A 57,671-nucleotide genomic window follows, 5' to 3' on the forward strand; every position below is an offset into this window, starting at 1 on the left:
TGTGTATTCATGGCAACAACGGCGCGGATGCGCGTGTGAGCCAGAGTCTTACTGGGCTGAGGGGAGGCGAGGCTTACTCAGCTTCTGTGTGGGTGCAAGTGTCGGAAGGACGCCGGGCCTCGCTTCGGATCGATGGATGTGAGGGCGGTGCGAAGGAGCAGGCAATTGACCGAACCGCCGTCATCAACTGGGACCCGGATTCAGATAAGCGCGGCACCTATTACCAGCGGCTGCAGCTTCGTTTCCAGCTGTCTCCGTATACGGACGCGCTGCCGCCAATGCTCTCGCTTATTGCTGATCAGGGCGATGCGGAGTCATATGTTTATTTTGACGATGTACGGGTTAGTGTTGTAGGTGTGAGCAGTGAGACTTCGGCTGATTACGATGAGGATTTTGAACAAGTGGATGCAGGCTGGGGACCGTTCGTCAGCGCTCAGCCGAGGGTGAACAAGACGCATCTGTCGCAGAAGCATGAAGGTTATACGGAAGATACGATTGAAGGGGGATGGTCGCTGAAGACGCTGGATCAGCTGACTGGGGAGCTGCTGCGTACGTTGCCTTCTACGGTCCGATTGCTGCCGAACAGCATCTATCAGTTGTCGCTTCATTATAAAGCGGAGCTTGAAGGGCAATATTCCATTCTTGTTCGCACAACCGATGGCGGGCTGGAGCAGGACATCACTACTGAGCCTCTGCGCCAAGGGCTTCATGAGTGGCAGGCGGAAGTGAGGACAGGGCCTTATTCGGATTATTACATCGCGATTCTGCGGCATGATAGCAATCCGGGATCTCTCGTAATTGATCAATTCTCGGTGTGCAAGACGGCCGAAATTCAGTAATAATATCCCTATAGATCGTAATTCTGTCACTGCGGATATAAAACTCGTACATGCTATAGTGAATGGATAGATTCTAAATGCTAGGGCACGTAGGCAGAATCCGCAGATTCTAGTTACAACGAGAAAGGAGACTGGCGATGCTGCTCGAAGTTATTGCGCTAACAGGAGAAGACGCCATGACGGCTTCGCGCTTCGGCGCTGACCGGATTGAGCTTGTGTCCGTTATTGAAGAAGGAGGGCTTACCCCCGATGCCGACGTTATCCGCGAGGTAGCAGAGGTATGCACGATTCCGATCCATATTATGATTCGGCCGCACAGCCGGTCATTCCATTATTCGGAACTGGATATAGCGGAGATGATCTGCTCGATAGAGGACATTCGGGCCATGAAGTTGCCGAAGCTCGGCGCATTCGTGCTTGGCGTGTTAACTGACAAGCAGACTGTCGATGAGGAGCAGCTGCAGCGATTGCTTGCTGCTGCAGGGGACGTGCCCGTAACCTTCCATCGCGCGTTCGATGAAGTCCGCGACCAGGCGGAAGCGCTTGATACGCTGATGCTCTACCCGCAGGTGCGCACGGTGCTCACTTCCGGCGGCGTGCCGAATGTGCTGCATGCGAGCGAACGAATCGCGGAGCTGGTCCAGCAAGCGCAAGCGAAAGGCTCAGCGCTTGAGATCTTGGCAGGCAGCGGTCTGACCGTAGACGCAGTGGCGGGCTTCGTGGAAGCGACACAGGTACGCGCGGTGCATTTTGGCTCGGGCGTTCGCAAGAACGGTTCCTCCACGGCTCCAATTGATCCGGAGCGGCTCGCGGACCTGCGTGCCAAGCTGAATCAGCGATAATGAACAAGGAGGCAGCTTAAGATGAAAATCGGACTAAGTACGTACAGTCTGCTCCCGGCGCTCAAGTCCGGAGAGATGACTGTGCTTGATGTTATTCAGTGGATCGCCGACAACGGCGGGGAACATATGGAGATGGTGCCTTACGGCTACACGCTCGTTGATAACTTGGAGCTTGCAGATGCGGTAAGGGAGAAAGCGAAAGAGGTCGGCATTGCATTATCCAACTATTCGATGCCAGCGAACTTCGTGCAACCGACGGAAGAGGAATTCGAAGTGGAGATGGAGCGGGTGAAGTCGCATGTCGACCTCCTTCACCGGATGGGCGTGAAGCATATGCGCCATGACGTGACGGCATTCACGATCCAGAAGGAACAGATGACGATCGCCTGGTTCGAGGAAAGCTTGCCGCTCATCGTGCGTGGAAGCCGGATTATCGCTGATTATGCCGCGCAGTTCGGCATTACGACGACGATTGAGAACCATGGCTTCAGCGTTCAGGCGAGCGACCGGGTGCAGCGCGTGCTGCAAGCGGTTGACCGTCCGAATTTCAAGACGACGCTCGATGTCGGCAACTTCATGTGCGTGGACGAGAATCCGGTCATCGGCGTCATGAAGAACCTGCCTTATGCATCGCTCGTACATTTCAAGGACTTCTACTTCCGTCCGTACGATGCTCCGCCAGGGGGCGGCGATTGGTTCCGCACCTCTCATGGCAATTACCTGCGCGGCGCAATTGTCGGACACGGCGAGATCGAGATCCGCAAAATCGTCAAGCTGATCAGGGATTCCGGCTATGACGGCTATGTTACGGTGGAGTTCGAAGGCATGGAAGAGTGCAAATCCGCTTCCAAGATTGCGATGGACAATCTGCGGACATTGTGGCAGGAAGCATAATCAACCGATTTCAAGGAGGCGTTTACGAAGCGATGCAAACGGAGCAGCTTATCATTCCTAGCGCGAAGCAACTGGCATACCAAGAGTTAGAGTTCGGACTCTTTATTCATTTTGGATTGCGTACGTTCTATGAAGGCTACGCCGACTTCGACGAGCGGCCGATGACGCCTGCCGCCTTCAATCCGGTGGGACTGGACTGCGAGCAGTGGATCCGCACGGCCAAGGAAGCGGGCATGGAATACGCGGTGCTAACGGCGAAGCACCATGACGGGTTCTCGAACTGGCCTTCGAAGTACAGCAGCTTCACAGTCGAAGCATCCCCATGGCGTGATGGACAAGGCGACGTCGTTCGCGAGTTCGTGAATGCTTGCCGGAAGTACGACGTGAAGCCAGGGCTTTACTATTCGCCGTACGATGGTTCTGCGGATTTCTATACGCAGGATGCCAAGGCGTACGATGATTACTTCGTCAATCAGATCACCGAGCTGCTGAGCGGCTACGGCGATATTGATATTCTATGGTTTGACGGCTGCGGCTCGGAGGACCATACGTATGATTGGCCGCGCATTATCGGCGAGATTCGCCGCATGCAGCCGAACATTCTGATCTTCAACATGGGCGATCCGGACTTCCGCTGGATCGGCAATGAAGACGGCATTGCGCCGACTCCTTGCTGGAATGTGGTAGATTCGACGGACTTCTCGATCTATACGGATAAGCTGGATGATCTTGGCGAGCAAATGTGGCTGCCGGCGGAATGCGACGTGCAAATGCGCGCGAACGGTTCCACTTGGTTCTACAGCGACGCCGACGAGCATATGGTGAAATCCGTCGATGAGCTGATGGGGCTCTACTATCTCTCCGTCGGCAGAGGCACGAACCTGTTGCTGAACATCGGACCGAACCGCGACGGCTTGCTGCCTGCCAAGGACGCGGACCATCTGACAAGGTTCGGCGAAGAGATTCGCAGACGCTTCGGCAATCCGATTTCGGCAAATGCAGCCTGGGTGCAAGAAGGTCGCACATGGCAGTACAAGGCAGAAGCATCGCACCTCATCGACCACATTATTATTGAAGAAGATCTCACCGCTGGGGAACGGGTGCGCCGTTTCACAGTGTCGATCATCTCGGCCAAATCACATCGTCCGGTCACGATGTACGAAGGCAGCAATATTGGTCACAAAGCCATTATCCGCATTCCTACTGTTAAAGCAGCCGGAGTTATCTTTGAAGTAACGGAGTGCGACGACGAGCCAATCCTTCGCTCCCTCTCGGTGCACTATGCGGGCGGCGACGTGTAATATGTACAACCCGAGCCTGGCAGATTTCGTCTGCCGGGCTTTATTTTTTTGCTGCATCGGCTAACGGACTGAGGGCACGCTATTGCCGTGATTTTGACACCAAAATGGTTCAAATGCGAAGGATAACGTCGCCTGAGTTCGTTAGAATATCAAATCGAGGGGGAGCAGGAGGAGCAGGGGACTGGGTCGACCTGCTATTTATCCGGTCAATGGAACAGGTGAGTGTGGTAAACTTATCCTAAATCTGTGATAGAAAGCGGTGGATATGAGGATGGCGATTCACATTGCTTTGCTGCGCGGCATTAATGTCGGTGGGAAGAACAAGATCAAGATGGCGGAGCTGCGCGAGGCGCTGGAAGCAAGCGGATTCGCGCGGGTGCAGACGTATATTCAGAGCGGAAACATTCTATTCGAGTCGGAGAAAGAGGAACCGGAGCTGAGCCGTCAGATTGAGCAGGTGATCGAGAGTTCGTTCGGTTTGTCCATTCGAGTCATTATTCGCTCTGCGGCGGAGCTTGAGCATATCGCGGCGAATTGTCCGTTCACGGAAGCGCAGATTGCACAGGCGGAAGCTTCCTGCGAAGGGGAGTGCCTCTATGTGTCGATGATGCTGGAGGCTCCGAAGCCGGAGAAGCTCAGCAAGCTGGAAGCATTCGATGCTGGTGCCGACTTGTGGGCACTTGCTGGCCGTGATCTATATCTGCTGTTTGCGGAGAGTGTCCGGGGTTCCAAGCTCGCCGTGCAGGCGGACAAGCTGAGTCTGCCGACGACGGTGCGCAACTGGAACACCGTGAACAAGCTGGTCTCCTTGGCGCGTGAAATGGAGGGGCAAGCCGTATGAATATGGACAAGGACGAGAACGCGAACTATGACTTGACGCATTATCCGTATGCGTCGAGAAGGACAGCGACCGTTGCGCGCAATGGAATGGTCGCGACTTCGCAGCCGCTTGCTTCGCAGGCAGGGCTTCGCGTATTGCAGCAGGGTGGCAACGCCATCGATGCTGCAATCGCAGCTGCGGCATGCCTCACCGTTGTCGAGCCGACCTCGAACGGCATCGGCGGCGATGCGTTCGCCATCCTCTGGTATAAAGGCCAAATGTATGGCCTTAACGCAAGCGGCGGCGCGCCGCAATTGCTGACGCTGGACGCCGTAAGGCAGCGCGGCTTCGCGGGCGAGATGCCGGCAAGCGGATGGCTGCCGGTCACCGTCCCCGGCGCGCCGGGAGCTTGGGCAAGCTTGTCCGAGCGATTCGGCAAGCTGCCCTTCGCGCAGCTGATGGAGCCTGCCATCGAGTACGCCGATGGCGGCTATCCGGTTAGCCCGGAGCTGAGCGTCAAGTGGGCCCGGGCTTATCAGGTTTGGAAGTCGCGGCGCGACAGCGGTGGGGCTGGGGCGAGTGGAGTCTACGACGAGTGGTTCCGCGTCTTCGCGCCGGAAGGCTTGGCGCCGAGGCCGGGAGAGATGTGGCGCTCGGAAGGTCATGCGCTAGCGCTGCGCGAGATTGCCGCGACGAAGGGCGAGTCGTTCTACCGCGGCGAGCTGGCGGAGCGAATCGACCGCTATGCGCGGGAGAGTGGCGGATTGCTGCGTAAGGAAGATCTAGCCGCATTCCGGCCGGAATGGGTGCAGCCGCTGTCGGTCAACTACCGCGGCTACGATGTGTGGGAGCTGCCGCCGAACGGGCAAGGGCTCGTCGCGTTAATGGCGCTTAATGCGCTGAACGGCATCCCGCTTGGCGACAAAGACAGCGTGGAGACATACCACGCCCAGATCGAATCGCTCAAGCTGGCTTTCGTGGACGGCAAGCACTGCATTACCGATCCGGCGCGGATGAGCGTCAGCGCGGAAGAGCTGCTGTCGCAGGAGTATGCCGCGCTGCGAAGAAGCATGATCGGTGAGGAAGCGCTTATGCCTGAGCCAGGCGAGCTGCCTAAGGGCGGCACGGTCTACTTGGCTGCCGCCGACGGGGAAGGCAATATGATCTCTTTCATTCAGAGCAACTATAACGGCTTCGGCTCTGGCGTCGTTGTGCCGGGAACAGGCATCAGCCTGCAGAATCGAGGGCATTCGTTCTCGCTTGATCCTGCCCACGCCAACGTATTAGAGCCTGGCAAAAGGCCTTATCATACGATTATTCCAGGCTTCCTCACGAAGGACGGCGAGCCGATCGGTCCGTTCGGCGTCATGGGCGCGTTCATGCAGCCGCAGGGTCACTTGCAGGTGATCTCGAATATGATCGACTACAAGCTGAACCCGCAAGCAGCTCTCGATGCGCCGAGATGGCAATGGACTGAAGGCAAGCATGTGCTAGTGGAATCGGAAGTCCCATCCGAGATTGCTGCGGGACTTCAGGAACGCGGGCATCACATTCAAGTAATGATAGATCGTAACGCTTTTGGATGCGGGCAAGTAATCTGGCGGGATCCGAGCGGCGTATTGATTGGCGGGACAGAACCAAGAACGGACGGCTGCATAGCTTCATGGTAATTGCAGCGATAGAGAGGGGACATGTAGCCTGATGGTTAAACATACACAGCAACAACAAGTGGCGGAACCGCTCTGGTTCCTTCAAGAAGCGGAGCTCATCGCAGCGAATGAATGGCTGCAGCTTCCGGTGGATGCTCTCAGCGCACTGACAGCAGCAGCAGCTGAGATTCGCGCAGATGAGACGCTGAGTAAGCTCGCGCAGGAAGGGCGTGCGCTGCTGTTTCCCGAAGACGGAGCAGAAGTTAGCGCCTACCGCGCGGAAGTGTCCGAATGGATCAAGCGTACCGGCGATAAAGCCGCGCTGTTCATCCCGCTTGTCCTTATTAGCGGACTGCCGAGAACGATTGAACAGTACGAACAATACGGCATCCCTGCTGAAATACTCGTCCATACACTGAGCGACTTGAAGCTGTGGATGGAGCATTACTATCGCAAACACGGCAGCTGGGGCACCGATATTATGTGGCTCCATCATCATTTGACGTTTCACTTGTTCCGTCTTGGCAGGCTGCAGTTCTGCCGCAGCTGCTTCAATGGTCATATGGCGGTGCTGCGCAATACGACAACAAGTGAAGTAGTCGTTATGGCAGAGGGCGGCATCCGCTTCCGGAGCGATGGTCTCATCGACGGCACAAGCGGGCGGTTCGAGTCGGGCGATAGCACAGGCGCATGGCAATCGGATCTGGTTATCGACGAATCTGCAATCCGCGGTCATCGCATCGACGCGGACGGCCATGCGAGCCGCGAGCAGACAATCCTGGCGCCTCGCGAGGATTGGGAGATTCTCCTTCGAGACGGCGATGCCGTTCTCGATATTCATATCGCGGCTGACGGCAAGCTGGACATTCGCGAATGCGGAGAATCGCTGCGCGACGCAGGTCAGTTCTTTACACGGTACTTCCCGGAAGGCGGCTTCCGCGCATATGTATGCAACTCGTGGCTGCTCGATTCGCAGTTCAGGCAGCTGCTGGCACCAACTCAGAACATCGTTCAGTTCCTGAACGGGTTTAGGCTCTTTCCTTCTGCGAACGACGGAACGGAAGGATTGAAACGAATCTTCGACGGCCAATTGTATGCCGATTGGACGGATGCCCCGCAGGATACGTCGCTTCGCCGCATCGTTCGGCAGCATATGATGGACGGACAGGCACTGCGCGATATGGGCGGAATTATTTTGCTAGATAGCGCGGTGTGGCAGTAACTTTAGGTAGCTGTTCATTTATGTTAAGATAAGTGAATTAGAATCATATGAACATCAAGAGAGGTATCTATTCTACATGCTGCCATTACAACGCAAACAAGCTGTGCTGAACTATCTGGCGCAGCGCGGTGCTGCAACGATGAAGGAATTGAGCGATCATTTCGGCGTGTCGGAGATGACCATCCGCCGAGATCTGACTTTGCTCGAGCAGGAGCTTCGTGTTACACGCTCGCACGGCGGCGTCATCTACAATGATACAGGAGCGGTGGCCGACGAGCCTGATCTCGCAACGAAGCTCGCGAACAACGTGGATGTGAAGGACAAGCTGGCGGCTTATGCGGCTGAGAAGTTTATTCACAGCTCCTCGGTTAATATATTGGAGAACGGTACGACCGTTTCACGTATGGCGGACTATCTGGGCGCCTATGACAACTTGACTTTGCTTACGAACGGGCTCGACACGCTCAGTCGGATTCGTCCGCTCGCGGTGAAGAAGCATACGATAATTAGCTGCGGCGGCATGCTGCGCGAAGTATCGGGCACATTCGTTGGCCCTGTAGCGGAGGAGTTTTTCAGGCGCTACCACGCAGATACATTATTCCTGTCTGCACTCGGCTATTCTCATGAAGAGGGCTTCACGGACCCGAATCTGATGGATACGCAGGTGAAGAAAGCGATGATGCGCTCCGCAGAGAAAGTCATTATTTTGCTCGATTCATCCAAGATTGGCAAGCGGTTCTTCTCCACCGTAGCCCGCCTTGGCGATATTCATGCTTTCGTAACCGATGACCGGATTACGGACGCAGACAGGCAGACGATTGAAGAGGGCGGGGCAGAGCTGCATATCGTTTAATCCCTCACTTTTACAGATGTCCAATCATGTTAATTTGTGTTATATTGTGATAGGAATATGACATGAAGGAGCTGGACTTTACGTGAAGGCAGCCTACAATAAAGCACCATCCATCACGATACGCGGCTATGACCAAGAAGCATGGTCTGGCTATGAAGCGATCGGGCACACCTTATCAGACGCACTCGCACGAGTAGAAAAAGAGAAAACCGTTGTCGTCATCGAATGCTATCCCGGCGTAAGACAACATGAAATTATAGACGGACTGAGCGATGCGCTTCGTCCGTCGCTTGTCGTTCAAGCAGAAGAAGCGGCTCTGAACCCCCGTGATGTCGATGCCAAAGTCGAGCGCTACATGACCGATGATCGTGTGTTCGGCTATATGACGCCGTTCGCCATTCAAGAGTTTTATGATCCAGAGCGAATCGCTGAATTGCAGAAGCAGATCACAGCGGTAGAAAGCGGGGTTATCCTCGTTATCGGCTTCGGCGCTTCGCTTATCACGCAGGGCGATGTGCTCGTCTACGCTGACATGGCGAGATGGGAGATTCAGCAGCGTTACCGCTCGAAGGAGTACGCGAACTGGAGAACAGCCCACAAGGAAGAGGATATTTTGCGGCTTTACAAGCGCGGCTTCTTCTTCGAATGGCGGATGGCAGACCGGTTAAAAAGATCTTTGTTCAACGAGATCAACTTCTACCTGGACACGAATACGCAAGACGAGCCTAAGCTGCTCTCGAAGAGTGCACTGTTTGCTGGGCTTTCGCAGACGGTAAGCCAGCCGTTCCGGCTTGTGCCGTATTTCGATCCCGGTGTATGGGGCGGCACTTGGCTGGAGGCAAACATTGAGCTTCCGAAGAAGCCGCATCCGTATGCATGGGGCTTTGACGGCGTACCGGAGGAGAATAGTCTCTACTTCGACTATGGCACGATTCGAGTTGAGCTGCCTTCCATTAATGTAGTGTTCTTCGAGTCGACCCCGCTGCTTGGGGAGAAAGTGTATTCGCGCTTCGGTGCGGAGTTCCCGATCCGGTTCGACTTCTTAGATACAATCGGCGGGCAAAATCTTAGCCTGCAAGTGCATCCGACGACGGACTATATCAGGGAGCAGTTCGGTATGCCGTATACGCAGGATGAGAGCTACTATATTCTCGAAGCTTCGCCTGGCGCAGAGGTTTACTTGGGGTTGAAGGACAATATTGAGCCTGAGGCGATGCTGGCCGATTTGCACAAAGCACAGGAAGGCGGCTTTACTTTCCCAGCGGAGCAGTATGTCAACGTCTATCCAGCGGCCAAGCATGACCACTTCCTAATTCCAGCAGGCACGGTCCACTGTTCAGGCGCAGGCTGCATGGTGCTGGAGATTAGCGCGACGCCGTATATTTTCACGTTTAAGCTGTGGGATTGGGACCGGCTTGGCCTTGATGGGAAGCCTCGGCCTGTTCATGTGGAGCATGGCTCCAAGGTTATTCAGTGGGATCGGAAGACCGACTGGACGACGAGCAGCTGCGTAAGTGTCGTCGAGACGATTGCGGAGGGAGAAGGCTGGAAGGAAGAGCGTACTGGCCTGCATGAGCTGGAGTTCATCGAGACCAGAAGGCATTGGTTCTCCGTTCCTGTTCTTCATGAAGCGAACGGCAGCGTGCATATGCTGAACCTGATTGAAGGAGAAGAAGCCATTGTGGAAAGTCCTGATGGTGCATTCGAGCCGTTCATTATCCGCTACGCCGAGACGTTCATCGTGCCGGCATCCGTCTCTTCCTATACGATTCGCCCTTACGGTGCTAGCATCGGCCAAACCATCGGTACGATCAAAGCGTACGTGCGAGCATAGGAGGCGGATTTAGCAGATGAGCCGTGACATAATATTGGCTTTCGATGTTGGCGGAACGCAGATTAAAGCCGCAGCGATGCGCGATGGCGAGATCATCGCCTCGACCTTCGGACACTATGATTCTCGCTCGGAGCTTGAGGCAGAAGCGATTATTGCTCATTTTGTCGACATTGTGGTCGATTTGCTGGAGCGCGGCGGGCTATCGGAAGAGTCGATAGCCGGATTCGGGCTCGCCTTCCCAGGACCGTTCGACTATGAGCGAGGCGTGTGCCTCATTCAAGGGCTTAGCAAATTCGAATCGTTGTACGGGCTGAACATCGAGGAGTTGCTGAACGAAGCGATTCGTTCGCATGCGCAGCTGGGCGGACGATTAAGTCCAGAATTCCGTATCGTCTTCGAGAACGACGCGGCGTTGTTCGGACTTGGTGAAGCGAATGGCGGCGGCGAAGCGTTTGGCGTGGAGCGAGCAGTATGTTTGACGATTGGGACAGGGCTTGGCTCCTGCTATCTGGAGCGGGGACAGCTTGTGAAGGATCGCAATGGCGTGCCGGAGAACGGCTGGCTGTATGCGGAGCCTTACGGCAACCGGATCGCGGATGATTGCATCTCGCGAAGAGGCGTATTGCAGTTGGCGCAGGAGATGGGAATCGCGCTTGAAGGCAGAGATGTTCGCGAGCTGGCGGAGGCTGCCGCTTCTGGCGATGCGGCTGCTCTGCAGCTGTTCGATCAGTTCGGCCGGCGGATGGCCGTCATTCTCGGCCCGGCGTTCGGGGCGTACGAGCCGAATCGGATCGTGCTCGGCGGCCAAATCGCGAAGAGCGCGGACTTGTTCGCTCCGGCGTTCAAGGAAGGGCTGCTGGCGCAGGGGATAATCGCGCAGCTGCGGGTAAGCTCGGATACGTTCGCGAGTACGTTCAGAGGCATTTATCATTTGGTTAAATGAAAGTTGTGCCGTGATAGTGTGTAGAGAAACCCACGTTTTTCATCAAAACGGTGGGTTTTTCTTATTGTCAGGAATGCTATCCAGATTTCGGCGGCGTGGCGAGGCTGAGAGTGCAAAAATTGAACTCTCAGCAAGGAAAACGGCTGTTTGGCGCTCTGAGAGTGCAAAAATTGAACTCTCAGACTGGAAAGCAGCCGATATTGGCAGCGTGGCGAAGCTGAGAGTGCAAAAATCGAACTCTCAGCAAGGAAAATGGCTGTTTGCTGCTCTGAGAGTGCAAAAATTGAACTCTCAGATTGAAAAGCAGCCGATATTGGCAACGTGGCGATGCTGAGAGTGCAAAAATCGAACTCTCAGCAAGGAAACCGACTGTTTGCTGCTCTGAGAGTGCAAAAATTGAACTCTCAGACTATCTAGGCTTTCCCGACAGCCTGAAAGTGGAGAAGCAGGAGAGACTGCTTCTCCACTTTTTTGGTTTAAAGAGAGAATATGCGTAATATTGCAGTACTGCGACTCGTCCTCATCATGTAAATTAGAAATAAAAGGGAATGCGAGGAGGCTGTTCAATGAAACTGACCCACAAGCAGAAGCTGTCGATGTTAAACGATGGATATATTCACGTCCCCGGTGTTATCCCGAAGATCATGGTGGATCAAGCGGTCAAGCATATTAACCACGGAGTTGGTGAAGGGATGCCGTCTGAGCGGATGACGAACTTCCGCGCGCAGTCGTATTGTCCTGATCTGCAGGACAAGTCGCCGATTACGGGACTCTATAATGACACGCCTGTGAAGTCGCTCGTTGAGGACTTGCTTGGCGAAGGGAAGAGCTTGCCTGTCGGCGGCGGCCAAATCGCGCTCCGGTTCCCATCGCTGCAAGACCCGCCGGCTGTGGCGCGTCCGCATCTGGACGGGATGTACACGCCGCACAATGGAGTAAAGGAAGGAACGATTGGCAACTTTACGATGCTTGTCGGCGTTCTGCTCAGTCCCGTGCGCGAAGAGTTCGCCGGCAACTTTACGGTATGGCCCGGCACCCATGTATCGTATGAGCAATACTTCCGTGAGCATGGACCGGAAGCACTGTTAAACGGCATGCCGCCGGTTGCGCTGCCAGAGCCTATTCAAACTAAGGGAGAGCCGGGGGATGTCTTCCTCGTGCACTATCAGCTGGCGCATAGTGTAGCGGCGAATGTGTCACCTTGGCCGAGGTACGCGATCTTCTTCCGAGTGAAGCACACCGAGCACGGCATCGACTGGAAGGCGCCGATGACTGATATTTGGCTGCACTGGCCGGGCATTCGCGAGATAACGAGCAGATGAATCTAGCGAACTGAACCTAGCAAGCTGAACAAGCTCCCCTTCATAATTGTATACATATTGTACTCATCTAAAATGTATGCTAGTCTAGCACTATCAAGTTGAATTGTATTCTATTTCTACCCTAACGAACCGGGAGAGTGAGTGCGGAGAATGGAAGCTTTGCAGCGGTTGAAGGTCAGTGAGAATAAACGATTTTTGGTGAATGAGGATGGTACGCCATTCTTTTGGCTGGGAGATACGACATGGGAGCTGTTTCATAAGCTAAGCCGTGAAGAAGCGGTAGAGTATTTGCACAATCGGGCGGAGCTGAAGTTCAATGTCGTTCAAGCCGTCGCGTTATCGGAATTCGAAGGGCTGACGACGGACAATTACTACGGGCGCAGGCCGCTGAAGGTGAACGCGGAAGGCCAGTATGATCCGACGTTACCTGATACCGATGGCGATTACCATTATTGGAATCATGTCGATTATATTGTCGATCGCGCTGCGGAGCTTGGCATCTATATTGCGCTTCTGCCAACTTGGGGTGACAAATATAATTTGGCCTGGGGCAAAGGGCCAGTCGTGTTCGATGGGGACAATGCGCGCGTGTATGGCAAATGGCTTGGGGAGCGTTACAAGGATCGCTCGAATATTATCTGGGTGCTAGGCGGGGATCGCCCTCTGCATACGGGGCTTCATTTTGACGTGAATCGCTCTCTAGCTGCGGGCTTGTCGGAAGGGGATGGCGGCTCGAATCTCATTACGTTCCATCCATGCGGCAACACATCATCGTCTTTCCATCTGCATAATGAGCGCTGGCTGGACTTCAATATGATCCAATCCGGCCACCATGAGCAGATCCGCGTCAATTACAACCACATCAGCGCAGATTACGCGAAGACGCCGGTGAAGCCGACGCTCGACGCCGAGCCTTGCTATGAGGATCACCCGATTAACTTCAAAGAGGCGAACGGTTATTTCGACCAAGCCGATGTTCGGCAGGCTGCCTATTACGCCGTCTTCTCCGGCGCATTCGGGCATACGTACGGACATCACAGCATTTGGTCGATGACGACCGAACAGACGCCGTACTTCATCATGCATTGGCGTGATGCGTTGAATCGTCCGGGAGCTACGCAGATGCAGCATGTACGCGAGCTGATCGAGTCGCATTCGTTCCTCGACCGGGTGCCGGATCAGAGCTTGCTTGCTGCTAATCTGCAAGGCGCCAACTACATGGTTGCGACGCGCGGGGAGCGGTACGGACTTATTTACAGTCCGAACGGATTGGCTTTCACCGCTGTGCTTAGTCGATTGAGCGAAGGTCGCGTTAGCGCTTCCTGGTTCGATCCGCGTACAGGCCAGTATAGCGAAATCGGCGAGTACGAGGGCAGCGACGAGGTAAGGTTCACGCCGCCGACAAGCGGTAGAGGCTGTGATTGGGTGCTGGAATTAGTTATTCAATAAGACATTGGCTGCCGGCTATGCCCGGCGGCCTTTTTGCTTTTATAGAAGATGGATCGTTTGGTTGGGTAACTATAGCCTGTCTTGATTTCCAGTTTCTTACTATGCAATGATTACAGTAGTAGGAGGTGGTGGAACGTGATGAGAATGATATACAGTTTCGCATATGCGCTATTGCTCAGCTTGCTTCTGACTGCATGCCGTGGGGAGCCGGCAGTGAAGGAGACAAGCAGCGAACAACCGCAGCCGCCAGCGATTAAGCTGGAGACAATTGTTCCAGAAGGAACGCTCGACAATCCGATTGGGGCGGTGAGCGAGAATGGGCTAACGAGCAGCTTGAAGGGCCAGTTATTCGTGGTGGAACAGAAAGGGAAGATCGTCATGCTCGATCCGGCGCATCCGGATTCTGAGCCGAAGACGGTGCTGGATATTCGGGACCGGGTCTACTCGGACGGGAATGAGCAGGGGCTTCTGGGGTTAGCTTTTCATCCGAAGAAACCCGGTATCGCTTATGTGAACTATACGACGGAGACGCATTCCGTCATCGCCAGGTACGTGATGAAGGACCCGGAGCATCCGGAGCTTCTCGATCCGAAGAGCGAGGTCATTCTGCTGACTTACAAGCAGCCGTTCGCGAATCATAAGGGCGGACAGCTTGCTTTTGGCCAGGATGGGTATTTGTACATCGGGACAGGCGACGGGGGCAGCGGCGGCGATCCTTACGGCAATGGTCAAAACAAGCAGACGCTGCTCGGCAAAATATTGCGCATTAATGTAGATGTCGGCGGGTACCAAGGCAAAAAATACACCATTCCGGCGGACAATCCGTTCGCGGACGGTAAATCTGGCGCACCGGAGATCTATGCTTATGGACTTCGCAACCCATGGCGTTTCAGCTTCGATCATGTGACGGGGAAGCTATGGGCAGCCGATGTGGGGCAGGACCGTCTGGAGGAGATCGACATCATCGAGAAGGGCGGCAACTACGGCTGGAATGTGATGGAGGGGAACCTCTGTTATAAGCCCAAAGAAGGGTGCGAGCAAACAGGGCTGATCGAGCCGATCTATACCTATGGGCGGAAGCTTGGCGTCTCGATCACAGGCGGCTTTGTCTATCGCGGTTCAGCGATTCCCGCTCTGGATGGCTGGTACATCTACGGCGATTATGCGATGGGCACGATCTGGGCGCTTCGGCAGGAGTCGGATGGACGTGTGCGGAATGTGACGCTGCTGCAGTCGGGAGAGCTGATTACTTCCTTCGGCGTCGACGCAGCGGGCGAGCTGTACGTATGCGCGCAGAAGGGCAGCTTGCTGCGGATTGTTCAAGGGTGAGTATAAATAAAAAAAGTGCCGAGAAAGTTCCCAGCCTGGGGACTTTCTCGGCACTCCGATGCCGTCGAATGTAATCGACGGCTTTTTTATGCTATTCATCGATACCATCTTCGATCTCGATGTGCCTCTTCTTGATGTGCTCGGCAAATAACTCTCCGGAGCGTGCATCAGCGAGTACTGTGGTGAGCCATTGCTTCTCTGTCTCACCGAACAGGATGAAGCCTTGAATCATCAGCTCTGAACCGCGCGGGATGGCGCCTGCCTTCAGCTGAAGGACGGCATTCATCCGGTCGATTCGAGCTTCGCAATCGCCAAGCTGCTTCACGATCAACGCCTCGACCTTGGCAGGGTCGCCATGGCGAATGAAAGGCATCGTGAGGAAGACAGGGTGCTGCGGGAAGGAACTTAGATTAAACTCGGCATGAAGCAAGTCTTGAAAAGACGCTTTGCCTGCTTCGGTTATCCGGTAAATCGTCTTATCCGGCCGATTGTCGCCAGGAACGGAGACGACTTCCGCCGCCTCGATTAATCCATCCTTATGCAGCTGGTCAACAGCGTAATACAGCGACCCGTCGCGAAGCTTGAAGCATTCATTCCAATTGCGGTGTTTGATCGTTTGACGAATATCATAAGGGTGACGCTCGCACTCCATCAATAGCCCCAGGATTAAGAGCCGCATGGACATTGGCTATTAACCTCCGTGGTAAGAAGGTTCAGGCTTGCCTGCCCCTTCGCCTTTCGGTCCCTCAGGACCTGGCTTGCCTTGTGAGCCTTGCGGGCCGCCGGCAGCTTTGCCGATTTCGAGTCTTGCGCGGCCGAGCAGGAGTGCAAATACAATTGCAAGAACCGGCAGGATGACGGACCATTGGAAAATAAAGATGATGGAGTCTGCGAGTTTGCCTAACAATATATTGACGACTTCATTGGAAAGCCCCATTTGCTTTTGAATGACAGGATCCAAGAGCGCCTGGCCGCCTTTAATCTTCTCAGCAACCGCTGGGTCCATATTCGGAATGGCTTTGACATCGGACTGGAATGCCGACTTCTGGAGCGTACCGAATACCGTTACGCCAAGCGCGGAACCAATCGTTCTGAAGAACGTGATCAGCGATGAAGCCGATCCTTTGTACTGCGGCGGTACTGCATTCAGTGTCGAAATGTTCATAAGAGAGAACGATACGCCGATGCCGAGACCGACAATAACCATAAAGCATGTGATGACTAAGCGGCTTGTTTGGTCATCCATTACGAAGCCGAGCAGCGATGTGCCGATAATTAGCGTCAGTGCTGACAGCAGCATAACCTCACGGTATCTGAATTTTGTCGCGATCCGGCCGCCAATCTGGCTGCTCAATACGACCCCAAGCATCATCGGCGTAAGTACGCTGCTTGTTTCCGTAGCCGTCTTATGGAATACCCCTTGGATAAAGATCGGGATGTATGTTGCTGCTGCAATCATTACGCCGCCGTACAGCAAGCTGATTCCCATGCTGCCTGTTACGACATTGTTTTTGAAGAGAGACAGCTGGATAATCGGGTCTTTCGCTTTGCGTTCTACGAAGAGGAACCCGATGAGCAATACAGCGGAAGCGACGAACAGAGAGATTGTTTTTGCCGAATCCCATGGCCAGTTGTCCGAACCGCCAAGCTCAAGACCGAACATGAGGAACAGGATGCCCGCCGTCAGAACGATGGCGCCTGCCCAGTCGATCACTTGCTTGCGTGTATTGCGAGTTTCATGGTAAGCCTGTGTGATGAACAGTACAGCAAGAATGCCAATCGGCACGTTAATGTAGAAAATCCAGCGCCAGCTGAAGCTGTCTGTAATCACGCCGCCCATTACAGGACCAAATACGCTTGAGATGCCGAATACGGCACCGAATAGTCCCATCATTTTGCCGCGTTTCTCAGCAGGGAAGATGTCAAAAATAATCGTGAATACGATCGGCATAATTGCACCGCCGCCGATACCTTGAATCGCGCGGTAGATGATTAGCTGATCCATGTTTGTTGCCGTGCCGCACAGAATCGATCCTAACATGAACAGGATGAGACCGGATAGGTAAAATCTTTTGCGTCCGTACATATCGGACAGCTTGCCGAATATCGGCGTCGATACGACCATGGCGATCATGTAGGCGGAATAAACCCAAATAAATTTATCAAAGCCGCCGATTTTTTTGATGATCGTAGCCATTGCGGTTGATACGATCGTCTGATCGAGCGCCGCCATAAACAGCCCGAGCAGCAAACCGGCAATGACGAGCTTAATGTTACTTCTCTTGGCGTCCACTTTCATTCTCCTCTCGCAGTTGCGTGTAGTGATAATAACTCAAATTTGAATAGCCCTTCACTATTATACTCAAATTTGAGTTTCTCACAAGTGAATTTGAAGTAAATCTGGTTAGAAATTATTTTGCCCGGGTAGAGGGCGGGGAATTCGGGGAGCTGTGTGTGTGAAAAAGGGCGGCGGAAGTTGACTTCGGGCGAAGCGTTTGGAGCAGGCTATTACAGCTGGAGTGGGAGTGAAGAGGTCCAGTAGACCAGCTACATGGGTGGAGAATGGCTCGAAAAGTTGAAGAGGTCCATCAAACCAGCTATATCGGCGGAAAGTAGCTCGAAAACGTCGAAGAGACATTCACGGCAAACCAGCTAAACCGGCAAATGTGTATCCCCCAGTACTACACATTCACGGCAAACCAGCCAAACCGGCAAATGTGTGTCACCCAGTGATACACATTCACAGAAAACCAGCCAAACCGGCAAATGTGTGTCACCCAGTGATACACATTCACAGAAAACCAGCCAAACCAGCAAATGTGTGTCACCCAGTGATACACATTCACAGAAAACCAGCTAAAACGGCAAATGTGTGTCACCCAGTGATACACATTCACCGAAAACCAGCCAAACCGGCAAATGTGTGTCACTCAGTGATACACATTCACGACTAACCGACAAACCAATCAAATGTGTATCCCCCAGAGCCACACATTTTCCCAACGACAACAAAAGAGCCCACGCAGCGCATCAACTGCGCCGAATGGGCTCACTAACTTACTCATTCTCAACTACTCGTGCAACTGGCCCCGAACAGGTGCGGCATTTGCCTCTTAGCAGAAGGCCGTGCTTCTCTTTCTTGATGCTGTAATCGACGATTTCCACAGCTCCGCTGCAGTTGCCGCAAAATACGTTGCGTAGCAGCTTCTCGCGTTGTTGCTCCGGAATGGCTTTCCAAACCTGGAATGCTTGGATGGAGGTGACGTTGTCCTGCTTCGACATTGAATACTCACTCCAATTCGAGTTTATTACGTTCCTCAGACTACTCTTAGAACAACAGTGCAAGCCATTCTTCCCGATCAACGGGGCCAAAATAATCCGTCAAATCCACATCTGCAAGCGCCGCAGCGACATCCGCCGCATTATAGCGCACGCCAGCGAGCCGCGAAGTGACATCGCTCACTTCGCCGGTGCCGAAGAAGTCGCCGAAGACGGATGCTTCGGCAATGACGCCGTCCTTCACATCGAGTCGCACGTCGAAGGTGCCGGCTGCAAGTCGCTTCACTTGGCGCACATTGAACGCCGGGGAACGACCGTAGTTCCAATCCCAGCTGCGGTACCTTTCCTCCGCGAGCTGATCGACTGCCGCAAGATCCGCCTCTGTTAGCGGGTAAGTCGGAATGTCTTTGCCGCCGAAGATGGACTCCAGCAGGAAGGAGCGGAACTGCTCCATCGTCATCGGCTCCTGCAGGAACTCGGCAATATTCGCGACGCGGCTGCGGACGGACTTCGTCGCCTTCGATTCGAACTTGGCCGGGTTCGGCTTCAAGGCCGACACAATCGAGTCGACTTCGGAGTTGAACAGCAGCGTGCCGTGGCTGAACATGCGGCCTTTCGTTGCGAACTGCGCGTTGCCGGAGATTTTGCGCTCGCCGACCTGGAGATCGTTACGGCCTGATAGTTCAGCATTAACGCCAAGTCTGCGCAGCGCCTCCACGACAGGCTCGGTAAACTTGCGGAAGTTATGGAACGACTTGCCGTCATCCTTCGTGATGAAGCTGAAGTTCAAGTTACCCAGATCATGATAGACGGCGCCGCCGCCGGACAGCCTTCGAACGACATGAATGCCGTTCTCCTCCACGTAGGTCGTGTTGACTTCTTCGGCGGTATTCTGGTTCTTGCCGATAATGATGGATGGTTCATTAATGTAGAAGAGCAGGAAATCTTCGTCTCCTGTCAGCTTGCGAAGCGCATACTCCTCAAGCGCAAGGTTCCAGGCGGGATCGTGATTGCCCTTATTATCGATAAATTGCATTGCAGATTCCTCCATTTATTTGACCGTGACCGTTCCCCAAGCGGATTTGCGAATTTCAGTCGGGGTGCTGCCGGTCTGTTCTTTGACAAGCCGAGACAGGTGAAAGGCCGTCTTGAACCCGCAGCGAGCCGCAATCTCGCCAACCGCGAGGCCGGTCTGCGTCAGAAGCTCGGTCGCCTTTAGTACGCGATAGTGCCATAGATAACGAATCGGCGTCATCTGATTGTAGCCGTGAAACAGCCGAACAAGATGTTCCGGCGAGACCCCGGCTGCGGCAGACAGCTCTTGCAAGGACATTTCCTCGGCGTAATGCAGCTGCACATACGCAAGTGCAGCCCGAATGCTCGGATGCAGCTCTTGCAGCTGCTTCGTCTCCGCGATACGCGCGGCGAAAGATTGAAACGCCGCATACCCCAGGCTCACCATTAGCTCACTATGGTTCAATCCATCTTCCTTCATCGACAAAATCATATCTGTAATCGTATTGAGCGCTTCCGGAATCGGCATGCTAAAGGGAAGGCTGTCCAAATAGGCGATCTCGAATTCATTAAGCGCCTCCATGGATAGGGCAATCCAGCGATGCCATGATTCCTGCGTCTTCGCGAATGCAAAGTATTCCTGGTGCTGCGGTTTCAGCAGGACAACTTGTCCGGGCTTTACGTGATAATGAACGCTGTCAATTGTCAAGTCGAGCTCTCCGGTGTGAAGCAGCACAAGCTGTATATCCTGCTGTACGCGTGGACCATGCGTACCGCGGGGCGGATAAACGATGGTGCCCGCGTGAATGGATGTTATTTTGGCATAAGGCAGGTTCATCGTTAGTTCCCAGCTCCTTATCTCCATTATAGCGATATCGCCCTGAAACAGGAACAGCCCGGCGATAGCCGCCAGGCTGCTTATCAGTATATTCAATTAATAAACCCGTTTAGCGCCGGCATAGCGCGGACCCCAATATGTATTGTCGAGCTGCTGGACGTAGACGCCCTTCGAGGATATGGCCGAGATAAACGAGCCATTGCCCATATAGAAGCCGACATGATCGACGGCGCCAGTCGTTCCGATCCGGAAGAAGACTAGATCACCTGGGCGCAGCATGGATCGGCTCACGGTGCTTCCCTGTGTGAACAGATTAGCGGCGGTAGTCCGCGCTTGAGAGACGCCGTATTTATTGAACATGAAGTATACAAAGCCGGAGCAATCAAAGCCGGACGTGCTGCTCCCGCCCCAAGCATATGGAACGCCTATGTAATTCGAAGTATCCTCTATCAGCTTCTGCTTCAAGAGCGCATGATTGATGGCATCTCCAGTGACTGGGCCTGCAAGTCCGTCAGCCGGTAGACCGTAATTGCTTTGGAAGGCAAGAACGGCATCACGCGTAACGGTACCGTAATAGCCGGTTGCTCCATTGTAGTTGAAGTAATTCAAGGCTTTCAGATTATTTTGCAGCGTTGTGACGTTAGCGCCTGTCGTACCAATGCTCATAATAGCGGCGCTTGCGTGTGCTCTGCTAATCAACGGTGAAGCGCTGCTCGCTGCTCCTGTCAGAATGGTGAAGGCGGCCGCGGCTAGCAATAGTTTCTTCCTCATGTAAGTCCTCCATCCAAGATTGGGATAAATGTACCTATTCTTTCTCAGCATCTTGTTCAGCATACCAGCAAACATACGGGAGAGATAAGCTGCGTTTTGCTGGAAACAAGTTCGCCAAACTATACTTTGGAAGATCATGCTCAGCTTCTCGGCTGGGCTTTTTATGCTGGGATGTCTCGTTTCTAAGGTCGAATCATACGGTTTGTAAGGTTGTTGGTTGTGCGGCAAGACAGCATACTTAAGGTGTAGCCAAGAAGGAGGGCATCATGGGAAAAATAATGACCGATTCACCGCCGCCTGCCCTTGAGCGGCCGATCATAGCGAAGCGAAGAACGTTCTGGCGAACGATGTACTTGCAGCGTTACTTGCTCCTGATGACAGTACCCTTCGTCCTATGGGCGCTCGTCTTCTCTTATGGTCCGCTCTGGGGCTGGATCATGGCATTCCAGAAATATAAGCTAGGCCTTGGCATCTGGCACAGTCCCTTCGTCGGTTTCGATAATTTCAAGGAACTGTTCAAGGACGATGACTTCTACCCTGCGCTGCGCAATACGTTGGTTATGGCTGTCATGAATTTGGTGACGGGATTCGTTGGGGCGATTGTACTAGCCCTCATGCTGAATGAAGTGAGGAATAAGCTGTTTAAGCGGACGATTCAAACGATTACCTACATCCCGCATTTCGTCTCCTGGGTCGTTATCGCGAACATCGTCATCACGTTCCTGTCGCCGGACGGGGGCATGATCAACAGCTTTCTAATGAAACTCGGCATCATTCATGAGCCTATATATTTCATGGTAAAGGAAGGATACTTCTGGTATATCCAAACAGCAGCGAATTTATGGAAGGAAATTGGCTGGAGTACGATCATCTACTTGGCGGTGCTCGCAAGCTTGAATCCCGAGCATTACGAGGCAGCAGATATCGACGGTGCAACCCGGTTTCAGAAGATGCGTTACATCTCTCTTCCCGGTATTATGCCGACCGCGTTGCTCCTGCTGATTATGTCGCTTGGCTGGCTCGTGCAGGGGGGCTATGAGTCGCAATATCTGCTTGGCAACGATGTGGTCAGCGGCCATTCTGAAGTCCTTGATCTCTATGCGCTGCGTTATTCGACTGAAATCGGCGATTTCTCCTATGGGGTCGCGATCAGCATTTTCAAATCAGCTGTTTCTATTATTCTTGTCGTCTCCGTTAACTTGCTTGCAAGAAAGACTAGAGCAACGCGGCTATTCTAGATCGAGAGAGTACTTCCGCCCGCAATATGTTTAGGAGGATTCGCCCATGCTTCGGGATCGCTCATTCGGGAATTATGTGTTCACGACTTTTAATGCGCTCGGCCTCGCATTGCTTGGATTTGTCACGCTCTTCCCGTTCATTCACTTGCTTGCCATTTCGCTTAATGAGCCGCTTGATATGATTAAGGGAGGCATTACGTGGTTCCCGCGCAAATGGTCTGGGTTCAATTACGAATATGTCTTCAGCAACAAGAACTTGTTCCAAGCCGCGTTCGTCTCCATAGCGAGGACGGTCGTCGGGACGTTCTTCGGAGTTGTGTGCACAGCGATGATCGCTTATGCGCTGAGCCGAAGAGAGTTTTACTTCCGCAAGCCTTTCAATCTGTACTTCGTGCTGACGTTATATGTCAACGGCGGTCTCATTCCAGGCTACCTGCTCATTAAGAACATCGGCCTTATGAACAGCTTCTGGGTGTATATTTTGCCCATTCTGGTTAGCGCTTACAACGTTATGATTATGCGAAGCTACTTCGAGCAGCTGCCCGAGGGGGTTGTAGAATCAGCCAAAATCGACGGTGCAAACGATCTGCAGACGCTTTTCCGCATCATCGTGCCGATTAGTATGCCTGTTGTGGCGACAGTTACTTTGTTCATCGGTGTACAGCATTGGAATTCCTGGTTCGATAACTATTTATATACCAGTCGGAGCGAAGCGCTCAGCCTGATGCAGTATGAATTAATGAAGGTGCTGTTGCAATCCGTTAATCAATCAGCGGTGACCGCCAGTTCATTGAATGCGAACAACGTTGCCCAGCTGAGCCCGCAGTCCATCCGTGCCGCACTGACGATCGTCGTGACCGTTCCGATTCTGCTCGTTTATCCATTCCTTCAGAAATATTTTGTGAAGGGAATCACGATGTCTGCCATGAAAGAGTAAGAGGCTCATCTCATCGGTATCAACCGCGGGTAACACACCGTGGATATAAATAAATCACACGAAGAATGCGAGGGTGTCACATGAAAGCCAAACAAACCAAACGAAAACTGGCGTTACTTTCACTCACCTGCATCACAGCGCTAGCGTTCACAGCTTGCTCTTCCTCGAACAACAATGGGGGCAATAATACGGCTGAGAACAAAGCGAATCAACCGGCAACCACGAATAACACAAGCGGCAATCAAGCCGCAGCATCAAATAATAGCGGAGATGAAGCGACGACGCCTGACTTGTCGCCGATTACATTCTCCATCAGCACAAGCGACAATAAGCTGAATTGGGATAATCCGGTCAGCCAGAAGCTGACGGAGAAGACAGGAGTAACGCTGAAATACGATCTCATCGTCGGCGATGAGAAGCAGAAGTGGGACATCTGGCTTGCAGGCGGCGATTACCCGGACATCATGCCGCTTGATCCTGAGCACGTCAAGAAGTATAAGGATGCTGGCGCCATCATTCCGCTGAATGACTTGATTGAGAAATATGGCGCCAATATTAAAGAAAAATATGGCGACTTCTACAATCTGCTTAAATCCGACGATGGAAACATTGACTCCATCTCGAGTGTGCTGCTGAACAAAGAAGCTTCACCGGACGCGGTACCGAACTTCGTCGTCCAATACGACGTACTGAAGGAAGCGGGTTACCCGACAATCAAAACGCTGGATCAGCTCTATGACGTCATTGCCGCATATGTGAAGAACCATCCGAAGATTGACGGCAAGGAAACGATCGGTTATACGGCGGCCATGGCGGACTGGATCATGGATGCTGAGTTCAACAACCCGATTACGTTCGCCGCAGGACAGGTCGATCATGGAAACTTCCGTATCGACGCCGACGGCAAGGTAACGTACAATCCGCTGACGGATGACGCGAAGACGTATGATCAATTCTTGAATAAGCTGTACACGAATGGACTGCTGGACAAAGAAACGTTCTCGCTCAACATGGATGGCATGCGTGCCAAAATGGCGCAAGGACGCGTCCTTGCAGCATTTGCTCCCGCTTGGATTATGGGTGATACGGAGAAATCACTTCGTGCAGCCGGCAAGCCGGAACGCGCATACGCTCATATTCCGATTTACTTTGGCGAGAATGTCGTTGACCATAACAATACGATTACTCCAATCGGCACAGGTACGATAAGGGGTTATCTTCATGTAAAGGGGAAAACGAGCTAACGGAGAATATGTAAGGCGAGGGCGTCCTGCCCATCCAACAGCCGGCCAAGGGGTACCGTACGATGAAAATCCGCACCAAGCTGATCTTCGCCAATCTGTTCATCATGCTTCTGCTGCTTAGCTCGTTAACCTATTTCCTTATGCGCAGCAGCGATCTCGTCTACGACAATATGGTCGAGAACGCCGATCTATCGCTGTCCCAGGTTGCGGTCAACTTGGATCATACGCTGAGTGCGTACGAAGAAATCGCGAATACGCTTTATTTAAATTCTGCGCTTCAAGATATGCTGATGACGAACTATCCGGATTTGCGTGATGCGTATAACGATTATTTTGCTAAATTCGAACCTCTCGACTCGGCTATGAAGCTGACGCAGAACGTATCGCATTTGAAAATTTATACGAACAATTCTTCCTTTGTCTTCGCTAACTTCACGCTCATCGACGATGAGGTGCTTCATAGTGACTGGTACCAGAAAGTGATGAGCAATCCGTTCGGCACCTATTGGACAGCATCCTACACCAATGAATTCCCGGAAGAGCAAGTATTCAGCCTGCGCAAACGGCTAAACAAAGACAATCCGCAATCGCCGCTCGTCGTATCGATCGAGGTGAATGTCAGCGTGCTCCGCGATTTGATCAATGAGGAGAGCAAGAGCAAACGGTTTATTTTTACGATGCCGGACGGGGTGACCTTGCTGGATTCATCTTTGAACTCGCCTGCCCTGAAGCTCGATCAATTGCCGTTTCATGATCAAATTATGAAGCATGCCAAGGGCAGCTTTACCTATGAAGAAGGCAAAGCGAAATATCAAGTCCTCTATCAGACGCTAGACTCGCGGAATGTCGTCAAAGGCATGAAGGTCATCACCGTTATTCCGCTCACGGAATTCATGCCGAGGATCAATCAATTGAAATCACTCGCTCTCTTGCTTCTCGGTGCGGCGATGCTGGTCTCGGCCATGCTGATTTTCGGTTTCTCCCTAGGTTTAACACGCCGGTTCAACGAGCTGTCGACCAGGATGAGACGGGTGCATAAGGATAACTTCGAGAGCTTCATCGACGTGAAGGGGAAGGATGAAGTCGCGCAGCTCGGGCAAGTCTTTAATCTTATGGTGAAACGCCTAGGTCAGCTCGTTACGGAGACGTACCAGGCGAAGATTGACCGTCAGGATCAGGAACTGCGGACGAAAGAAGCCGAATTGTACGCGCTGCAAGCACAGATCAAGCCGCATTTTCTGTTTAACATCCTCAATACCATTCGGGGAAAGCTGCTTATTTCCGGCGACCGGGACAATGCCCGTATTATTGGGCTGCTCGCCAAATCGATCCGGGCGATGCTGAAGAACGGTGGACAGCACATCGAACTGACGGAGGAAGTCGAATTCGTTGATCGATACTTGCAGCTTCAATCGTATCGTTACGTCGATAAGTTCGGCTATACGATTGAGATCCCAGAGTCTCTTAGGACGACAGCGATTCCGCGGATGTCGCTGCAGCCGCTCGTCGAGAATGCAATCATCCATGGCGTCGAGCTGAACATGGCTTTCTCGACCATCCGGATTCGCGGCGAGCGCCGTGACGGAGAGATTCGGCTGTCGGTCGAGGATGACGGGCTCGGTATTTCCACTGAGCGGCTGAATGAGATTAGAAGATGGCTGGCAGAAGAGAAGGTGCTGTCGCGCGATTCGCACATCGGACTGCAGAACGTGCATCGCAGATTGAAGGATTTGTACGGCGATGAGTACGGCTTGGTGGTTGAAAGCTCGGAAGGGCAAGGTACGAAGGTGACGATGATCATCCCAAGTGAGCGGGAGACACGAGGTGACGGCGATGTATGACGTATTGATTGTGGAAGACGAACCGATTGCCCGGGAGTCTCTGAAATACCTGATCGATTGGAGGTCACTTGGCTTCGAGATTAGAGGAGAAGCCGAGAACGGCGAACAGGCGCTTGCATTGATGCGCAGTCATTATTATTCGCTCGTACTAACCGATATTCGGATGCCGGTCATGAATGGGCTTGATTTTGTAGCGGAGCTTCGGAAGTTCTCGAACGCGGTGGTCATTATTACGACCGGTTATGACGACTTTGAATATGCCCGTCAAGGATTGAAGCTTGGCGTGCAGGATTACTTGCTGAAGCCGGTAGATGAGGACGACTTGGCAGCCGTAGTAACAAGGATTCGCGAGGAGCTCGATCTTAAGTACCGGCAGCATAAACAGCTGAATCTCGGGGTATCTGCGCTTCGCGATCAATTCTTCAAGAAGTGGGCGCATGGGCAGCTGAAAGCCCGAGATTTCGCGGATCAAGCGAAGCTGCTGGAGCTGTCGATCGGCTGGCGCTCCTTCTGCTGCCTCATGGTGGAAATGGACTTCGTCCACGCTCTCCACGCTTACTGGACGGACCAGGAGATGTCCCTCAAGCGCTTCGCGATACGCAACATTATCGAAGATCTATGCGGGCAACGCGGGTATGTGTTCGAGGAATCGGAAGAGCGGTTCGCCATCATCGTAAATGTTGGCGCATGGGGAGAGCAGCAAGATGAAGGCTGCGGCGAGGTTGCAACAGGCTTGGATTCATTGCTTGCGCTGGCCGAGCAGCTTGCGAAATCGATTGCTATGTTCGCCAAAGAGACAGTAAGCGTCGGCGTAGGTCGAATCGCCTTGGCGAACGAAGAGGTGCCGCTATCGTTCGCGACGGCGGAGAGAGCGCTGGACGGTAAATTCTTGAGCGGGAATAATGCCATTCTGACAGGCATGCAGCGCCAGGGTGCTGGAGGGGAAGATGGTGCCCCGGATACGCAGGGTGTTTCTGAGTGGGAACAATCGGAGTTTCACGCGATGGAAGAGGATGTTATCGAAGCGATGCGGAGCTTCCGGCATGATCAGGTTCGCACTGCTCTCCTACGGCTGAAGGAAGCGTACCGCTCTGGCAGCGTGTCGCCGGGAATCATTAGGCTGCGCGTGCTGGAACAGCTCGCTTCGCTGTATCATCTCGTGAAGGAGGCCGGCGCGAATCAGGGGCTGCTGTTCGATTCGGGCTTCAGCGATTACGATTATGTGATGACGATCCGCACGATCGACGAGCTATACATGTTCCTCGAGAATAAATGCTTGTCCGCCTTTGAGCTGTTGATGCGGATGAAGGAACAGCCGGCAAACAAAGTGTTTGTGACCGTTCAGAAGCTCGTCCAGGAACAGTTTCACACCCCAATCAGCTTGCGAAGCATCGCGCAGCAAGTCTATATGAATCCGCATTATCTTGGCAAGATGTTCAAGTCGAATGCCGGTCAATCGTTCAATGAATATTTGCTTCAGGTCCGCATGGAGAAGGCGAAGGAGCTGCTTCGTTATACAGATAAGAAGGTATACGAAATTGCGCAGGAGGTCGGGTTTGGAGAGCTCGACTGGTTCTATAAACGGTTCAAACTATTCACGGGGCTGAGCGCGGGAGAGTATCGTTCATCGTTTCAGCCACAGTCGAAGGGGTGACGATATGCTGTTTGGCGTCTGCTATTATCCGGAGCATTGGCCGGAGGAGCGATGGGCAACCGATGCCCGGATGATGAAGGAAGCAGGTATGAATATCGTACGGATTGGCGAATTTGCCTGGTCGAAGCTGGAGCGCCGGGAGGGAGAGTTCGACTTCTCGTGGCTTGAGCGGATCATCGACTTGATGTACGCGCACGGCATTCGCGTCATTCTGGGGACGCCGACTGCGACGCCCCCGAAATGGCTGATGGATAAGCATCCCGAAATCTATATGCTAGATAAATTCGGCCACGTCCGCGGGTTCGGCAACCGCAGGCATTATTGCTACAACTGCGCTTCGTACGATCCCTATATCAAGACAATCGTGGAAAAGCTGGCCAGCCATTATGCGAGCCACCCTGGCGTTGCAGCATGGCAAATCGACAACGAATTCGGCTGCAATGAGACGACCCGCTGCTATTGCGACAATTGCAGAACTGCCTTTCAGGGCTGGCTTCAAGCCAAATACGGCGATATCGACGAGCTGAATGCACGCTGGGGAACCGTGTTTTGGAGCCAAATGTATAATGAGTGGCATGAAATCGTCTTGCCAGCGAATACGCCCTTTCCGCTCCATAATCCCGGCCTCGAGCTGGATTACCGGCGGTTCGCGTCGGATTCGGTCATCCGATTTCAGAAGCGGCAGATTGATCTGATCAAGCAGCATGCACCGCATCAGCTCGTGACGCACAACATGATGGGCGCGTTCAACGAAATCGATGATTTCGAGCTGTCCAAGGATCTCGACATTGCCTCTTGGGACAATTATCCGAATCTGATGTTTACGCGGGAGGTCAACCCGGCCATAGCGGCGATGCAGCATGATATGACGCGCGGCTTGAAGGGGCGTAACTTCTGGGTCATGGAGCATCAGAGCGGACAGCCCGGTGGCAACATTATGTTTCCGACGCCGAAGCCAGGGGAGCTTCGCAGGTGGACCTATCAATCCATCGCCCACGGGGCGGACGGCATCCTCTACTTCCGCTGGCGGGGCTGCCTCTTCGGCGCCGAGCAGTTCTGGCATGCGATCCTTCAGCATGACGGCAAGGAGGGGCGCAAGTACAGGGAGACGAAGCAGGTCGGCGAGGAGCTGAAGCGGGTCGAGCACTTACTGGAGGGGTCGACGAACACGCCTCGGGTTGGACTTGTACGCTCCTTCGACAATGAATGGACGTTCGAGATACAGCCGCACATTATGAATTACTCGTACATGAATCATTTTACCGGCTATTATCAATATTTCTATGAACACGGCATTGGCACGGATATCATCTCGGCAAATGACGATTTCTCAAAGTATCGAGTGCTCGTGCTGTCGAATTTCATTATGGCTACGGACGACATGGTTGAACGGCTGTACGCGTTCGTGGAGGCAGGCGGTTCGCTCGTGCTTGATTATCGAGCTGGCGCCAAGGATTGGGACAATCGGATGGAGCCTCTCACGTTGCCCGGGAAATTCGCTGATCTGCTCGGTATCACGGTTGAGGAATACGGGGTGATGTTCGAGGACGACACGCGCCGGATTAAGGTCGAAGGCCATGACGAGGACTATCGAGGCGGGAAGTGGGTCGATGTTATTGTGCCGCGGGGGGCTGAACCGATGGCGGTCTTCGACGAAGACTACTATTCCGGCAGTCCAGCGGTCACGAGGCATGGCTACGGGAAGGGCATGGCATACTATATCGGGACGGAGCTCGATTCTGAACTGCGCGCTCATATCTTTGGTGAAATTTGCAGCAGCAGCGGAGTTGCTCTGCGCGATGGTTCCGGCATTAGCGTACCAGCAGGGGTTGAACTTGCGTCGCGTGTCAAAGACGACATGACGTATTGGTTCATGATTAACCATACGGTGGAATCGGTGGATATCGTACTGGATAGAGCGTACAAGGACTGTCTGACTGATCGAATAATAACTGGCGGGAAAGCGGAATTGGAAGGCAACGGCGTCTGGATGCTGCAAGCGATCCCGGCACGCTCGGAGTCATGAGCAAGACGCTTGAATAAACGATAGGCTACATAATAAAAGACAGCTAGGCATTCCTGAACTGCACCTCAATTGTTAGATACCATCTAGCAATTAGGTGCAGTTCATTTCTGCTTAGCTGTCTTCTTCATGGTTGTTTAGTACAGCGGGAATTTCTTCTGCAAATCCATACGCGGAGTCGTTGCATCTTCGCGAATATAGTGGCAAACGTACGAACGGCGCCAACGATCCGTGCTGCGGTTGCGTCCCGAGGAATGGATGAGCAGCTCATGGAAGAAGAGAATGTCGCCTTTCTCCATGATGACAGGCACCTGCTTCGTCAGGTCGATCCCTTCCGTCTCGTCGGTCCAAGGCTCATGCTCATCGAGGTTCTTCACCGCGCCATGCGGCAGAAGGCCAAGGCGATGCGACTTCGGAATGACCCACAGGCAGCCGTTCTCTTCATCGACATGCTCTTCCATTGCGATCCATGCGGCAATCATCGTCATCGGATCGTTCTTAATATAGTAGAAGTCCTGATGAGCAGCCTGTCCAGGAGCTCCCGGCTCTTTATAGAAGAACATGCTCTGAATGCCAACGGCTTCGCGGCCCATTAGCTGAGCAAGCGTACCGCGAATGATCGAGAGCTTCATCATCTGTGCCGAGAAGCCATCTTGCAGATGCGGATTGAAGAGTCGAACGGAGTACCTCTTGCTAGGCTCGCATTCCGCCCATTCGGGCATGGGATCCATATTCCGAAGATTGAAGATATGTCCGTTATAGGCATCTATCAGATCGGCGGAGCAGCCGTTCTTGATTAGCAGGAAGCCGTCATCCTTGAATTGATCTATTTGCTCTTGCGTAATAGGTGTTGTAAGTTGCGGAATCACTTTGTTCATTGTCGTCATCCCCTCTCCTTGATTAACTTAAGCATACCTTGGGAGAGGAGAGCGAACAATGGCTGACATTATCACAAATATATCTGGAATTGATATTTATGCGATTGGATAGTCAACGACGACAACATTCTCAAGCAGGCCGCCAAGCTGCTGCACGAAAGCTTGATGAACCGGATGAGGACCATATGCGCGAAGCGCTTCCTTGTTCTCGAACGTCACGCGAAGGCCGAGGGTATAGCCGTGGATATTGTCTGTTTCTTCCGTCACATTGATGCCTGCGCTAACATCAACGATGCCAGGAATGGCGCCTTTGAATGCAAGCAGCTGAGCAAGCAGCTCTTGCTCTTTCTCAGGTGTAACGCGGTCGTTGAATTTGAAAATAACGAGATGCTCGAACAAATGGATCTCTCCTTTGATATAGGGAATTTGGGGTAGTTGTTCAATACCGTATTATAGCAAATTCGAGCAGCGGAATGGAGAAACCTGAAATGGTCTGCTGCGAAGCTAAAAACAGCATAAAGACGAATTAAACTGAACTGTTTATATAAATTACATTTACAAAACAGCATAAAACTGAATATAATGGAGATGAAGTATTAATAAAGCTGAATAATCAGGAGGGATGCTGAATGCAAAAGGAAGACGTGGGCATGTTCGCTGAAGAGCGACGGGAGAAAATTTTGGCCTTATTGAATGAGGAGAATCGTGTTTTAGTGAAAGACCTGTCGGAAAAGTTCCAGGTTTCCATTGATTCAATCCGAAGAGATCTCTCCATTATGGAAGATCAAGGCTTGCTTAAGAAAACCCACGGCGGTGCAATTCCATCTCAGAAGGTTCGGCAAGCTCCAGCTTCGCCAGAAATACGATATGGTGAAGGAACTTCGCAAGGGAATGCGATTGCTAAGCTAGCTGTATCTCACATTAGGGAGAACCATACCGTATTTATTGGCAGCGGATCGTTATCCTATGTGCTATTGAAGCATCTGCCTGACCAGATGCCGCTTACTATCGTTACGAACAGCATGCGGGTAGCTGATGTGTTAAGGGAAAGGCCGTGGATTGAAACCTATCTTATTGGCGGCCGGGTAAAGCAGTCAGGCAATATGACGGATGTGCTGGCGACAGAATTTATCCGCATGTTTAAGTTTGATGTCAGCTTCGTCACCGGAGGCGGCATCTCGGAGGAAGGGATTTTTGTAGCCACTCCTGAAGTAGGCGCATTCGGAAGAGCCGTATCTGCTGCCTCCAGACGCAGTATCGGAATAGCTACGCACCATTCCCTTGGAAATAACGGATTTGCGAAAGCCGGCCGAATCGAAGATTTGGATCTATTAATTACGGATGGGGAAGCAGACCCGGAGGCAATCGAGCGAATACAAGCGCTAGGCGTTAAGGTGATCGTTGCTCAGTTAGAGGACTGATAAGTAATTTGATAAGACGGCAGCCGTTCTACAACTGGTTGCCGTTTTTTATTTGGCAAAAGGCATTGACATAGTACGTGGCGCAAACTATATTGTTTGTATCACGTACTACTTGTTGTGGAGGTTAACCAAGTGACCAAAGGAAATGATGCCAATCAGCTCCGGTTTCCTGACGGGAAGACAGTCACTTTATTGGAACAAGGGCGTGACGAGCAGGGGGACTTCTTGCGGATCGAGCATCGCATCCCCCGGCAAGGAGCGATGAATCACCCTCATTGGCATCCGATCATTCAAGAATCCTTCGAGGTGAAGCAAGGCGTAGTGAAGGGGATTGTGGATGGCGTAGTAAAGCTGCTCGGAGCGGGAGAGCGGTTAACCATAAATCCGAAACAGGTGCATCAATTCATTAAAGTTGGCGAAGAGAGAGGCCCTATCATCCTCTATGGCTCGGGATGTTATGGAGGTATGGCGATGGGTATGCGGCAGATGCCCCGGCGATTGTTCAGAAGCTGCTTCTTGGAGGACTCGCTCATCTGGCTAAGGCGCTTGGCTATCGCGTCGATTAAGCAATATCAAATACAAGAAATGAAGGTGTAAGCAATGAATCAGAAGAAGACCGTGCTTCTTGTCATGGGGAGCGTGCGAGCAGGCAGAAATTGTCCGAAAATTACAGCATGGGTCCAGTCGATTGGGCGTGAACATTCAAATTACGAGTATGAGATCATCGATCTGGCGGAATGGCCATTACCGATGGATGATGAAGCGGGCATTCCTGCACTCGACGGCTACAGCCAACCGCACACGCGCGCTTGGAGCGAGAAGATCGAGAGCGCGAGAGGCGTGATCTTCGTCACGCCTCAGTTTAACTGGGGGTATCCGGCGATTCTCAAGAACGCCATTGATCATCTTTACCAGGAGTGGCGGGAGAAACCGGCTATGATCGTTACCTACGGTGGTCATGGCGGTGGCCGGTGTGGCAAACAGCTTAGGAGAGTTGCGGTTCGGCTGAGGATGCGCATCGTGCCGACGTCTCCTGCGCTCCGGTTATCGGATGCGGTTATTCGCGAGGGCGCAGAGTTAGTGCCAGAGCGTGATTTTCGCCATTTCGCACCACAGGTTAAGCGAGCCGTATCAGAGCTGGCAGACCAAATCGAGGGCCGCGAAAGCGCCCTGGCACGGATGCGTCGCAATTGGAAGGTCACGTTAGCTGTCCTTTCTTGATTGATGGGCTTCTCTTCCATTTATTAACATGATAGATTATAGAGACGCCTATGACTACAACCAAACTGAGGTGATTATAATGGACGAGTTGCTATCGCGAATGAAGCACAAGCACGGTCGAATCATTGACGGACGGCAGCATTATTGGGACGTAGAGAAACTGTGGGAGCTATCCAAGAGCTTGCCGGTTCGCCAAATCAAGATCGAATCCATTAAGGAGCTTGATCAGGATTGTTGGTTTAAAGACAGCAGAAGCGCACCTATTCCAACCATTCGCAATGTCATGCTTCACTGTAAGCGGATCATGAACGCAAACATGGAGTACCCCATATTGCTATGTTCAGATGGACAACTCATCGATGGCGGACATCGAATTGCAAAAGCATTAATGGACGAACAAGATGAAATTGATGCGGTCTACATTACACTGCCTCCGGCGGATGTCATTCAATAATCCGGCAGGATTGTCTCTTTTGAATAACAAGATGGAGGTGCGTTGCTATGCTAAACACCCAATTAATTATGATCGAGGGCATTCCGGGTTCGGGGAAATCGACGACAGCACAGCTAATTTCAAATGAGTTACTTCGGATGGGCGTGGAGCATAAGTGGTGGTACGAGGAAGAGAAAGGCCATCCTGTTTACCTATACGAGAATTATAACGAGATGCAGAACATCATTGATGATCTAACTAATGGGAATTACCGGAAGGTTATCGATTCGGCACTCAAGAAATGGCGAGAATTTGCGGACAAGGTACAGTCGTCAGGTGACATTGTTGTTGTAGACAGCTGTCTATTTGGTTATTTGACTTGGACATTATTTCCATTCAATCTGCCACAGCATGAAATTGAGGAGTACGTGAAGGCGGTAGAACAAGTCATTGCGCCTTTGAATCCAGCTATTATTTATTTGTATCAAACCGATATTGGTGCTGCGCTCCAAAGAATCTGTACGCGCCGAGGTGGAGAAACCGAAGACCATTTCGTTCGTGCTGCGACTGAGTCTCTATATGGCAAATCCCGCGGGTTGGACGGTTTCGAGGGGATGGTAGCTTACTGGAGGGAATATCGCGCCTTTACGGATGCAGCTTATGAAAGCTTGGCTCGCAATAAGATTTCCATTGATAACTCTGAGGGAGATTGGCCTCAGTATGCTCGTGGAATCTCGGAATTCTTAGGCTTCAATCATTCAGATAATCTGCCAATGGTAGAACCAGAAGGGAAAGAGAATCAATTCGTTGGCACTTATCGAACCGAGACAGAGGGTATTCCTGATTGTTCGATTCAATTCGAATCAGGCCGATTGATAGCCGACGGGCTGCCTCAAGTATGGACAAGAACAATTTTAATCCCGAGGTCATCCCATGTGTATGATGTGCAATCTTTGCCTTTTCAAGTGAGGTTCATAGAGGACGAAGGTATTCGAATGTGCTTGACTGGTCCTCCGTTATTAGACGGTCCGGTTGATTATAGATTCATTAAGCTCGTCTCGGCTAACGGAACGTAGACACCTTATTGTTCTAGAAATCGAGTTCGAGAAAATCTAACGGAACACAGAAGCGTTATTCACTGCTTTTTCGGCTGGAAAAGGCTGATTTCATCGGAATAGTGTTGCTGTGTTCCGTTACATTTTCAAAGTGAGCCAAATGAGCCTAATAAGACGTCTGGGATCCGTTAGCGCCTTACAAAGGAGGGAGAACGTTGAAAGAACTATACTTAATCAGACATGGCGAAGCCGAGCACTTACTGAGAGGGATGGTTGGCGGCTGGTCGGATACTCCATTAACCGATAAAGGGCGAAATCAAGCCAGATTGACAGGAGAACGGCTGCATTCATTATTGCAAAACAAACCAATCCATTACTATGCCAGCGACCTCTCGAGAGCAAGCGATACAGCGATTATTATCGGCGAGATGATCTCAAGGAGTCCTGTGATCGTCGAAGAACTAAGGGAATTAAGCAATGGACTAGCAGCCAACAAAACAAAAGAAGAAGCCGACCAATTAAAGCTGCCGATCACGGATCCCGTGCTTGATTGGATCCCCTACCCCGAAGCCGAAAGCTGGGCGATGATGCATGACAGGGTAGCTGGATTTATGGAGCGAATGAATAACGATACCTACGAGACAACCGTGATAGTGACTCATTCGAATACGATAAACGCAATCATCCATTGGTGGCTAGGGTTTAATGCAGAGCTAAGATCAAACGTATCGTTCGATATCAACCCATGCAGCATAACATTGCTGAACAGAGTGGATTGGTCTGGGAACAAGAATATATCGAAGTTAAACGATACATGCCATTTGGGAATATAGTTTAAATACGGGAGGCCGACCATGGAAATCCAAATACGTGAAATTGCAGAACATGACTATGCTGAAGTCGTTTTCTTATGGAACGATGTCATTGGTAATCATAAAGTCGATCATGAAAACTATCGCGTTACGATGGAGGCAATGAACCGCGCAGGAAATTACAAAACTTTCGTTGCCGTACTCGATCATGCTGTAGTTGGCTTCGTATCGATCGTTCAGGCGTTAGCCGCAGGATACTCGGCAGGTTATATCCATATCACAGGTCTTGCTGTTAAGAAGGAGTTGCAGCATGGCGGGATCGGAACAAAGCTGCTGAAGTACACGGAGAACTATGCTAGAGACAATGGAGTATCGAGCATTATTCTATGCAGCGGAGTAAAGCGGACCGAGGCTCATGCCTTCTATGAGCATAATGGCTATGATAAAGATTCATATTGCTTTGACAAGGTGATAGACCTTGCATAACCTCCTTTACTCGCCATAGCTAACGAATCGTACTCATCGACCACTAGCTCAGCGAGCAAAACAGAGAGAAACCCGCTTTCATACAGCGGGTTTCTCTTTCATGGTACCAGCCCAATTAGTTCAGCACCGCAGACCAAGCTTTCCTCAACAATTTCACGCCACGCTCCATCTCCGCCTCCTTAATTCCCCCAAATCCCAGATAGATCTTCGGGTTACCACCAGCTAACCGTAATGAATCATCTTGGCTGCCGTAGACAAGAACGCCTTCCTGCTGTGCTAATTCAATTAATTGCTCGGCGCTGGCATCGGTAGTAATAGATAATTCGATGTGCAGGCCCGAGCCGCTGCTATTCACTTCGACCGAGTCCGGCATATGGCTGCGTATGAGTTGAACGAGTGCCTCGTGCTTTAGCCGATATACTTTGCGCATCCGTCTTAGATGACGGTACCAATGACCACGGGAAATGAACAGCTGCATCGCCCATTGATCCATTCTTGAAGGGCACGCGAGGACCCGGTCTATGGATTGAAGTTTCTCTAATAGTTGCAGCGGCAGCACCATATAGTTCATGCGCAGCGAAGGTGTAAATACCTTTGAAAATGTGCCCAGATAGATGACGACCCCGTTTCGGTCCAATCCTTGAAGCGAAGGTACCGGTTTGCCCGACAGTCGAAGCTCCCCATCGTAGTCATCCTCGATAATATAGCCTCCATTCCTATTCGCCCATTGAAGCATCTGTTGTCTAATCACATAGGGCAAAGGCTCGCCTGTTGGACGGTGTGAAGGCGTTACATATAGTAGACGAACCTTACGGTCCGTAAACTCGTGCTCCAGTTCTCCATTACTAAGCATGGAAAAAGGGACAATGTGAAACCTGTTCTGAGTGAAGATCTGTCTGACTTGAGCGATTCCCGGTTTCTCGATGCCGATATGAAGATCCTCTCCCAAGAGTCTGGAGAGTAAATGAATGCTATTGGATATGCCGGTTCCAATTACGATTTGTTCGGGCGTACATACAACTCCCCGTGAGTTTCGAAGATACTGTGCCAAGCTCTCTCGTAATGAAAATTCACCCTGAGGATCGCCGTATTCATGAAGGGACTGGCTATTAAGGGCAAGAGACTCGCCTAATATGGATTTCCATATTCGAAGCGGGAATGAATCTCCATCAATCGTTAGAAGGCTGAAGTCAATGTAATCTTCCTTACTTGATTGTCCCGTTGCCTGAGGCGCAGCTTCCAGCTTCTTATGACGAATAGAATCAATTGGAACGGATGCTCTGACCAAATACGGATTCACGACAAGTAATCCCGCTCTTTCTTTGCTAATCACATATCCTTCTTCCAACAACAAGTGATAGGCCGTTTCTATCGTTGTTTTGCTGATGTTTAGCTGTCGTCCAAGCGAGCGAATGGAGGGTAATTTCGTGCCGTCTACTAAGACGCCCTCCTGAATCAGTGCTCGAATTTGTTTATATAGTTGCCTATACAGCGGTCCGTCTGTATGAAAGGAAAGGTTAAGTTCGATCGTATTCTCCTCCACATCTGACCCTTAAATAATGTCCTAATCTGACCATTTATGAAGGGTCATAACTATTTTAAACTTTGTTATAAGTTTCCATCAAGGCTAACGAGCAATCATGCTAAGGAGAGATATGAAGATGAGAATGGCATTTATATTGTTTGATGATATGACGACGCTGGATTTTGCCGGATTCCATAATGCGGTGACTTGGTTGAAGAAGCGTAATATTCGGGAGGACTTGTCGTGGGATTATTGCTCGAATAAACAAGTGGTTAAGGACGACAGAGGTATGCTGATTCAAGTGGATCGAGTCTTCCCCCATTTATCTGAGTACGACCTCATATTTATCCCCGGTGGTATCGCGACACGGCAATTAATTCACGATTCTAGCTTTATCGATTGGATTCGAACGGCGGCAGAAGTTCAATATAAAGTCTCTGTATGTACAGGGGCGCTCTTCCTCGGAGCTGCTGGCTTCACGAATGATAAGACAATTACCACAAACCCCTTAGCCTTGGATGTATTAGAACCTTATTGCAAGGAAGTCGTCCAAGTTCGGGCCATGCGAGATGGGGATGTGTTTACCGGCGGCGGGATTACAGCATCTGTCGACCTTGGTTTGTTCTTTATAGAGTCCATAACAAGCAAAGAAGTCGTACAAGAAATTCAGAAGCTTATGGATTATCCGTACTATAATCTATGAACTTCCAAGGAGGTACAAAGATGACGGAACAAACGATCGCCGAGAGATTGAGGGTGCTCGGGCTTGTACTGCCGAGCGCGAGTGAACCTGCTGCCAGATATGCGAATTTCGTGTTAGTGAATCAGCTATTGTTTGTTTCAGGCAAGGGACCTGCGGGGAATCCGAGGGGCAAGCTTGGAGAGGATTTTACAACAGAAGAGGGGTATCAGTTCGCTAGACAGGCCGGAATTGAAGTTCTAGCAGTCGTGGAGTCAGCCTTGGGTACTTTGGACAATGTCAAAAGAGTAGTTAAGCTTCAAGGATTCGTGAATGCTTCTCCGAATTACGAGGAGCATCATAAAGTGTTGAACGGTTGCTCTGATCTAATGCTGGAGGTTTTCGGGGAAAAGGGAGTGCATGCGCGTTCGGTGTTTGGCGCTGTTTCGGTAAGAGATAACCTTCCGATCATCATTGACTCTATATTTGAAGTGGAAGAATAATTCGAAAAAGATAATTCGAATCTAGAAACAGCAATAAACCACCTCCATTTCGAGAGGTGGTTTATTATTTATAATTACGACTAGCCCATCATCATTTTGCCGACGGCAGCCTCAGTCTCTTCCTCGAACGCTTTCGCGTCCGCCATCCAAGGCGATACGCCAAGCAGCATTTTGCGCATATTGCTTGTCGCTTCGGATTGGATTCTCTCCGACGGCTCATAGCCAGGCCATGTGCGAAGGGCGGATTGGGCATAGTTGTAGATCAGCGAGCGGCGAGTCACATCGGATAGATTGTTCAGCGCTGAATGGTACGTGTAGCCGTTGAAAATAACAGCCGTACCTTTCTTCACGTTCATCCGCGCATGTCCAGGCAGATCTTCTTGCTTCTCGACCTTCGGCAGGTCAGCATCCTTCATGTTATTGCTTCCAGGCAGGAATGCGAGGCAGCCGCCGTCGTAAGGAACATCGGAGAGGAAGTAGAACACCTTGATCATCCAAGGCACTTGCTTCTCGCCGATAAACATCTTCGTCGAGGTATCGCGGTGCCAGTTCGTGTGCGACACTTTGCCTGGCGGTTTCAGCAGGGCATCGTTGTCGATCATGACGAAGCTGTTGCCGATCAAGTCGCGCATAATGTTCATCATCCGCTTATGCTCCATCAGCTGCAAGAAATCTTCGCCGTATTCGATGATGCCGCAAATTTGCTTCACATGATTCAGTTGGCCCGTTGCCGGGTTCACGCGATTATTCGTTTCGAACTCGACGAATGCCTCGTCGATTCGGTTATTGTATAGGTTTACTTCGTCTTCACTCAGAAAATTGTCCAGGACAAGAAATCCGTCGCGTTCCCACATCAATTGCTGTTCTTCTGTAAGTCCGTGCAAGCTCATTATTACGTCCTCCTCATTAGCAGATCGCTTTATTTACCTTTATTCTAAAGGATACTGAGGCTGTGTAAAATAAAGCAGATTGCCGACTATACACCAAAAATTGCTGTTTTGTGATAGAGGTCAGCCTTACCGCTTATGAGCGTCTTAAATTCCGCCTGAAGTCGCGCGGCGAGTCATGCTCCACCTTGAGAAAAGCGTGCAGAAACGCATTGTAGCTGGCAAAACCACTTTGGATGCTGATCTCATTAATAGAGAGGGAAGTGCTGATCAGGAGCCGCTTCGCGTGATGGACCTTCTTCAGCTGCACGTATTCTTTGGGCGTCACGCCGTATTGCTTCTTGAATTGACGGATAAAATGGTACAAGCTAAGCCCGGCAATGCCCGCCAGATGCGACACATCCTCTACGGTCAAGTAGCTCGCATCAATGAAGGCTTTTGCTCGCTGGAGAGATTCGGGCTCCGTGCCTCCGTAGCCAGAATTAGCTAGTCCGCCGCTAAGGTCACGCCGCCTGATATGGTAGAACTCGAGCAAGAACTGATAGAGCCGCGCAGAGATGGGCAGCTCCTGAGGAGTATCTTCATCCTTCATAAGCGTAATGATCTGTTCGAGCAGCCCGGTCAGCTCGTTGTTCGAAGCAGGCAATGATTGAATCATGGAGTAAGCCCCTTCGCCGAACAGCCTCGGCCAGTAATGCTCCATATCAATGCCGTCGAAGACGAGATAATGCATCTCGAACGGGTTCTTCTCTTCGGTCTTGTACGCGTGCGGTACGCGCATATCATGGATGAGACAATCGCCTTCAACGAGATCAATCCATTGGTTCGCATGCTTGAAGCTGCCTTTGCCTTGGGTAACGATTAAGATTTCATAGGCGGGATAGTAGTCGCGATAATAGGCGAAAGCGCCGTGGGGCGCATCATATCCGCCGATCAGGCAATGGAACAGCTGGCTTCGAGCGAACTCGCTCGGCGTGCCGATATATTGGTATGATGCTAGGGAAGATGTCATACGAGCATCCTTTCGACGTTTCGGGTGGTGCTTTCATTATAGCGTGGATCTGTTGCTCGCGTCAGGCCGACACATGCGGAGATTCAGAAGCTTGTCTGTGATGCTGATGGACAGCCGCTTCACTTGCGCTGGACATACAATCCTCTGAAGCGCGATGGCGGCAACGCCATGCGGAAAGCTTATTTCAAGCAGCAGTGGGGCGAGCTCACAGTGACGATTCCGGTGCTGGGAGCGCTGCGCGAGGAGGAGATCGGGCATTTCCTTAGCGCGATCTTCGATCTGGTAGACCGGCGGCTGCGGGCGGACCGGGCTCCGGAGCTTTTTGACAAAATTGACGAAATGTAGAATTGTGAATGAAATTGCTGTTATGGAATAGGCATTGCAGCCAATAAAATGTATAATACCGATAGGGATTCAAAACTATTAATCAATAAGGAGCATCATGATGTCAAAAACATTGATTTTCGGTCACAAAAACCCGGACACAGACACGATCTGTTCTGCACTTGCTTACGCGGATTTGAAAACAAAGCTTGGTCAAGAGGTTGAAGCAGTTCGTCTTGGCGAAGTGAACGGCGAAACGCAATATGCGCTCGATACGTTCAAAGCAGCAGCGCCTCGTCTCGTTGAGACAGTTGCTAACGAAGCAAGCAATGTTATCTTGGTTGACCACAACGAGCGCCAACAAAGCGCGAGCGACATCGACAAGGTGCGTGTTGTTGAAGTTATCGACCACCACCGTATTGCTAACTTTGAGACAAGCAACCCGCTTTACTACCGCTGCGAGCCAGTGGGCTGTACGGCGACAATTCTTAATAAAATGTACAAAGAGAACGGCATCGCAATCGACAGCAACATCGCTGGTCTGATGCTGTCCGCGATCATCTCCGACTCCTTGCTGTTCAAATCGCCAACTTGCACGCCGGAAGACGTTGCAGCAGCTCTCGAATTGGCAGCGATCGCTGGCGTAGACGCTGACGTTTACGGCCTCGAAATGCTGAAAGCCGGCGCGGACCTGAGCCAGAAGACAGTTGCTCAACTGATCACGATCGACGCGAAAGAATTCACAATGGGCAGCTCCAAAGTGGAAATCGCACAAGTAAACGCAGTTGACGTGAACGACGTTCTGTCCCGTCAAGCTGAAGTTGAAGCGGCGCTGAACCAAATCATCGCGGACAAAGGTCTTGACCTGTTCTTGCTCGTAGTAACGGACATCCTCAACAACGACTCCGTTGCACTCGCTCTCGGCAACAAAGCTTCGGCTGTTGAAGCAGCGTACAACGTGAAGCTTGACGATAACAAAGCGGTTCTGAAGGGCGTTGTTTCCCGCAAATCGCAAATCGTTCCAGTGTTGACTGAAACGCTGAGCAAGTAAGACATTGCATTGCTCCATGCGTTGAATAAGAAAGCCGCATCCCTTGGGGGATGCGGCTTTTTTGTTTGGTTGATATAGCAAAAAATAAGTGGATAATTGCAGTTATTTCGCGAAACGCCTCATCAGTTGATCCACCGCATAGCCAACCCCGTACCAAACGCCACACGCCAATATCACTGTGAGCGTTCTGAAATGATAGTTGACGATGTCGCCGAAGCCGAGCAGCTGCTTAAAGAAGAACTCAACATTGCTGACGAGATTAGCCCTCACTTGATTGTCTCCCTCGCCAAGTCCATGTTGTATGCTTTGGTCCATCCATACAGAAACGGCTGTGAGAAGGAGTTGAATAATCGGCAACGCATATCGCAATTTCATTCTCTTAAGCAGCATAGCTCTCCACCCATCTATTAGGATTTATATCCCATTAGACTGCGCCAGCACTACGAAAGTTGCACAAATAGAATAAGGCTGCCAAGCGGCAGCCTTAAGCGTACAATCTAACAGTTATTTGATAAGTCCAATGCTAACAATCTCAAACTCACCAACAGAGACGGTCGCGGATTCGCGATCACCGCTGCCCAGACGCGCCTCCGAAGCCTCTTCGAGAATGTTGCTCGGATAGAACTCGCGATGCGAAGGGGAGCTTACGGTCAGCTCGGCCGGCTGTCCGGATAAGTTGTACCAGCGCGCGATCCATTCGCCGCGGTCTTCGCCCACTTTGAGGCTGGAGAGCGCGAGTGCGGATGCGCCTGTCGTGCTCCAGCTCAGCAGGCTGTGCTCGGCAGGGAGGCTGCCTTCGTGCTGGCCAGTCTGGCTAATGGTGAGCGGCACCTGGTAGCCGTATGCCTGCTGATAGGCCGCGAAGCGCTCGGTTTCGCCGCCATGCGGAATGATCATCCACTCCGCTTCATTGTCGCCGAGGCACTGCGCATCAGGCGTTGCGAACACGCCCCAGTCGCCAAGCTCGCCAACGGAGCGAAGCATAGTTACCGCAATCGTACCTCTGCCATCACGCAGCACTTCATATTCATTGAGACCTTTGTTCGCGATAGTCAACCCGCGACCTGCTTGATGCACATCGACAAAAGCGCTCTGGTGCTGGCAATTGCTTGGGTTCTGCCACTCGACTTCCGGTGTCGTCTGGCGCTCTGCAACCTCGAAGATCGAGTCTGCGAAGTGGGTGGACGCCGTAACATCAGACGGGAAGAGAACGCGCAAGCGCTGATCCTTCGCCGGATTGCTAATGCGCGCATGTACGCGGACGCCGGATTCGGACCGGTTCAAGCTTACGCGCGTCACAATCGTGATCGGTACAAGCTTGCTCGAACGCTTAGCTTGGCGGTCAAGGAATGGAATCATTGTTGCGATCTCGGCCTGAAGCCGCTCATCGGCACTCTCCGGAATTTCAAACGTATGCGTAATTTCAAACGCGGCGCGATAAGCAGTATCTTCAACCTGAACGATCTTAGCTGGAATTCCTTGCGTCGTAATCGCCTGATCGCCATTAGGCTGTTTGAAAATATACTCGTTGCCGATATCCCCAACGTTCTCGTAGTAGCCAAGGCCAGTGAAGGTTTGACCCGTGCGCTTATCAAGCAGCGTCAGGCTGCCATCCGCCTCGATTGCGACTCGCAGCGAAGCATTCTCCAGCGTGTTCGGCTGCGTGATGAGCGAAGCAGGGGCGTTACCAGCCGAAGCAGCTTCCCCAGAAACCGGCACCCATGCGAAGCTCGAATAGCCCATCGCAGGCAGGTTCGCCGCTTCGAACGTCACTTCAATGACGCGGGCAAAATACGGCTGGCGGAATCTGTCGCTCGGCAAATCATAGTTGAAGCGAACGCCTTTATCGACAACGGTGCAGTCAATTCGTTCGCCTGCATGGTTAACGAGGTAACCGTCCGCTGTCGATTGCTCCGCAACGATTGCTGCAGTCGCGTCCGGTGCTTCTCCTGGCTTGAAGTAGCGGCGATCCAGTTCAAGCTCTGCCGTTACGACGCCTGAAGCGTTATAGCCGCTTGTGCTATAGACAACGAATGGCGCAGCAGCTGCGCTGATTGAAGCGAAGCCCGATGTATTAATCTGCCCGCTGAGATGAGCGGCGCTGTCCGCGATGACCGATGCGGCTACGCCTTTGCTCTTCTCGAAGCGAGTCTTCATCTCGTGGTACACTTCGTCGACGCTGCAGCCGCAGATACTATCATGCGGATGGTTCTGCATAAGCGTTCTCCATGCATAGTTCAACAATCCATGCGGGTACGGACGTCCCGCCGATTGAGCGAATGCCGCGAGTGGCTCAGCGACCTTCTCCAGCATCGTCTGATTCTCTTGATTGAGCTGCTTAATGTATACACGCGCAGAAGCGGTATTCACAAGCGAGAACCAGCCGTCTGTCCGCTGACCGCGCAGCTCGCCGCGAATCGTGCTGAGCGATTCAGGCAGGGAAGCCTGCACAGCCTTCGTATAGTCATCATAATTGGAATGGATGAATTCGTAGTCCGGGTACAGCTCGCGTGCGGTCCGAAGCGCGGCGGATAGATTCGCCTGCGGAGGCTGGTGATCGCAGCCGTTCATGAACAAGAGATGTGGCGTTGATGCGAACTTCGACGCATTGGCAATCGCATTGTCCCAGTAATTGCGCGCCGCTTGCGGCTCCTCTGGAATTTCCATGCCGTTGTGATACCAGTTGGCGAACAGAATGCCGAGCACTCGCGAGCCATCCGGCGACTCCCAGTACATCTCGGAGAATGGCGATTCGAGGTCACCTGCGTCCGCTACGCTGTTATTGAAGCCAGTCGCTCTAACGCCGCGACCGAATACGGCTGTCGTAATGCCAGCCTGTTTACACAGCTGCGCCGCCTGTCCCATATTGCCGAACGAGTCGGGGAAATAGCCAAGCTTCGATACCGGTCCGAATGCCCGAGCATCGCGGTGGCCGATCTGCATATTCCGCACATTCGCTTCGCTGCTAGTCAGGAACTCATCCTGCAGAATGTACCATGGTCCAGCGGATAAACGGCCTTCCTGCACGAGCTGAACGAGCTTTTCCCGCTTCTCGGGGTAGACCTGCAAATAGTCGTCGAGCACGATTGTCTGACCGTCGAGGTAGAAGCTCTTATACTCCGAATCGTTATCCATAATGTCGAGCAGCTGATCCATCGTTTGAATAAGCTTGGCGTGATGCGCCTCGTAAGGCATATACCATTCCCGGTCCCAGTGGGTATGCGAGATGACATGAATGACCGCTTTTGGCGTTGTCATAGTGGGGGAGACCTCCTAAATAGTGAATAAGATATATTTTAATAATAGCGATTTCCGATTTTCTTGTAAATTAAAATATATACAAAAAAACCCGTGACCTGGCGGCTACGGGGGGAGTTGGAGTGCATAAGTTGTTGGTTACGGGATTATCGGCATCGTGTTTAACCGTTAATTAGCGGATGTTCACGGGAGTGAAGACGGTGCGCTAGTCGACTGTCTGGCAATCAGCTTCGTGCTGAGCACGAGCTTGTTGTTACTGCTGTCTTGTCCTCGCTCCGGGGCTAGGACGAGCTTCGCGGCCTCTCGGCCGATGCTGTAGAAGTCCTGCTCGATCGTCGTCAGCGGCACTTCCAGATGCTCGGTGAAGGAGAGATTATCGAAGCCGGTAATGGCCAGCTGTTCCGGTACGGCAATGTCTGCTTGCAGCGCGGCTCGCAGCAGCCTTGTGGCGGTATAGTCGTTCACGACAACGGCAGCCGTCGGCGCCGGGTCAATCGAGAGCAGTCTCGCCAGCATGAAGTCGCCTTCTTGCGCAGGCTCTGCGAGCAGCTCCTTGTATTCGGTAGCGGCGCGAATCTCGTCAATGTTGATAAGCCACTCCGGCAATGGCGGAATGCCAGCTTCGATAAGCGCATTGCAGTAGCCCTTGTACCGGTCGCTGACGGACACGGCTTCCCTCCACGATTGGCAGACGAAAGCGATGCGCGTATGTCCGAGCTTGATCAGATGCGAAGTGAGATTATAACCCGCTTCCACGTTGTTGGAGATGACAAGCGGCGCATCCAGCCCTTCAATATTCCGGTCAATGAGGGCGAACGGGATGCCTTCAATGGTAAGGCTGCTGAACACGTCGATATTCTTGTAGCTGGACACCGGATAGACGATAATGCCGCTCACGCGATCCTTGGTCAGCTTCTGGATAATGCTGCGTTCGACGCTGTCATCGTATTTGGAATTATGGAAGGTGACATAGAGCCCTTGCTTGGCGCATTCCTCTTCCACCCCGCGAAAGATCTCATAGCCTACCGTTTCGCTAAAAGGCATCACGAGTGAGATCACAGGTACAGAGAGGAGAGGGGTGGCATTATGATCTGAAGCGGACGCAGCGCCGGCTTTGGACTCGGCCGCTTGTCCAAGATCCGCCAGATCCGGCCGTTCGGTGACGAACGTGCCCGCTTTCTTAATCCGCTTAATGAGGCCGCTTGCTTCCAGTTGGCGCATCGCATTGGTCACCGTAATGGCGCTGACTCCGAACTGCTCAGCAATCTCCGGTCCGGTCGGCAGCTTATCGCCTGCGTGCAGCTGCCCGGTCCTAATCTGCTCTGTATAGTAATCGATAATGATTTGATAGCGAGGTCTATGTTCGCTCAAGGGTGCTCCTCCAACTTCGTACCGATGCATTAATATATATTTTAATTAGTATAAGGCAAGGTCGGCGATATGTACAATAGCGGGCGAAGCGAGCGGAAAAAGCAAAAACGCAGCAACCTGTCCGGTTATCTGCGTCTCATTCTGCACGTATGATTAATTATTAAGCTTCATCTACAACAATTTTGCCCTTCATATCGCGGTGTCCGGAGCCGCACATCACGGAGCAGTGGAACTCGAAGGTACCCGCGTTCGCTGCATCGAATTCGGCGCTGCCGTTGCCTTTAATGTCTACATTGTAATCGGGAATCGTGAAGCCGTGCCCGCCGTCATCGCTTGCCAGGGTAATCTTCACATGCTCGCCTTTCTTGACGTGAATCTCCGTCTGATCATACTCGAAATCTTTGGCCCCGAGCTTAATCTCGACTGTTTTCCCAGATGACGCGCTGTCTGCTGCTTTATTGTTGGTTGAGTTGTTCGTGGTGGTGGTATTAGATGTTGTATTGCTGCTGCTGCCTGAGTTCGTGTTGTCCGAATTGCTGCTTCCGCAAGCGCTGGCCATGGCTGCTGTAACGATGAGCGCCAAGATCAGCATACCTGTTTTTGCTTTCACGATTATATCACTCCCTCAACGGTTGGCTACATTTTCCATCTTACCAGAGCAACATTAAAATAGTATGAAAGGAACGAAGCTATCTGTGGAGAACTTACTAGAGGAACAAGGGGAGGGAACCCGCGATGCCAATTGGCCGAACGACGAGGTTGCTGATAGACGTAGGCAGAGATAATTCTTTTGCCGGGGATCGCGGGTCCAGACGGATTATGATTAGTATCTATTACCCTTCTGCCAAAGTGGATGCTAAGATACCGCTGCCTGTTTATCCGCAATTGTTCGAGCCGGGCCAAGCGGCTGCGATCGCTTTTTTACGTAGCAATGGCGTAGATCCGGCGTATATCGCTTCCCTGCAAACGGATATTTATAACGATGTTGAATGGGCAAATGCCGATACCTCTGCTCCGCCTTATCCGGTCGTTATTCTATCGCCAGCCTTCGGCATTGAGCGGGATATGTACTCGTTCGCGGTGCGGAAGCTGGTTCGCAGCGGCTTCGTTGTGCTGACCGTCGGCGCCACCTATGATTCGGTGTTTACGGTATTTCCGGACGGCGAGAAGATTGCGCAGCTTCCTTCTTTATCGAATCTCCAAGTGACGGATTGGCAGAGCTGGAACTCGCTGCTGGACGTGCGCGTGCAGGACCTTGCTTTTGTACTGAATCAGCTAGAGGTGATGAACGAGCAGGACGCGCTGCTTCGAGACAGGCTGAATATAGAGCAGGTTGGCGTACTCGGGCATTCACTTGGCGGGGCTGCCGTATATCACGTACTTGGTAGAAGCGCTTCTGTGAAAGCAGGAATTTTGCTCGATCCAAGTCTTCATATGCTCGGATCTGTCCGAAGGCAAGTGAAAACGCCGGTCATGCTTATGCGTCAAAATGCCTCTACCTACGAAATGCTGCTCAGCAGCGGTTGGTCGGAATCGCTTGCTAGCGAGACAATAGCTGGCCAGCGTCAGCTTGCCGATGTGCTTGGGGGCTATCAATGCTTCGTGCGCGTCCATGGCGCGAATCATCTCTCGTTCAGCGACGTGCCTCTGTTTATGTCGGACGCGGGCATCGCCGAGAAGCATGAGCTGATTGGGACGGCAATCGCTGATTTCATGCTGGAGCATGTCTGCGGCGTGGCGGGGCAGCATGCGAATCGGATTCAATCGTATACGGGACTTAGTCTTATTCGTAGTGACGGGCATTCAGCAGGCTAGAAGTGAAGGAGGAGGATTCGCAGATGGAGAGGAAACATACGTTCAATGAAATTGCAGACAACTATGATAAATATCGGCCGGACTACCCGAAGCAGCTGTTCCTCGACATCGCGGAGTATGCGCAGCTGATGGAGGAGCATGAGATTCTGGAGATCGGCTACGGAACGGGCGTAGCGACCAAAGGCTTCATCGAGCTTGGCTATGACCGTCTGACTTCTATCGAGCTCGGGGAGAAATTAGCGCAATTCACTCGCCATAAATTTAGAGACCATCCAAATTATAGCGTTATTAATAGTTCCTTCGAGGAGTGGCAGGGACCTCGCCAGCACTTCGATTTGGCGATTTCGGGGACAGCGTTTCATTTTATCGAACCTCAGGCACTGGGGTACCGCAAAGTCTATGAACAGCTGCGTGAGAACGGGACCGTTGCTTTCTTCTGGACGATCCATGTGCCTTCGCATGATGAGGTGTTCGTTCGGATTCGGGAGTGCTACCAAGCGTATGCACCTTCATTAGTAGATTCGAGTATGCCCTCTGTTGAACAGGTTGTTGAGGAGCGTTCTGCCCTTACGATGAATGGCGGGCTGTTCGAGGATTTGGTCGTGAAGACGTACAGCTGGAGCGAGCCGTGCAGTGGGGAAGATTTCATTGCGCTATTGAATACGAATTCTCGTCATCGGCTGCTCCCGGATGATGACCGGAAGAACCTGTTTGACAGTATAGCTGCCGTTATCGCTTCGCATGGTGGGTCTGTGAATCGACCGCAAGCTGTTGCGCTGTTCCTCGCGAGAAAGAAAGGCTAATATAGTCGGCTGTGCCGAGCTGCTGATCGATATGGATCGGCAGCTCTATTTCGTTGACGTCCTATTCTACAAATACGCTCCTATCCCCTTCCTCTATAAGTGGATGATCATATTCTATAGAGAGGGAGGTGGTCAAGCTGGCTATCCAAATACTGGACATGCGGTTGTCGGTGCACTCGAATATGAGCGGCGGCGATACAGAGCTGACGAATACGCCACTGTTGATCGGCGATGTCGGCTTGCAAACCGCAGGTGTAGCTTCTATTAATGCGAGCGATGTTCGCGTATTGTTGACGGGAACGGTATCCGTTGCCAAGTTCTATGATCCTGATATCATCGAGGTAACAGAAGAGGCTATCCTCGCCTCGTTCATAACGATTACTGTTGAACGGGGCGGTTCGGGGACTGCCGGTTCGGGGACGGTTATTTGGGAAGAGGTTGTGGATGTAAGCTTGCTTCAATTGACGATAGCGCCGCTAAGCATTAACGCCGGGGATTTTCCGCCTGCGGCTGATGTTTTAGCGGGGCAGATACGTTACACGATGTTCATCCGCGTGGATAATCCGTTCTACTCGTATCGGTTCGAGCTGAGCGGTCCTGCTGTATTGAACGGCATTGCTGCTGCGGGAACGACTTAGAATGACGAGATGACTCCTGTATGGACGGGAGTCATCTTTTGTTTCACAAATGTGAGTTAATCCGAGAAAGCGCTGGCATTAAAGCTCTCGGGGCCGATACGCGTGCAGTCTTCGGACGAGAATAAGAAGAGCGAGTAGACAAGCTCATGCGAAGCGGGAAAAGGAACATTATAGTCGGAGGCGGTCAGATGAAGAATCTTCACGCCGGACTCGGCTTGACTGAGCTCGTAGCGGGTATAGCCGATAATCGGGTCAGTTGGCAGTATGCCTCTAATGGCGCCGATGGCAACGACCTTGCCACCGGGCAGCTTCTCGGGAATATCTATGGCGGCTATGCCGGCCAGCTGGACGCGAATAATGCCGGATGCGCCGGTGACGTTAAGACCGACGACGCCGATCATAGTCGGGGTATCGGCAAGCAGCTCAAGGCTGATCGAGTTGCCGTTCGACGCATTTTGCGAGGTGCGGGCATCTAGTAATTTGCTCAGGGGACATCCCTCCTTTTGTGCTAGTGTATGCAGACTTGTCCACATCGCTCACGGCAGCAGCTAGCAATTGTGAGAATTTGGATGCTGATGGAAGTTATGTATCCGATTAACAAAACCTACATACGAGGAAAACATCCTCTTAATAGAAACGGATTAGTATAAACCCGTAACTATTATTAGGAGGTAGAACAATGAAACGGATGGGTAAGGGCATGAAAAGTGCGATTGCTGTAACAGCGGTGGCTGCAGTTGCGATTACGAGCAGCATCACTGCTCAAACATCGACGCAAGCGGATGCGGCATCTTCGAAAACGAAAAACGTGATTCTATTCGTCGGCGATGGAATGGGTAACGCAGCGCGTGATGCCATCCGCCTTGCAACAGTTGGTGAGAAGGGCAATCTGGCTATGGACGCAATGCCTTATGTAGGTTTGATTCATACGAGTTCGACGATTCCGGTTACGGACTCTGCTGCGGCGGCAACGGCTTTTGCAAGCGGCGTGAAGACGTATAACGGTGCAATTGGCTTGGACGCGAACAAGAAGTCTGTGAAGACGATCATGGAATATGCGAAGGATGCAGGCAAATCGACTGGCGTTGTGACGACGAGCCAAGTAACGGACGCGACTGGTGCAGCTTTCGGCGCGCATGTTGAGAACCGTGCATTGCAAAGCGATATCGCGCTGCAATACCTCACGAAGAGCAAGATCGACGTTATCCTCGGCGGCGGCGAAGACTTCTGGTACCCTGCAGGCGTGCCAGGCAAATTCAAGGACGAGCCGGCTGAAGATCCGTCCGAGAAGTCCAAAGGTACGCAAGGCAATCTCGTGAACAAAGCGAAGCAGCTCGGCTACAACTTCGTATCGAGCAAGGCAGATCTGGCAAAAGCAAGAGGCGGCAAGCTGCTCGGCCTGTTCGCCAACGAAGAAATGTTCCAGCAGCGTCCAGAGGGCGAAGGCGACATCTACAATCCGGTCGTATCGCTGCCTGACATGACGAAGAAAGCGCTCGATACGCTTTCGCTCAACAAGAAGGGCTTCTTCCTGATGGTTGAAGAAGAAGGAACAGACGAATTCGCACACAGCAACAATGCGAAGATGACGATCAAAGCCGGCCAGCAGCTGGACAAAGCGGTTCAAGTTGCAAAGGATTACGCGAAGAAAAATCCGGACACGCTCGTGCTTGTGCTTGCTGACCATGAAACTGGCGGCTTCTCCATTGAAGAGGTAAACGCAGATGACGAGAGCGGCGACGACATCTCGAAGGAAGACGGTCCATTCGCAATCGCGAACTCGAAGCAGAACTTCGTTGTGGACTGGACAACATCCGGCCACACAGCAGTAGACGTGCCGGTTACAGCAACAGGCAAGAACGCGGAGCTGTTCTCCGGCGTGTACGAGAACACGGAGATCTTCACGAAGCTGATGCAATCGCTTGGGTTTAGGAAGTAATTAGGTTTGAGCAATGCCCCACCTCTGCCGTAATGGCGAGGGTGGGGCTTTTGTTTGTTGATGGCGGATGGGGTGCGCCTCCGTAAGAAGCGGGAAGAACGCGTGACCCGTGGGGGTACGCGCATTGGTGGAAGGCGGGGCGGAAAGCGAGGCGGAAAGCGGAAGTGTGGTACTGGGTACCACAGAATGGCGGGAAATGAGCCCGAAAGTGGAAAGAGTGAATCGTAGGGATATACATTAGGCGGGAGATGGGTCGGAAAGCCGGAAGAGTGACCCGTGGGGATACACATTGGCGGGAGATGGGTCGAAAAGCCGGAAGAGTGACCCGTGAGGATACACATGAGCGGGAGATGGGTCGAAAAGCCGGAAGAGTGACCCGTGGGGATATACATTGGCGGGAGATGGGTCGAAAAGCCGGAAGAGTGACCCGTGAGGATACACATGAGCGAGGAATTGGCTAGAGAGACGAAAGAGTGACCCGTGGGGATGCACATTAGCGGGAAAATGGCTAGAAAATCGAAAGAGAGTACCGTAAGTAGCTACATTGGTGGAATAGAGTCCGGAAAGCCGAAAGAGAGTACCGTAGGGATCTACATTGGTGGAAATCCAGCCGAAATGGGGAAAGAGAGTACTGTAGGGATCTACATTGGCGGAATCCCAGCGGAAATGGTGAAAGAGAGTACCGTAGGTAGCTACTTTGGCGGTAAACCGACAATGAGAGTGAAAGAAGCTGGTTTAGTGGACTACATTAGTGGAAAACCGACGATGTGAGCGAAAGAAGCTAGTCTGGTGGACTTCATTAGCGGAAATCCACCTGCATCCATCGTATCCCCCAGCCCCGCCGACCCGGAGGTGGCGGGGATTGGGCATAGAAAACAAAAGCGAACCACGGCAACCCGCCATGGTCCGCTTTACACTGTTCGCGCGTTTACTTCGATCGCAGGAACGCATTTAATTGCTTCTGCTTCTCTTTAAGCACTTTATCGAGCCCGTTCGCGATCTCTTTCTTCTGGAAGTCCTTCGCTTTCGACGGGTCGATTGCGCCTGTTTCCAGTCCGGCGATATATTTGCTGCGGACGGTAACGAGAGCGGCCACTTGCGATTTCACCGGCTGAGCGTTGAAGGTAAAGCCAAGCGCTGGCGACAGCTTCGCGCCTTTGTTGAAGGCTTTGAATTGCGCCCATTTGTCCGGAGCTTCCGTATTCCAAACATAGTTCAAGAACTGGTTGCCGAACATCCATGTCGCACCTGGATTGTAATTCGCTGCGGATGGACCCGGCTTAATGATTTCGCCGGATTGTTTCTTGTAATGCGTGCCTTCAATGCCGAAGTTAAGCAGATTGTTTAAGTATTTGTCCGAGTGGAGCAGGTTGATGAACATCATCGCGCGAGCTGGATTTTTGGACGTAGAGGAAATACCGAGCATCGAGCCCGCTGTTTCGCCTGTCGATACGGTGCGGTCCGTCATGTTAATTTGTTTCAGCTTGCCAGCCAAGTTTGCAGCGATTGCGACCTCGGCATCTTTCCCTGGCTTCAGCGAAGCGACGATCATGAATACATTGCCTTTCTTCAAGGCATCTTGGCCGGACAGCTGCGTCGTTGCGGCATCTCTATTGATATATCCTTTCTTGAAGAGGCTGCGGGTTAATGCCAGCTGATCCATATACTGCTTATCATCAAATCTCGTAATGACTTTCGTGCTAGTGCCGTCTTTGCGGATTAGTCCTTCGATCGTCGTATCGCCGAGGTAATCCTGCTGCATGAAATAGTGGGAGTTGAAGTTATCGCCGTCACGCAGGAATAGCGGTGTTATGCTCGGCATTTTCTTCTTGACCGAAGCCAGAATTGGACCGAGATCCTTTACGGATTTGACCCTGTTCAGCTGCGAGGTGAGGCCGAGCCGATCAGCGATATCTTTGCGGTAGATGACGCCGCCTTGGGCAGCTAATTCTTTGTTCGTCGGAACGCCGTAGTTATGGCCATTTACTTTAGAACCTTTCAGGAATGCCGGATCAAGGGTCCGGGTAATGTCTTTGCCATATTGTGCGAGCAAGTTGCCGGATGGTCCTTTGGAATCGTCGAGCGCCAGAAACACTCCTTTAGCGACGTCGTTCGCATGACCGTTCCACTGTGCTGTAAAAATAATATCCATCGGCTCGCGGCTTGCTTTGAGCAAGTTCATTTTGCTGTCCCATTGGCCCCAATCGATTGGGAGCAGGTCGATCGTCGCGTTGATTTTGCTCTTTAAGTACGTGTTCATTCTCGCTTCAATCTTAGCTTCATCCTTCGCCGGAGAGCCAGGATAGTACAAAGTCAGCTTGTATGGCGCAAGTGAACTGCTGGATGCGGCGCTCGCTACCGGTATTACGGATAAAACTAGGCTAGCCCCTACAAGGAGAGAGATGTTTCTTCCCAGCTTTCTTTTTCCTAGGAACATGTGGTAGTGCCTCCCTTATTATTTAAGTGCGATGTATACTCAACCGGATGGAACCGGATCGAGCCGTTCGTTAATACGACTAGTAACCGTCTGCCGCCTACCCTTTAATCGCACCGACAGTCAATCCTTTGATGAAGAATCGTTGGAAGAACGGGTAGGCGAACACGATAGGGCCGATACCGACAACGGCCATCGCCATGGTCACCGTTTCCGTGGGCAGCTGATAGTCCGGATTCTGAGCCAGTATCGCCGAGTAGGCGGTTGAGTTGGCGCTCAGGAATGTGATATCGAGCAGAGCCTGATACATGCGGAATTGGATCGTATAGAGCGTATCTTCATTGATGAACAACAAGCTAAGAAACCAGTCGTTCCAGTAGTTCAGCGTACAGAACAGGCCGACGGTCGCAAGGACGGGAAGCGAGAGCGGCAGAACGATTTGGACGAATATGCGCCATTCGCCGGCGCCGTCGATCTTCGCAGACTCCAGGAGCGCAGATGGCACGGACTGAGTGAAGAAGGTACGAATAAGCAGGACGAAGAACGGCTGAACGAACATCGGAATCATGAGTACCCACAAGTTATCCCGCAGATGCAAGCCTTGTGTATACAGCAGATAGAAAGGAACAAGTCCGCTATTGAACAGAAGCGTGAAGAACATGATGAAAGAGAATGTTTTGCGATGAGGAAAGTCTTGTCTGGATATCGGATACGCATAGAGCGACATCGTAATCAGCGCGATTAGCGTTCCGGCTAGCGTGACGAGGAGGGAAGTGCCATACGATCTGGCGATGCTCGCCCAGTCGCTGAGAAGGAAGTCGTAAGCTGAGATACTGAACTTCTCGGGCCACAGCTTATAGCCGTCGACCAATACGGAGTTCTCGTCTGAGAATGACACCGCGATTACGAGAAGCAGAGGGAGGATGCAAAGAATCGTGTAGAACCAGAAGAACCCGTTGATTAGAAAGTTTGGCAAGCTTGCGATCTCATTAAAGTGCTTTTTCCGCTTTGCCACTGCATCAGCTACCACCTCAGCCATTTACAAGCCCCCCTTAGAACAATGCATCGTCTCTGCTGACCCGACGAATGACCAAATTTGACAGCAGCACCAGCGCGAACCCGACGAGTGCTTGATACAAGCCGGCCGCGGAAGACATGCCGATATCGGCGCTTACGATAAAGCCTTGGTAGACGTAGGTATCAATGACGAGCGTTGTATCGTAGAGGATGCCTGAATTGCGAGTTACCTGGAAGAATAGGCCGAAGTCGGAGTAGAAAATGCGGCCGATCTGAAGCAGGGTCAGAATGATAATGACCGGGCGAATCAACGGGAGCGTAATGCTGCGGATTTGGCGCCATCTGGAAGCGCCGTCTATCGTTGCTGCCTCATAATACTCTTGGTCAATTCCAATAATCGCTGCCAAGAAGATGACCGCGTAATACCCGATCCCTTTCCAAGTATTAATGAGGGGAAGAATGATCGGCCACCACTTCGGCTCCGAGTACCAATCGATCGGTTCAATTCCGAACCATGGAAGCACCATCTTGTTCAGAATACCGATGTCCGGATTTAAGAAAGCGTATACAAGATAGGAGATGACGACCATCGAAAGAAAGTAGGGAAGGAACATAACCGACTGGTGAAACTTCGCCAATCTTCGATTGCGCATGGCATTGAAGAGGAGGGCGAACGTAACGCCAATGACCAGGTTCAAGAAGATGAAGACGGCATTGTAGAGCAGCGTATTGCGGGTAATCGTCCAAGCATCGGTCGTGCTGAACAAGTAGTCGAAGTTGGCAAGGCCGACCCATTTGCTGTCCAGGAAGCTTTGGATGAAGCTGTCGGCCGTATATTCAATTTGCTTAAAGGCGATCAAGGAGCCGATCATGGGAATGTAATTGTTCAGCAGCAGCACAAGCAGAGCCGGAGCCATCATGATATAGAAAGGACCAAATCTCCTCCAATAGCCGATGTTCTGTTTGGTCCGGGATCTCGGCACTAAGGTCTTCTTGGCGGCTTCCGCAGCTTCCGTAGTTGGCGTCACCCCATCACCATCCTTTCTTTCTCTTGTACCTTTATTGTAAAGGAGGGGGAGTATAGGCATCTATCTACTGCGGTGACTGACATAGCACTGTAGTGACATTCGAGGGGAAGTCTAGCATCGTTGTGACTAATGTAGAATTTGATGCATTTTGCGATACTCCTGAGGGGATAAGCCTGTCATCTTCTTAAATAGCTTGGCGAAATAGGAGAAGTGGACATAGCCAACCTCTTCCGCAATGTTGCTTACTTTATCGTTCGTTTCGATTAAATATCGTTTCGCGCGTTCGATGCGGATCTCCGTGATGTAGTCCGATAGGGAAATCCCTGTTTCTTTGCGATATAGACGAGACAAATAAGCCGGGTTGCGGTAGACGGAAGCAGCGATGTCGTCGCGGGTCAGCTCCGTATGCAGATGCTCCTGAATATACGATTGAACCTTCGCGATGACGGCGGAAGCGTCGCGCGGGCGCTCAGCGATGGATTGTCCCATTTTATAGATCATCTTGGCGGCCCACGCCAGCAGCTGAAGCGAATTTCGCGGAACTTGATACTCTTTCAATTCACTGGCTGTGTAAACATCGTAGATGGAGAATCCCTTACGATAAGCGACGCGATACAGCATGCTCAGCATGCCGTATTGGAACAGCTCAAGCGCTTCGCGGTTAGCCTGCTCGCTCTGCCATTGCTTCAACGTATCTTCGAGCAGCATGCCGAGCTGTTCATAACCGCCATTATCGAGCAGCGCTCCCCAATCCGCGAACGAAGGAATTTGAATGCCCGCGCCTGCACCGTTCATTTCATTACCGCGCGAAGCTGCGTCCTGGACGGACTGCGGTGCGGAGACATTGGACCGCTCCAATTGCTGCAGCCGCTCAATCGAGCTGACAAGCCCGCCTAGCCCAGAGTCTTCGCCCACATAACAGGAAACTCTGCAATGGAAATAACT

The 57,671-nt window shown here is 52.0% G+C and carries 56 protein-coding genes (2 of these 56 only partly in view); 36 read left to right on the forward strand and 20 right to left on the reverse strand.

The genetic code is table 11. From position 1 onward, the window contains the following. The 14 genes from AC0YNX_RS25140 to AC0YNX_RS25205 all read left to right on the forward strand — a co-directional run. Positions 1-839: the 3' portion of an endo-alpha-N-acetylgalactosaminidase family protein gene (locus tag AC0YNX_RS25140; RefSeq protein ID WP_475818441.1), read on the forward strand. 2,602 nt of this gene lie to the left of the window's left edge; only the last 839 of its 3,441 coding nucleotides appear in the window; the start codon falls outside the window, past its left edge; its stop codon occupies positions 837-839. 137 nt (positions 840-976) lie between these two features. Continuing rightward, positions 977-1,681, forward strand: a complete 705-nt coding sequence (locus tag AC0YNX_RS25145; RefSeq protein WP_475818442.1) for a copper homeostasis protein CutC — start codon at positions 977-979, stop codon at positions 1,679-1,681. A 21-nt stretch (positions 1,682-1,702) separates the two neighbouring features. Next, positions 1,703-2,575 carry a sugar phosphate isomerase/epimerase family protein gene (locus AC0YNX_RS25150; protein ID WP_475818443.1) on the forward strand — a complete coding sequence of 291 codons (873 nt, stop codon included), beginning with the start codon at positions 1,703-1,705 and terminating at the stop codon, positions 2,573-2,575. Positions 2,576-2,607: 32 nt separating this feature from the next. Then, the gene (locus tag AC0YNX_RS25155; protein WP_475818444.1) at positions 2,608-3,876 is read left to right on the forward strand and encodes an alpha-L-fucosidase; all 1,269 of its coding nucleotides are present in this window, start codon (positions 2,608-2,610) and stop codon (positions 3,874-3,876) included. Between the two features lie 271 nt (positions 3,877-4,147). Beyond that, positions 4,148-4,717: a DUF1697 domain-containing protein gene (locus AC0YNX_RS25160; RefSeq protein ID WP_475818445.1), complete on the forward strand. Its 570-nt coding sequence runs from the start codon at positions 4,148-4,150 to the stop codon at positions 4,715-4,717. Next, entirely contained in the window at positions 4,714-6,366 is a 1,653-nt protein-coding gene (locus AC0YNX_RS25165) for a gamma-glutamyltransferase family protein (protein WP_475818446.1), read from the forward strand. Before AC0YNX_RS25160 ends, AC0YNX_RS25165 begins: the two co-directional genes overlap by 4 nt. 31 nt (positions 6,367-6,397) lie before the next feature. Continuing rightward, positions 6,398-7,567, forward strand: coding sequence for an acyltransferase domain-containing protein (locus AC0YNX_RS25170; RefSeq protein WP_475818447.1), 1,170 nt, complete (start codon positions 6,398-6,400; stop codon positions 7,565-7,567). Between the two features lie 76 nt (positions 7,568-7,643). After that, a complete protein-coding gene (locus AC0YNX_RS25175; RefSeq protein WP_475818448.1) occupies positions 7,644-8,420 on the forward strand; it encodes a DeoR/GlpR family DNA-binding transcription regulator in 777 nt (258 codons plus the stop codon). Positions 8,421-8,502: 82 nt separating this feature from the next. Beyond that, positions 8,503-10,254: a class I mannose-6-phosphate isomerase gene (locus AC0YNX_RS25180; RefSeq protein ID WP_475818449.1), complete on the forward strand. Its 1,752-nt coding sequence runs from the start codon at positions 8,503-8,505 to the stop codon at positions 10,252-10,254. 16 nt (positions 10,255-10,270) lie between these two features. Further along, the gene (locus tag AC0YNX_RS25185; RefSeq protein WP_475818450.1) at positions 10,271-11,197 is read left to right on the forward strand and encodes an ROK family protein; all 927 of its coding nucleotides are present in this window, start codon (positions 10,271-10,273) and stop codon (positions 11,195-11,197) included. 64 nt (positions 11,198-11,261) lie between these two features. Then, positions 11,262-11,531, forward strand: a complete 270-nt coding sequence (locus AC0YNX_RS25190; RefSeq protein WP_475818451.1) for a hypothetical protein — start codon at positions 11,262-11,264, stop codon at positions 11,529-11,531. Between the two features lie 232 nt (positions 11,532-11,763). Continuing rightward, positions 11,764-12,519, forward strand: a complete 756-nt coding sequence (locus AC0YNX_RS25195; RefSeq protein ID WP_475818452.1) for a phytanoyl-CoA dioxygenase family protein — start codon at positions 11,764-11,766, stop codon at positions 12,517-12,519. A 150-nt stretch (positions 12,520-12,669) separates the two neighbouring features. Further along, positions 12,670-13,968 (forward strand): glycoside hydrolase family 140 protein, encoded by a 1,299-nt coding sequence (locus tag AC0YNX_RS25200; RefSeq protein ID WP_475818453.1) that lies wholly within the window; start codon positions 12,670-12,672, stop codon positions 13,966-13,968. Between the two features lie 138 nt (positions 13,969-14,106). Then, a complete protein-coding gene (locus tag AC0YNX_RS25205; RefSeq protein WP_475818532.1) occupies positions 14,107-15,297 on the forward strand; it encodes a PQQ-dependent sugar dehydrogenase in 1,191 nt (396 codons plus the stop codon). A 91-nt stretch (positions 15,298-15,388) separates the two neighbouring features. Here the strand turns inward: AC0YNX_RS25205 and AC0YNX_RS25210 are convergent, their stop codons facing one another. The 6 genes from AC0YNX_RS25210 to AC0YNX_RS25235 form a co-directional block, all read right to left on the reverse strand. Beyond that, positions 15,389-15,982 (reverse strand): PadR family transcriptional regulator, encoded by a 594-nt coding sequence (locus tag AC0YNX_RS25210; protein WP_475818454.1) that lies wholly within the window; start codon positions 15,980-15,982, stop codon positions 15,389-15,391. Between the two features lie 6 nt (positions 15,983-15,988). Next, a complete protein-coding gene (locus AC0YNX_RS25215) occupies positions 15,989-17,596 on the reverse strand; it encodes an MDR family MFS transporter (RefSeq protein ID WP_475818455.1) in 1,608 nt (535 codons plus the stop codon). A gap of 758 nt (positions 17,597-18,354) precedes the next feature. After that, positions 18,355-18,579, reverse strand: a complete 225-nt coding sequence (locus AC0YNX_RS25220) for a hypothetical protein (protein WP_475818456.1) — start codon at positions 18,577-18,579, stop codon at positions 18,355-18,357. 46 nt (positions 18,580-18,625) lie between these two features. Then, entirely contained in the window at positions 18,626-19,612 is a 987-nt protein-coding gene (locus AC0YNX_RS25225) for a lipoate--protein ligase (protein WP_475818457.1), read from the reverse strand. A gap of 15 nt (positions 19,613-19,627) precedes the next feature. Next, positions 19,628-20,428, reverse strand: coding sequence for a helix-turn-helix domain-containing protein (locus AC0YNX_RS25230; RefSeq protein WP_475818458.1), 801 nt, complete (start codon positions 20,426-20,428; stop codon positions 19,628-19,630). 96 nt (positions 20,429-20,524) lie between these two features. Beyond that, positions 20,525-21,199, reverse strand: coding sequence for a C40 family peptidase (locus AC0YNX_RS25235; protein ID WP_475818459.1), 675 nt, complete (start codon positions 21,197-21,199; stop codon positions 20,525-20,527). Between the two features lie 266 nt (positions 21,200-21,465). Here AC0YNX_RS25235 and AC0YNX_RS25240 point away from each other — a divergent pair, with 266 nt between their 5' ends. The 6 genes from AC0YNX_RS25240 to AC0YNX_RS25265 all read left to right on the forward strand — a co-directional run bounded on the left by AC0YNX_RS25240 (position 21,466) and on the right by AC0YNX_RS25265 (position 30,139). Next, a complete protein-coding gene (locus tag AC0YNX_RS25240; protein WP_475818460.1) occupies positions 21,466-22,437 on the forward strand; it encodes an ABC transporter permease in 972 nt (323 codons plus the stop codon). A 46-nt stretch (positions 22,438-22,483) separates the two neighbouring features. Then, positions 22,484-23,374, forward strand: a complete 891-nt coding sequence (locus AC0YNX_RS25245) for a carbohydrate ABC transporter permease (RefSeq protein WP_475818461.1) — start codon at positions 22,484-22,486, stop codon at positions 23,372-23,374. Positions 23,375-23,454: 80 nt separating this feature from the next. After that, positions 23,455-24,618 (forward strand): extracellular solute-binding protein, encoded by a 1,164-nt coding sequence (locus AC0YNX_RS25250; RefSeq protein ID WP_475818462.1) that lies wholly within the window; start codon positions 23,455-23,457, stop codon positions 24,616-24,618. A 62-nt stretch (positions 24,619-24,680) separates the two neighbouring features. Beyond that, positions 24,681-26,459, forward strand: coding sequence for a cache domain-containing sensor histidine kinase (locus AC0YNX_RS25255; RefSeq protein ID WP_475818463.1), 1,779 nt, complete (start codon positions 24,681-24,683; stop codon positions 26,457-26,459). Beyond that, positions 26,452-28,113 (forward strand): response regulator, encoded by a 1,662-nt coding sequence (locus AC0YNX_RS25260; RefSeq protein WP_475818533.1) that lies wholly within the window; start codon positions 26,452-26,454, stop codon positions 28,111-28,113. The genes AC0YNX_RS25255 and AC0YNX_RS25260 overlap by 8 nt, the downstream gene beginning before the upstream one ends. A gap of 4 nt (positions 28,114-28,117) precedes the next feature. Further along, on the forward strand, positions 28,118-30,139 hold the full coding sequence (locus AC0YNX_RS25265; protein WP_475818464.1) for a beta-galactosidase: 2,022 nt from the start codon (positions 28,118-28,120) through the stop codon (positions 30,137-30,139). Between the two features lie 134 nt (positions 30,140-30,273). Here AC0YNX_RS25265 and AC0YNX_RS25270 read toward each other — a convergent pair whose 3' ends face one another. Beyond that, the gene (locus tag AC0YNX_RS25270) at positions 30,274-31,014 is read right to left on the reverse strand and encodes a phytanoyl-CoA dioxygenase family protein (protein ID WP_475818465.1); all 741 of its coding nucleotides are present in this window, start codon (positions 31,012-31,014) and stop codon (positions 30,274-30,276) included. Positions 31,015-31,110: 96 nt separating this feature from the next. After that, positions 31,111-31,413 carry a Dabb family protein gene (locus AC0YNX_RS25275; RefSeq protein WP_475818466.1) on the reverse strand — a complete coding sequence of 101 codons (303 nt, stop codon included), beginning with the start codon at positions 31,411-31,413 and terminating at the stop codon, positions 31,111-31,113. Between the two features lie 251 nt (positions 31,414-31,664). Between AC0YNX_RS25275 and AC0YNX_RS25280 the strand changes: the two genes are divergently transcribed. The 7 genes from AC0YNX_RS25280 to AC0YNX_RS25310 all read left to right on the forward strand — a co-directional run bounded on the left by AC0YNX_RS25280 (position 31,665) and on the right by AC0YNX_RS25310 (position 36,442). Beyond that, positions 31,665-32,435, forward strand: coding sequence for a DeoR/GlpR family DNA-binding transcription regulator (locus AC0YNX_RS25280; RefSeq protein WP_475818534.1), 771 nt, complete (start codon positions 31,665-31,667; stop codon positions 32,433-32,435). Between the two features lie 132 nt (positions 32,436-32,567). Further along, positions 32,568-33,032, forward strand: a complete 465-nt coding sequence (locus tag AC0YNX_RS25285; protein WP_475818467.1) for a hypothetical protein — start codon at positions 32,568-32,570, stop codon at positions 33,030-33,032. Between the two features lie 3 nt (positions 33,033-33,035). After that, entirely contained in the window at positions 33,036-33,656 is a 621-nt protein-coding gene (locus tag AC0YNX_RS25290) for an NADPH-dependent FMN reductase (protein ID WP_475818468.1), read from the forward strand. Between the two features lie 79 nt (positions 33,657-33,735). Then, on the forward strand, positions 33,736-34,110 hold the full coding sequence (locus AC0YNX_RS25295) for a hypothetical protein (protein ID WP_475818469.1): 375 nt from the start codon (positions 33,736-33,738) through the stop codon (positions 34,108-34,110). A gap of 47 nt (positions 34,111-34,157) precedes the next feature. Continuing rightward, a complete protein-coding gene (locus tag AC0YNX_RS25300) occupies positions 34,158-35,165 on the forward strand; it encodes an AAA family ATPase (protein ID WP_475818470.1) in 1,008 nt (335 codons plus the stop codon). 194 nt (positions 35,166-35,359) lie between these two features. Beyond that, complete coding sequence (locus AC0YNX_RS25305; RefSeq protein ID WP_475818471.1) at positions 35,360-35,977, forward strand: histidine phosphatase family protein; 618 nt, start codon at positions 35,360-35,362, stop codon at positions 35,975-35,977. Between the two features lie 21 nt (positions 35,978-35,998). Beyond that, a complete protein-coding gene (locus AC0YNX_RS25310) occupies positions 35,999-36,442 on the forward strand; it encodes an N-acetyltransferase family protein (RefSeq protein ID WP_475818472.1) in 444 nt (147 codons plus the stop codon). Between the two features lie 115 nt (positions 36,443-36,557). Here AC0YNX_RS25310 and pdxR read toward each other — a convergent pair whose 3' ends face one another. Continuing rightward, positions 36,558-37,985 carry a MocR-like pyridoxine biosynthesis transcription factor PdxR gene (gene pdxR, locus AC0YNX_RS25315; RefSeq protein WP_475818473.1) on the reverse strand — a complete coding sequence of 476 codons (1,428 nt, stop codon included), beginning with the start codon at positions 37,983-37,985 and terminating at the stop codon, positions 36,558-36,560. Positions 37,986-38,103: 118 nt separating this feature from the next. Between pdxR and AC0YNX_RS25320 the strand changes: the two genes are divergently transcribed. Together AC0YNX_RS25320 and AC0YNX_RS25325 are read left to right on the forward strand one after the other, a co-directional pair. Continuing rightward, a complete protein-coding gene (locus tag AC0YNX_RS25320) occupies positions 38,104-38,670 on the forward strand; it encodes a DJ-1/PfpI family protein (RefSeq protein WP_475818474.1) in 567 nt (188 codons plus the stop codon). Positions 38,671-38,690: 20 nt separating this feature from the next. After that, complete coding sequence (locus AC0YNX_RS25325) at positions 38,691-39,149, forward strand: RidA family protein (protein WP_475818475.1); 459 nt, start codon at positions 38,691-38,693, stop codon at positions 39,147-39,149. 80 nt (positions 39,150-39,229) lie between these two features. Here the strand turns inward: AC0YNX_RS25325 and AC0YNX_RS25330 are convergent, their stop codons facing one another. Beyond that, a complete protein-coding gene (locus AC0YNX_RS25330) occupies positions 39,230-40,039 on the reverse strand; it encodes a phytanoyl-CoA dioxygenase family protein (protein ID WP_475818476.1) in 810 nt (269 codons plus the stop codon). 133 nt (positions 40,040-40,172) lie between these two features. After that, positions 40,173-41,048, reverse strand: a complete 876-nt coding sequence (locus tag AC0YNX_RS25335) for a helix-turn-helix domain-containing protein (RefSeq protein ID WP_475818477.1) — start codon at positions 41,046-41,048, stop codon at positions 40,173-40,175. Positions 41,049-41,171: 123 nt separating this feature from the next. Here AC0YNX_RS25335 and AC0YNX_RS25340 point away from each other — a divergent pair, with 123 nt between their 5' ends. Both AC0YNX_RS25340 and AC0YNX_RS25345 read left to right on the forward strand, forming a co-directional pair. Then, positions 41,172-41,393: a hypothetical protein gene (locus AC0YNX_RS25340; protein WP_475818478.1), complete on the forward strand. Its 222-nt coding sequence runs from the start codon at positions 41,172-41,174 to the stop codon at positions 41,391-41,393. A gap of 100 nt (positions 41,394-41,493) precedes the next feature. After that, the gene (locus tag AC0YNX_RS25345) at positions 41,494-42,423 is read left to right on the forward strand and encodes a manganese-dependent inorganic pyrophosphatase (RefSeq protein ID WP_475818535.1); all 930 of its coding nucleotides are present in this window, start codon (positions 41,494-41,496) and stop codon (positions 42,421-42,423) included. Between the two features lie 102 nt (positions 42,424-42,525). On the opposite strand, the gene AC0YNX_RS25350 is transcribed toward AC0YNX_RS25345, so the two are convergent. From AC0YNX_RS25350 to AC0YNX_RS25365, 4 genes are all read right to left on the reverse strand, one after another. Beyond that, positions 42,526-42,813, reverse strand: a complete 288-nt coding sequence (locus AC0YNX_RS25350; RefSeq protein WP_475818479.1) for a hypothetical protein — start codon at positions 42,811-42,813, stop codon at positions 42,526-42,528. A gap of 114 nt (positions 42,814-42,927) precedes the next feature. Further along, a complete protein-coding gene (locus tag AC0YNX_RS25355) occupies positions 42,928-45,681 on the reverse strand; it encodes an alpha-mannosidase (RefSeq protein WP_475818480.1) in 2,754 nt (917 codons plus the stop codon). 183 nt (positions 45,682-45,864) lie between these two features. After that, the gene (locus AC0YNX_RS25360) at positions 45,865-47,052 is read right to left on the reverse strand and encodes a LacI family DNA-binding transcriptional regulator (RefSeq protein WP_475818481.1); all 1,188 of its coding nucleotides are present in this window, start codon (positions 47,050-47,052) and stop codon (positions 45,865-45,867) included. Positions 47,053-47,212: 160 nt separating this feature from the next. Further along, a complete protein-coding gene (locus tag AC0YNX_RS25365; protein ID WP_475818482.1) occupies positions 47,213-47,662 on the reverse strand; it encodes a cupredoxin domain-containing protein in 450 nt (149 codons plus the stop codon). A gap of 125 nt (positions 47,663-47,787) precedes the next feature. Between AC0YNX_RS25365 and AC0YNX_RS25370 the strand changes: the two genes are divergently transcribed. The 3 genes from AC0YNX_RS25370 (at position 47,788) to AC0YNX_RS25380 (ending at position 50,308) form a co-directional block, all read left to right on the forward strand. Further along, complete coding sequence (locus AC0YNX_RS25370) at positions 47,788-48,867, forward strand: alpha/beta hydrolase family protein (RefSeq protein ID WP_475818483.1); 1,080 nt, start codon at positions 47,788-47,790, stop codon at positions 48,865-48,867. Positions 48,868-48,890: 23 nt separating this feature from the next. After that, positions 48,891-49,670 carry a class I SAM-dependent methyltransferase gene (locus AC0YNX_RS25375; RefSeq protein ID WP_475818484.1) on the forward strand — a complete coding sequence of 260 codons (780 nt, stop codon included), beginning with the start codon at positions 48,891-48,893 and terminating at the stop codon, positions 49,668-49,670. Between the two features lie 158 nt (positions 49,671-49,828). Then, positions 49,829-50,308, forward strand: a complete 480-nt coding sequence (locus tag AC0YNX_RS25380; protein WP_475818485.1) for a hypothetical protein — start codon at positions 49,829-49,831, stop codon at positions 50,306-50,308. A 56-nt stretch (positions 50,309-50,364) separates the two neighbouring features. Here the strand turns inward: AC0YNX_RS25380 and AC0YNX_RS25385 are convergent, their stop codons facing one another. After that, positions 50,365-50,841 carry a hypothetical protein gene (locus AC0YNX_RS25385; RefSeq protein WP_475818486.1) on the reverse strand — a complete coding sequence of 159 codons (477 nt, stop codon included), beginning with the start codon at positions 50,839-50,841 and terminating at the stop codon, positions 50,365-50,367. Positions 50,842-50,987: 146 nt separating this feature from the next. Here AC0YNX_RS25385 and AC0YNX_RS25390 point away from each other — a divergent pair, with 146 nt between their 5' ends. Then, positions 50,988-52,247 carry an alkaline phosphatase gene (locus AC0YNX_RS25390; protein ID WP_475818487.1) on the forward strand — a complete coding sequence of 420 codons (1,260 nt, stop codon included), beginning with the start codon at positions 50,988-50,990 and terminating at the stop codon, positions 52,245-52,247. A 504-nt stretch (positions 52,248-52,751) separates the two neighbouring features. Next, on the forward strand, positions 52,752-53,018 hold the full coding sequence (locus AC0YNX_RS25395; protein WP_475818488.1) for a hypothetical protein: 267 nt from the start codon (positions 52,752-52,754) through the stop codon (positions 53,016-53,018). 157 nt (positions 53,019-53,175) lie between these two features. Here the strand turns inward: AC0YNX_RS25395 and AC0YNX_RS25400 are convergent, their stop codons facing one another. The 4 genes from AC0YNX_RS25400 to AC0YNX_RS25415 all read right to left on the reverse strand — a co-directional run. Beyond that, on the reverse strand, positions 53,176-54,684 hold the full coding sequence (locus tag AC0YNX_RS25400) for an ABC transporter substrate-binding protein (protein ID WP_475818489.1): 1,509 nt from the start codon (positions 54,682-54,684) through the stop codon (positions 53,176-53,178). Positions 54,685-54,781: 97 nt separating this feature from the next. Continuing rightward, positions 54,782-55,720, reverse strand: coding sequence for a carbohydrate ABC transporter permease (locus AC0YNX_RS25405; protein ID WP_475818490.1), 939 nt, complete (start codon positions 55,718-55,720; stop codon positions 54,782-54,784). A 13-nt stretch (positions 55,721-55,733) separates the two neighbouring features. Beyond that, entirely contained in the window at positions 55,734-56,726 is a 993-nt protein-coding gene (locus tag AC0YNX_RS25410; RefSeq protein WP_475818491.1) for an ABC transporter permease, read from the reverse strand. 126 nt (positions 56,727-56,852) lie between these two features. Beyond that, positions 56,853-57,671 carry the 3' portion of a response regulator transcription factor gene (locus tag AC0YNX_RS25415; RefSeq protein ID WP_475818492.1) on the reverse strand. The gene runs 798 nt beyond the window's last position, so only the last 819 of its 1,617 coding nucleotides appear in the window; its start codon lies off the right edge, out of view; it ends in the stop codon at positions 56,853-56,855.

Source organism: Paenibacillus sp. J31R98, assembly GCF_056269245.1.

Excerpts from the sequence above, each read along its gene's own strand:
- AC0YNX_RS25220 (WP_475818456.1), bottom strand. The coding sequence starts at position 18,579 with ATGTCGAAGCAGGACAACGTCACCTCCATCCAAGCATTCCAGGTTTGG.
- AC0YNX_RS25145 (WP_475818442.1), top strand. The coding sequence starts at position 977 with ATGCTGCTCGAAGTTATTGCGCTAACAGGAGAAGACGCCATGACGGCT.
- AC0YNX_RS25325 (WP_475818475.1), top strand. The coding sequence starts at position 38,691 with ATGACGGAACAAACGATCGCCGAGAGATTGAGGGTGCTCGGGCTTGTA.
- AC0YNX_RS25300 (WP_475818470.1), top strand. The coding sequence starts at position 34,158 with ATGCTAAACACCCAATTAATTATGATCGAGGGCATTCCGGGTTCGGGG.
- AC0YNX_RS25235 (WP_475818459.1), bottom strand. The coding sequence starts at position 21,199 with ATGAGGAAGAAACTATTGCTAGCCGCGGCCGCCTTCACCATTCTGACA.
- AC0YNX_RS25330 (WP_475818476.1), bottom strand. The coding sequence starts at position 40,039 with ATGAGCTTGCACGGACTTACAGAAGAACAGCAATTGATGTGGGAACGC.
- AC0YNX_RS25310 (WP_475818472.1), top strand. The coding sequence starts at position 35,999 with ATGGAAATCCAAATACGTGAAATTGCAGAACATGACTATGCTGAAGTC.
- AC0YNX_RS25320 (WP_475818474.1), top strand. The coding sequence starts at position 38,104 with ATGAGAATGGCATTTATATTGTTTGATGATATGACGACGCTGGATTTT.
- AC0YNX_RS25230 (WP_475818458.1), bottom strand. The coding sequence starts at position 20,428 with ATGAACCTGCCTTATGCCAAAATAACATCCATTCACGCGGGCACCATC.
- AC0YNX_RS25405 (WP_475818490.1), bottom strand. The coding sequence starts at position 55,720 with ATGGCTGAGGTGGTAGCTGATGCAGTGGCAAAGCGGAAAAAGCACTTT.
- AC0YNX_RS25395 (WP_475818488.1), top strand. The coding sequence starts at position 52,752 with ATGGCTAGAAAATCGAAAGAGAGTACCGTAAGTAGCTACATTGGTGGA.
- AC0YNX_RS25295 (WP_475818469.1), top strand. The coding sequence starts at position 33,736 with ATGGACGAGTTGCTATCGCGAATGAAGCACAAGCACGGTCGAATCATT.
- AC0YNX_RS25255 (WP_475818463.1), top strand. The coding sequence starts at position 24,681 with ATGAAAATCCGCACCAAGCTGATCTTCGCCAATCTGTTCATCATGCTT.
- AC0YNX_RS25345 (WP_475818535.1), top strand. The coding sequence starts at position 41,494 with ATGTCAAAAACATTGATTTTCGGTCACAAAAACCCGGACACAGACACG.
- AC0YNX_RS25170 (WP_475818447.1), top strand. The coding sequence starts at position 6,398 with ATGGTTAAACATACACAGCAACAACAAGTGGCGGAACCGCTCTGGTTC.
- AC0YNX_RS25380 (WP_475818485.1), top strand. The coding sequence starts at position 49,829 with ATGCGGTTGTCGGTGCACTCGAATATGAGCGGCGGCGATACAGAGCTG.
- AC0YNX_RS25210 (WP_475818454.1), bottom strand. The coding sequence starts at position 15,982 with ATGTCCATGCGGCTCTTAATCCTGGGGCTATTGATGGAGTGCGAGCGT.
- AC0YNX_RS25290 (WP_475818468.1), top strand. The coding sequence starts at position 33,036 with ATGAATCAGAAGAAGACCGTGCTTCTTGTCATGGGGAGCGTGCGAGCA.
- AC0YNX_RS25375 (WP_475818484.1), top strand. The coding sequence starts at position 48,891 with ATGGAGAGGAAACATACGTTCAATGAAATTGCAGACAACTATGATAAA.
- AC0YNX_RS25270 (WP_475818465.1), bottom strand. The coding sequence starts at position 31,014 with ATGAACAAAGTGATTCCGCAACTTACAACACCTATTACGCAAGAGCAA.
- AC0YNX_RS25215 (WP_475818455.1), bottom strand. The coding sequence starts at position 17,596 with ATGAAAGTGGACGCCAAGAGAAGTAACATTAAGCTCGTCATTGCCGGT.
- AC0YNX_RS25280 (WP_475818534.1), top strand. The coding sequence starts at position 31,665 with ATGTTCGCTGAAGAGCGACGGGAGAAAATTTTGGCCTTATTGAATGAG.
- AC0YNX_RS25195 (WP_475818452.1), top strand. The coding sequence starts at position 11,764 with ATGAAACTGACCCACAAGCAGAAGCTGTCGATGTTAAACGATGGATAT.
- AC0YNX_RS25175 (WP_475818448.1), top strand. The coding sequence starts at position 7,644 with ATGCTGCCATTACAACGCAAACAAGCTGTGCTGAACTATCTGGCGCAG.
- AC0YNX_RS25390 (WP_475818487.1), top strand. The coding sequence starts at position 50,988 with ATGAAACGGATGGGTAAGGGCATGAAAAGTGCGATTGCTGTAACAGCG.
- AC0YNX_RS25250 (WP_475818462.1), top strand. The coding sequence starts at position 23,455 with ATGAAAGCCAAACAAACCAAACGAAAACTGGCGTTACTTTCACTCACC.
- AC0YNX_RS25265 (WP_475818464.1), top strand. The coding sequence starts at position 28,118 with ATGCTGTTTGGCGTCTGCTATTATCCGGAGCATTGGCCGGAGGAGCGA.
- AC0YNX_RS25185 (WP_475818450.1), top strand. The coding sequence starts at position 10,271 with ATGAGCCGTGACATAATATTGGCTTTCGATGTTGGCGGAACGCAGATT.
- AC0YNX_RS25155 (WP_475818444.1), top strand. The coding sequence starts at position 2,608 with ATGCAAACGGAGCAGCTTATCATTCCTAGCGCGAAGCAACTGGCATAC.
- AC0YNX_RS25200 (WP_475818453.1), top strand. The coding sequence starts at position 12,670 with ATGGAAGCTTTGCAGCGGTTGAAGGTCAGTGAGAATAAACGATTTTTG.
- AC0YNX_RS25385 (WP_475818486.1), bottom strand. The coding sequence starts at position 50,841 with ATGTGGACAAGTCTGCATACACTAGCACAAAAGGAGGGATGTCCCCTG.
- AC0YNX_RS25225 (WP_475818457.1), bottom strand. The coding sequence starts at position 19,612 with ATGCAATTTATCGATAATAAGGGCAATCACGATCCCGCCTGGAACCTT.
- AC0YNX_RS25165 (WP_475818446.1), top strand. The coding sequence starts at position 4,714 with ATGAATATGGACAAGGACGAGAACGCGAACTATGACTTGACGCATTAT.
- AC0YNX_RS25335 (WP_475818477.1), bottom strand. The coding sequence starts at position 41,048 with ATGACATCTTCCCTAGCATCATACCAATATATCGGCACGCCGAGCGAG.
- AC0YNX_RS25350 (WP_475818479.1), bottom strand. The coding sequence starts at position 42,813 with ATGCTGCTTAAGAGAATGAAATTGCGATATGCGTTGCCGATTATTCAA.
- AC0YNX_RS25400 (WP_475818489.1), bottom strand. The coding sequence starts at position 54,684 with ATGTTCCTAGGAAAAAGAAAGCTGGGAAGAAACATCTCTCTCCTTGTA.
- AC0YNX_RS25245 (WP_475818461.1), top strand. The coding sequence starts at position 22,484 with ATGCTTCGGGATCGCTCATTCGGGAATTATGTGTTCACGACTTTTAAT.
- AC0YNX_RS25260 (WP_475818533.1), top strand. The coding sequence starts at position 26,452 with ATGTATGACGTATTGATTGTGGAAGACGAACCGATTGCCCGGGAGTCT.
- AC0YNX_RS25160 (WP_475818445.1), top strand. The coding sequence starts at position 4,148 with ATGGCGATTCACATTGCTTTGCTGCGCGGCATTAATGTCGGTGGGAAG.
- AC0YNX_RS25370 (WP_475818483.1), top strand. The coding sequence starts at position 47,788 with ATGCCAATTGGCCGAACGACGAGGTTGCTGATAGACGTAGGCAGAGAT.
- AC0YNX_RS25355 (WP_475818480.1), bottom strand. The coding sequence starts at position 45,681 with ATGACAACGCCAAAAGCGGTCATTCATGTCATCTCGCATACCCACTGG.
- AC0YNX_RS25240 (WP_475818460.1), top strand. The coding sequence starts at position 21,466 with ATGGGAAAAATAATGACCGATTCACCGCCGCCTGCCCTTGAGCGGCCG.
- AC0YNX_RS25205 (WP_475818532.1), top strand. The coding sequence starts at position 14,107 with ATGAGAATGATATACAGTTTCGCATATGCGCTATTGCTCAGCTTGCTT.
- AC0YNX_RS25150 (WP_475818443.1), top strand. The coding sequence starts at position 1,703 with ATGAAAATCGGACTAAGTACGTACAGTCTGCTCCCGGCGCTCAAGTCC.